Genomic DNA, 53,807 nt, shown 5'->3' on the forward strand with positions numbered 1-53,807 from the left:
AACCCGGAAGCTAAGCCTTACAGCGCCGATGGTACTGCAGGGGGGACCCTGTGGGAGAGTAGGACGCCGCCGAACAATCATTGCGAAAACCCCCGTACCGAATAACCGGTACGGGGGTTTTCTGCGTTCGGCTACCGTGGCTCCATGAGCTACAAGATCCGTTCCATCCGTGTCGACGAGTGGCCGGCCGCGAAGGCGTTGAGACTCGTCGCCCTGCAGGACCCGGTGGCGCCCATCGCCTTTCTGGAGACCTACGAGAACGCGCTGACCCATCCCGACTCGTTCTGGGAGGAACGGGCTGCCGGCAGCTGCGAGCGCGCGACCGGGGCACAGCAGATCATCGCCGAGGGTCCCGACGGAGAGTGGGTCGCGATGCTCACCGTGCTGATAGAGGAAGCCGGCTCGACCGACTGGGCCGGGTTTCCGGTCGAGCGGAAGCAGGGGCACATCGTGGGGGTGTTCGTCCGTCCCGAGTACCGGGGTATCGGGCTCACCGAGGTGCTCTTCGACGCCGGTCTGGAGTGGGCCTGGGCCCAGGGCGTCGAGCGGGTGCGGCTCATCGTGCACGAGGACAACGGGCGGGCCCAGCGGCTGTACCGCAAGGTGGGGTTCGCGCCGACCGGGGTGACCGTGCCGTTGCCCCAGGCCCCCGGGGAGTCCGAGCTGGAGTTCGCCCTCGAGCGGGACGCCGGTTAGACCGGAAGTTCGTCGTGCGGCCAGCGGGCGCGGCCCTGTTCGCGGGAGCGGAGCAGGGCCAGGGTCGGCAGGCCCCGGTCGGAGCCGGTGGCCAGGAGTTCCGGGAGCTGGGGGAGCGGCGCCACGGCGGCCACGTCGTCCAGGACGAGGGTCAGTGGTGGGTCGAGGCGACCGGCGGATGACCGTTCGGCCATGCGGCGGCCGCGCTCGACCACGCTGGAGACGAGGGCCGTCAGGAGGGGCATCGCGCCGGGGTTGGTCCTGGGGTCCTCGATGGATTCCCCCACTACATAAAGCGTTCCCCCTTCGTCGACGAAGGAATCCAAGGCGAGCGCATCTGTTCGGTTGGGAGTGCATGCCTCGCGGATGTTGACGGTGAAGAGTGAGGACAGTGCTCTCGTCGTCAGCTCCTGGGCCATGTCGCGGCGTTCGGGGTGCGCGGTGAGCGCGGCCTCGAGTTCGCCGGCGGACCCGGGGGACGCCTTGGGACTCGTCCGGAGGATGCGCACCGCGTCCTGGATCTGCCCGCCCTGGGACCAGCGGTGGACGTGGCGGATGGTGCGGCCGTCCACGGCGGCGGCGTGCAGATAGCTGCGGAGGAGCGTTTCCGCGGTGGCGGACAGGGCCTGGTCCAGCTTGGCCGTGGGGCGGATCGGGGCGAGCAGGGCGGCGGCCCGTGAGGTCGCCGTCTCCTTGTCCTCGCAGCCGGCTGTCGGGGACCAGTGGAGGCGGGCCGGGGTGTCGCAGCGGTGGGTCGGGTCGTAGAGGAGGACCGGGCCCAGTTTGGCGCGGGCGTCCTTGGTGTCCGCCCACAGGGCGCGGTTGGAGGTGACGACGAGGGCGGGGCCCTCAGCGTCGCGTACGGCCTGGGTGGCGGTCGCGTGGCGGTTCGCGGGTGGGCCGTACCGTACGGGGCTTTCGGCGCGGGGCGGTTCCGGGCCGGCCAGGACCGCTTCGGCCTCGGCTCGCGGCACCGGCACCTCGTGCACCTCCGGCACCGGGAGGGGCGCCGGGTCGGGGACCGGCTGCGGCATCGGCTCGGGCACCACCTGCGCCGCGCCGGAAGCCTCCGTGGCCCTGTCGTTGACGGCTGCCGCCGCCCGCTCCAACCGGCGTCTGGCGCGGCCCGCTCTCCAGCGGGCGACCGTGCCCATCACGAACACGCTCAGGACGAACAGGACCATCAGCTGGCCGATGAACAGGCCCCAGAACAGGCCGTACCCGGACAGCCGGTCGGTGGGGGTGTCAGGCCAGGCGCCGGTGATGTCGTGGGGGTGGCCGATGAGGTGGCGCATGGCTAGGGGGGTCCGGGTGAACGTGACACCGCTGGGCCAGGAGCCCTGGGCGAACAGACCCGCCAGGCCCGTCGCCGTCCACACCATGAGTGTCATGCCGAGGAGGAAGGCGAGCAGGCCGACCAGCAGCCCGTCGGGGATGCCGCCCTGGCCGTCCCGGCCGTCCCGTCTGCGGTCCTCCGGTCTCACCACGTCCTCCTCCCCGCCGCCGTCACGCCACCGTCGACTCGGACGAGCCGTCGAAGTCGCTCAGGTGCTGTTCGACGAAGGCGGCCGCCCGTTCCTCCGCCTCCAGCTCGGCGGCGCGCAGCGCGTCGTGGTTGAGTTCGAAGTCCCGGGACGACTCGGTCATCGCGCGGTCGGTGAAGACCAGCGGGCGTTCCGTCTCGGTGATCAGGTGTTTGACGACCTGGACGTTGCCGTTGACGTCCCAGACGGCGATGCCGGGAGTGAGTGTCGGGATGATCTCCACGGCCCACCTGGGCAGGCCGAGGACTCGGCCGGTGGCCCGTGCCTCGTCGGCCTTCTGGGCGTAGATCGTCCGGGTCGACGCCATTTTCAGGATCGCCGCGGCCTCCTTCGCCGCCGCCCCGTCGACCACGTCGGACAGGTGGTGGACGACCGCCACGAAGGACAGGCCGAGCCGGCGCCCGAACTTCAGCAGCCGTTGGAACAGCTGCGCCACGAACGGGCTGTTGATGATGTGCCAGGCCTCCTCGACCAGGAAGATGCGCTTCTTGCGGTCGGGGCGGATCCAGGTGTGTTCCAGCCACACGCCGACGATCGCCATCAGGATCGGCATGGCGATGGAGTTGCGGTCGATGTGGGAGAGGTCGAAGACGATGAGGGGCGCGTCGAGGTCGATGCCGACCGTGGTCGGGCCGTCGAACATGCCGCGCAGGTCACCGTCGACCAGGCGGTCGAGGACCAGCGCCACGTCCAGGCCCCACGCCCGTACGTCGTCTATGTCGACGTTCATCGCCTCGGCGGACTCCGGTTCGGGGTGCCGTAGCTGCTCGACGATGTCCGTGAGGACGGGCTGGCGTTCGACGATGGTCTCGTTGACGTAGGCGTGCGCGACCTTGAGGGCGAAGCCGGAGCGTTCGTCCAGGCCGTGGCCCATGGCGACCTCGATGATCGTCCGGAGCAGGGCGAGCTGGCCGGTGGTGGTGATCGCGGGGTCGAGCGGGTTGAGGCGGATGCCCATGTCGAGGGCGGCCGTCGGGTCCAGGCGGATGGGAGTTATCCCCAGCTCCTCCGCGATCAGGTTCCACTCGCCGACGCCGTCCTCGCCCTGGGCGTCCAGGACGACGACCTGGCGGTCGCGGAAGCGGAGCTGGCGCAGGACGTACGTCTTCTCCAGCGCCGACTTGCCGTTGCCGGACTCGCCGAGGACCAGCCAGTGGGGGGCGGGCAGCTGCTGGCCGTAGAGCTGGAAGGGGTCGTAGATGTAGCCCTTGCCGGAGTAGACCTCGCGGCCGATGATCACGCCCGAGTCGCCCAGGCCCGGCGCGGCGGTCGGCAGGTAGACCGCCTGGGCCTGGCCCGTCGAGGTGCGGACCGGGAGGCGGGTCGTCTCGACCTTCCCGAAGAGGAAGGACGTGAAGGCGTCGGTGAGGACGGACAGCGGATCCCGCATGCTTGGGCCCTACCTTCGGATGCCGGTGGCGAACGGGAGGGTGTTCACGAAGGCGCGGTGGTGCTCGCGGTCGCACCACTCCAGCTTCAGGTACGACTTTCCGGCCGAGGCGCGGATGGTCCGCTTGTCGCGGGCCAGCGCCTCGGGGGAGCGGGAGGAGACGGTGATGTAGCCGACCAGGTTCACTCCGGCGGCGCCGCTCGCCAGGTCCTCGCCCCGCTGGTCGAGGCGGGAGTGGGCGGCGACGTCGCGGGGGTCCACGGTGCGGTTCATCTTGGCGGCGCGGGAGGCCTCGGCCACGTCATTGGTCTTTTCGGTCAGCATGCGTTCGATGGCTACCTCGGTGGGCTCGAGATCCATCGTCACGGCGACCGTGCGGATGACGTCCGGGGTGTGGACCAGCAGGGGGGCCAGGAAGTTGACGCCCACCGGGGTCATCGGCCACTCCTTCACCCAGGCGGTGGCGTGGCACCAGGGGGCGCGGGTGGACGACTCCCGGGTCTTGGCCTGGAGGTAGGTGGGCTCCATGGCGTCGAGCTCGGCCGGCCAGGCGTTGCGCTTGGTCATCGCCTGGATGTGGTCGATGGGGTGGTCGGGGTCGTACATGGAGTGGATGAGGGAGGCGAGCCGGCCCTGGCCGAGGGGCTGGCGGACGCGGATGTCGGCCTCCTGCAGGCGCGAGCAGATGTCGGTGAGCTCGCGGGCCATGACGACGGCGAGGCCGGCGTCCCGGTCCACCTTGCGGCCGTTGTGCGGGCGGGCCGCGCGGGCCATCGCCTGCGCCTCGGCCGCCAGCTCACGGTTGTAGTGCATGCAGGCGACGAGGTAGGCGCGGTGCTGTTCGCTGCTGGTGGAGACCATGGACTGCAGTTGGTCGTACGAGTCCTGCAGCCAGCCCGGTGCCTTCTCGTCGCCGCGGACGGCGACGTCCTTGGCGTGGGCGTCCGGGTCGGCGGGGAGGGTGCGGGCGAGCATCTGCAGGCGGGTGACGAAGCCGTCGCCGTTGGCCACGTGCTTGAGCAGGGTGCCGAAGCGGTCGACGAGGGCTTCCTGGTCCTCGGAGTCGCGCAGGCCGACGCCGGGGCCCTCGATCTCGATGGCGGCGGTGACGGTACGGCGGTCAGCGTGCAGGAGCACGGCGATCTCGTCGGGGCCGAAGGGGGCGGCGAGCCAGCTGATGCGGCCGATGCCCGGCGGCGGGCCGATCTCGACCTCGCGGCCGTCCAGGCGGGTGCCGGCCTCCATGACGCCGCTGCGGTACAGGGTGCCCTGCTTGAGGGTCCGCTTGTAACTGCGGTTGATCTCGAACCACTTGTAGAACGTGCGGTGCTTGTAGGGCACGTAGACCGCGGCCAGCGCGAGCAGCGGGAAGCCCGTCAGCAGCACGATGCGCAGGGAGAGGACGGGGATCAGGAGCCCGCACATCATGCCGAGGAAGGCGCCCACGACGATGAGCGCGATCTCTCCGGACTCGCGGTTGCGGCCGACGATCGCGTTCGGCCGGGCCCGGCCGATGAGATACGTACGGCGGGGCGTGACCGGATGGGACAGGTGGGACTCGGTCGTCAACGCCCTTCACCTCCCGTGCGGTTGGTACTGCTGTTGCGGGTGTTGCCGGCGTGCGGGGTGTTCACCGGGCTCGGTGAACGGGGTGCGGGTGCGGCGGAGGGGACTGATCCGCCGCCACCACCGTTCGGGGTGCGGCTGCTGTGCGCGGCCACGCCGCCGGTGACGGGGTTGGCCGGGCGGGCGCCGCCCCCGGAGGACGACTGGCCGCCGCCTCCGTTGTCGTTGGCGCGGGCGCTGTGGGTCTTGATGCCCTGGGCGACCATGGTCGCCGGGGAGCTGATGACGGCGGCCGCCTTGCCCTCGGCGCCCTGCATGATGCGGTTGTTGCGGCCGCTGGCGATCTCGTCGCCGAAGCCGGGGACGAAGCGGTAGATCATCGCGCTGGCGAAGATGGCGAGCAGGATGATGGCCAGGCCGGAGACGACGGCGGAGAAGGAGTCGGGTCCGTTGGCACTCGACAGCGCGCCGGCCAGCCCCAGGACGATCACGATGATCGGCTTCACCAGGATGACGGCGATCATGATGCCGGCCCAGCGGCGGACGTGGCCCCAGAGGTTCTTGTCGACGAGGCCGGCGTAGACGACGGTGCCGAGCAGGGCGCCGACGTACAGCAGGGCGGCCCTGATGACCAGCTCCAGCCACAGGACGCCGGCGGCGAGGATGCTCACCAGGGACACCACGATCAGCATGATCGGGCCGCCGCCGATGTTCGTGCCCTTGTTGAGGGCGCCGGAGAAGGTGCCGAAGAACGTGTCGGCCTGGTCGCCGGTCGCCTTGGCGAGGACGTCGGTGACGCCGTCCGCCGCGGAGACGACGGTGTAGAGGATCAGCGGTGTGAAGGCGGAGGCGAGGACCGTCAGCCACAGGAACCCGACGGCCTCGGAGATCGCGGTGCTGAGCGGGACCCCTCTGACGGCCCGCTTGGCCACCGCCAGCAGCCACAGCACCAGGGTCAGGATGGTCGAGGCCGCGAACACGACCGCGTACTGCTGGAGGAACTTCTGGTTCGTGAAGTCGACGTTCGCGGTGTCCTTCACGGCGCCGCTGAGCTTGTCGATGGTCCAGGAGGCGGCTTTCGCGCAGCCCTTGGCGAGGGAGGAGAGGGGGTCGAGGGTGGAGGTGGGGTCGTTGGTGAGCGACCCACCGCTCGACTTGGTGTTGCGGTCGCTCTCGCACAGGGCCTTGGAGGCTCCCTGGATCAGGCGGCAGGGGTCGTTGCTCGACGAGGGGGACGGCGAGGGTGACGGAGCCGCGAAGGCGCGGGCCGCCAGGAGGACGGTCGCGGTCTGCACGGCTGCGACCGCGGCCGCGGCCCTGAGCACGAGGCGCTTACCGGGCATAGGTGAACCCTCCGTACTCGTTGACGGCCTTCGCCATGTCGTCCGCGGTGGAGGCCTTGTCGTCGCCGGGGACAGGCGTGGGGCCTGCCTTCTGGGACTGGGTGACGACCTTCCAGTCGTCGCCCGCCCACTGGAGCTTCATGGTGATGGTGAACCAGCTGTTGGTGACCGGGGTGGTGGAGTTCGTGCCCGCGAGACCGAGGAGGCCGCTGCACCAGACCTCGACGGTCGCGTCGTTCGCGGTGGAGGCGGTGACCTTGGTGCCGACGGGACTGGTCCGGGAGACGAAGGTGTAGCCCGACGGCGTGGAGCCGTCCGCGTTCAGACCGACGTTCTTGTTGAAGGCCGGGGTGTACGCCTGGTCCAGGGTCGACTGGAAGTCGGCGAGCCGGGAGGGCGTGATGACGGCCTGCAGGATGGCGTCCCGTCTGGTCTTGTCGAACATGTCGGCCGAGCCCAGGGCCACCGCGTAGTTCGCCGCGGCGCTCTGCGCCCCCTGCTGGTCGTGAGCGAAGCCCGCCGGGATGCCCGTGGTCTTCGACTGGACCGGCTTGGTGCCGCTCGCGGCCGTCGCCGAGCTGCCCGGCTTGCCGCTGGACTGGCCGGCGGAAGAGGAATCGCCGCCTCCACGATTCGCGAAGGCGATCGCCGCGATCAGCAGCACCACGACCCCGACCACCGTGACCAGCCCCCTGGACGACGAGCGGCCACCGCGCCGCGCGCCCCCGTACACGTCACCGCCCGCGTCGGGCAGCCTCGTGCGGGTCTGCCCCTCGTCTCCGAGACTCATGCCGCGCACGCCCTCTCCACCTCGTGGTAATACGACGGTAGCCGTGCTGGGACCCGCGCGGGCGCGGTGTGGTGACTCGACATCAGGGAAACGCAACCTCAGCCGGTGGGCACGACGGGTGGGTGGGGTAGAGGGGGACCGGGCGTGCCCGGGGGTGGGGGGAAGAGTTGCCTGCTAGACGGCCATGCCGTACACGATGGTGAAGAGCGTGCCCAGTGAGCCGATGATGAAGACGCCCGTGAGGCCGGCGATGATGAGGCCCTTGCCCTGTTCCGCGCTGAAGGTGTCGCGCAGGGCGGTCGCGCCGATGCGCTGCTTGGCGGCGCCCCATACCGCGATGCCGAGGCAGAGCAGGATGGCGACCGCCATCACGACCTCGATCATCACTTTGGCCTCGTTGCCCAGGCTGCCGAAGGGGCCCCAGTTCGGAGCGATCCCGCCGATGATGGTGTTGATGTTTCCCTTGTCGGCCGCAAAGAGCATGTAAGTCACCGCCCCAGGTGGGTAGTTCCAGTTCCGTGCCCCTGCGTCGGTGCAGAGGCCAGGCTCATTGTCGCCGACAATGTCGTCGTCGTATGTCGACTTGGCGTCATTGACTGGCGGCTTTCGTACGAAAAGCACGTACGGTCACTCTGTGTATCACGGCAGGTCACGCCGGGCAATGAGGCCTGCGCGGAACCTGTCGTGTGGTTCCGTCGTTGACCCCTTCTATGACCTGGGCCGTTTCTGACGGTCGGTCGGGTGGACGGTCGCGTCGGTGTTCTGCGAATGAAGGGTATCCCGGGCACGGCGAACGGGCCGTGGCTGGTGGCCACGGCCCGCTCGGTGACGGAGGGTCAGTCGGTCAGCCGGTGAAGGCGGAGACACCCTCCGGGGTGCCCCAGCCGGTCGGGCCGTCGTAGCCCGACCGGGCGGTGCAGAGGTAGCTGGTCGAGCAGGAGCCGTTGCTGCCGCTGGTCACGTCGTTCAGCGCCGAGGTGCCGGCCTTCGCGTAGGGGAAGGAGGCCGGGTACGAGGAGGATGACGGGGTGCCGGCGAGGGCGTAGACGCTCGCGATGATCGGCGAGGAGGCGCTCGTACCGCCGAAGGTGTACCAGCCGGCGGTCACGCCGTAGGAGTCGTAGACCGAGACGCCGGTCGCCGGGTCGGCCACCGCGGAGACATCCGCGATCGTGCGCTTGGAGCAGCCGGTGTCGGTCTGCCAGGTGGGCTTGGCGTCGTAGGCGGAGCAGCCGGAGCCGGTGCCCTCGGTGCTGGAGGTGTTCCAGACGGTCTCGGTCCAGCCGCGGGTGGTGGAGGAGGTCTTCAGCGCGGTGCCGCCGACGGAGGTGACGTAGCGGGAGGCGGCCGGGTACTGGGCGCCGTAGCCCGAGTCGCCGGCGGAGACGGTGATGGCGACGCCCGGGTGGTTGAAGTACGAGGAGTCGTAGGAGGTGTCGGAGGAGGACTCCGAGCCGCCGTAGCTGTTGGAGACGTACTTCGCGCCGAGAGTGACGGCCTCGTTCACGGACTTGCCGAGGTTGGCCATGGTGGCGCTGTTGGCCTCGACGAGCAGGATGTTGCACTTCGGGCAGATGGCGGAGGCCATGTCGAGGTCGAGGGAGATCTCCTCGGACCAGCCGCTGTCGCTGGAGGGCAGCGAGGTGGTGGAGCCGGTCTGACCGACCTTCTTGAAGCAGCCGTTGGCGGTGGTGCAGGCCGGCAGGCCGTAGTACGAGCGGTAGGTGGCCAGGTCCGACTCGGCGTTGGGGTCGTTGTAAGCGTCGACGATCGCGATGGTGTGGCCGGCGCCGTTGGAGGCGGCGGCGGAGGTCAGGCCGTATGCGGACTGGAGGTTGCCGGGGCCGTAGCCGGAGGGCGTGGAGGCGGTGGCGGCCTTCGGGGTGACCCCGCTCTTCGCGGCCTGCTGCTTCTGGAAGGCGGTGAGTCCGCCGGTCACCCGGTAGGAGTCACAGGCCAGTTCGCCCTTGTGCTGGGGGGTGGCACAAGGCGTCGCGGTCCAGGTCACCTTCGAGGCGGCGGTGGCCGCGTCGGCCTGGCCGGCGGTGCCGAAGCCCGCGAACACGAGGGCCGCGGCGGCGGCCGCGACGGCGCCGATGCGGCGCCAACCGGCGGGCGAGGTGGGTCTGTTGGGGGGAGTGGAACGCATCGTGCAGCCTCCTGGGTTCCTGAGTGGGGTGGAACAGGGGCGGTGCGGGTGCGAGAGCGCCGGTACGGGGTCCCCGGCGGTGGGCGGCGGCCCGGCGATGACCTTCCCTTGTTGAGTACGTGACAACAAGGGGCTTACAGAAGTCTTACTTCCGAATTACTGAAGACGGTCGGGCCCTTTACCCAACGCACAGCGGGCGCACGGGCGTCGCATGGAAAACGGGTCGCGGCCGGCTGCCGTGACCCGTTCTCCTTGATGCCGCCGAGGAGTCCCCACGTACTCCCCCCTCTGGCGGCTCCCCGTGACCCGACGGGGAGGTCGTGCGCTGGTCAGCTCGCGGTGAAGGCGGTCAGGCCTTCCGGGGTGCCCCAGCCGGTCGGGCCGTCGTAGCCCGATCGCGCTGTGCAGAAGTAGCTGGTCGAGCAGGTGCCGTTGCTGCCGCTGGTCACGTCGTTGAGGGCGGAGGTGCCGGCCGCGTTGTACGGGTACTGGGCCGGGTAGTCACTGGAGCCCGGGGTGCCGGCGAGGGCGTAGACCGACGCGATGAGCGGCGACGAGGCGCTGGTGCCGCCGTAGGTGTTCCAGCCGGTGCCCGCGGAGCCGTAGGAGTCGTAGACGGAGACGCCGGTCGCGGGGTCGGCGACGGCGGACACGTCGGCGATCATCCGCTTGCCGCAGCCGCTGTCGGTCTGCCAGCTGGGCTTCGCGTCGTACGCGGAGCAGCCGGAACCGGTCCCCTCCGTACTGCTGGTGTTCCACACACTCTCCGCCCAGCCGCGGCTGTCGGAGGACGTGGACAGCGAGGTGCCGCCGACCGCGGTGACGTACTTGGAGGCGGCCGGGTACTCGGCGCCGTAGCCGCTGTCGCCCGCGCTGGCGGTGATGGCGACGCCCGGGTGGTTGTAGTACGAGGAGTCGTAGGAGGTGTCCGAGGACGACTCGGAGCCGCCGTAGGAGTTGGAGACGAACTTCGCGCCCAGCTTCACGGCCTCGTTCACCGCCGCGCCCAGGTTGGCGTCGCTCGCCGACTTCGCCTCGACCAGCAGGATGTTGCAGTTCGGGCAGGTCGCGCTGACCACGTCGAGGTCGAGGGACTCCTCACCGGCCCAGCCGCTGTCGGCGGAGGGCAGCGAGGTGGTGGAGCCGGTCTGACTGACCTTGCTGAAGCAGCCGTTGGCGGTGGTGCAGGCCGGCAGGCCGTAGTACGAGCGGTACGTGGCCAGGTCCGCCTCGGCGTTGGGGTCGTCGTAGGCGTCGACGATGGCGACGGTCTCGCCGGAGCCGTTGTTGGAGGCCGCGTCGGTCAGGCCGTAGGCGGACTGGATGTCGCTCGGACCGTACCCGGTCGGGGAGTCGCCGGCGGCGTCCGGCTTGACGGTCTTCGGCGTGACGCCCTTGAGCGCCGCCTGCTTCTCCATGAAGGCGGTGGTGCCGCCGGTGACCCGCAGGGCGTTGCAGGCGGCGTACCCCTTCTTCGGGGTCGCGGCACAGGCCTTCTCGTACCGCACATGGGCCTTCGCCACCTGCGCGGCGACCGCCTTGGCGCTCACTTTGTGGACGGCACCGGTCGCCGCGTCGGCGTGGGCCGCGGTGCCGAGTCCGGCGAGCACGAGGGCGGCGGCGGTCGCGGCGGCGGAGCCGACACGGCGCCATCTGCCGTGTATGTGGGGGGAGTTGGGGGTGGACGTACGCAACGTACAGCCTCCTGGAAGTGGTGGACAGAGGCCTGCGGGTGGGGGGCCACCGGTGTGTTCTGCCGGTGGGGGCGGCGGCCCGCGACGACGATGGCTTGTTGAGTACGCGACAAACAAGACAGTTTCGGAATCCTGACTCCCGCGTTACCGAAGTGGGCGGGGGGCTTACTGGGGGATGGGGGTGGAATGGGTGGGCGATGGCGGGGACTTGACCGTCACCGCAGGAAGTCCACAAGTCGGCGCAGGTTGACGCGCGTTGAGTGGGGTCCGTTCCGGTCCTCACCGGAGCTCTCTGTCAGAGCCCGCTGTTAAAGTGCGCCGATGTCTTCGATCAAGGAGTTCCAAGTCACCTTCGACTGTGCTGATCCCGAGCGCGTCGCTCGTTTCTGGTGTGAGGTGTTGGGGTACGTCGTACCGCCGCCGCCCAAGGGGTTCGACAGCTGGGACGCATTCGATCACTCCCTGCCGCCCGAGCGACAGGGCTCGGCCTTCGCCTGCGTCGATCCCACCGGCGTGGGCCCGCGACTGTTCTTCCAGCGCGTTCCCGAAGGCAAGGTCGTCAAGAACCGGGTGCATCTCGATGTGCGGGTCGGCACCGGGCTCGTGGGTGAGGAGCGCCTGGCCGTGCTCGAGGCCGAGTGCGCGCGACTGGTCGCGCTCGGCGCGGTGTGCGTACAGGTGCTGCGCGCCGACGGTTTCGACGAGTCGTGCATTGCGATGCAGGACATCGAGGGCAACGAGTTCTGCCTGGACTGAGGAGCGGGCGGTGCGTCAGCGGCCCTTACCGCTACCGGGGAGATACTGATTGACCAGCTCCGCCGCGGTCTGGGCATCGTCGACGGTGATGACGAAGTTCGTTCCTCGAGCCAGTTCCAGCCACAGGGCATCGCCTTCGCGGACGGAGACCGCGCGCAGGCCCGGCTTCCACCGGTAGCCCCAGCCGCCGATCTCCATCGGCCGGGTCCAGCGTGCTGACGCGTGGACGATCCGTTCATGAGGGATCGTGCGCCGCAAGAAGGGGACGAGCGCGGAGGCGACCGTGACACCCAGGGAGGACACCGTCACCTTGATGCCGCCCGTGACGAGGAACGCGGCCGCCGCGAGCAACAGCACGAGGCTGACCGCGCGGTAGGAGGCGTCGACAGCCGCGATCACGATGAGGGCGATCGCCAGGACGACGCCGACGGGGATCATCCAGCTGCTGAACTGCGACCGGTACCAGACTGTCCGTTCTCTCGCGTCGCGGGGATGGCTCACCGGTTCCTCCGGGACAGGATGCGGCCCGCACACAGGATCGCGGCGCCTAGGGCGAACTCGGTTGTTGTTCTGTCGTCGGAATCCAGTGGAGCCCGAGATCGTCTCCGTCACAAGGCCCGGTGCCGGTTCGTCTGTGGGTGACGGACCGGACGGGAGGCGTGGCGTCATGGGCAGGGGCGTGTACTGGGTTGGAAGCTGCTGGCCGCCGTCGCTCTGGCGCCGGGGTTTCCGGTGCTTCTCGTTCCCCTTACGTTGCTGACGGCTCTGTCGTGGGCGTCGCGGCCGGATTCGCGGCGGTCAACCTCGCGTCGCTCTCGCCGTCGAGGTCGGGGCGATAGCCCGCGGAGGCCGGAATTTTCGCTGCGTCCAAGATGACCTGCCGGGCCTCACCCGGCAGCCGGTCGAACTCGCCCGCCCGTACCCCAGTACGAACGCGTCCCACTTGGGGCGGTCAGTGGTGACCACGGTGTCGGGTCTGGTGGTGGAGCGGATGCGGACCGTGTCGGGTCGCTGGTCTCGGTTATGTGGATGGCTGACGGGGTCGCGGCCAGGTGGATGCAGGAGTTGCCTTCGGGGCAGTACGACGACTTCTGCCAGGGGAGCGTGCGCATCGGGGGTTCCCTCACAGGTCCTTGAGGATGTTGTGGATGAAGTCCTGAGACTCCTCGGGGGTGAGGGCCGCTGCTTCGAGGCGGTCGAGTGTGACGCGGTACTTGCTCAACTGGCCTCCGCGTCGAGGAACACCGGGCCGTGCGACTGGTCGAGGTTCACGGTGTCCAGTTGCGGTACGGGGCCCTCGGCGCAGTAGACGGACTGGCCGGAGCCGGCGAAGGTGCCCGCGGCGAACGGGATGACGTGGATCGCGATGTGCTCGCGCTCGTTCATCTCCAGGAGAAGGCGGGGCGGATTCGGGTCGGGGTGTGGGACAGCGATCCCCGGGTGCCGGACGGGTTCGGGGGCGGCGGGGCGTACGGCCCGGCGGCGGATGCCGAGAGTGGGCGCGGGCTGCACATTCTGCGGGCCTGTGCGGACGACGTCGGGGTATGCGTGCTGCGGGACCACGCGGCTTCCGGGGGCGGGAAGCTGCTGTGGGCCGAGTGTCAGGCCGGAAGGGAAGGGTGCTGTGACAGGGAGTGAGCAAGGGCACATACAGGTGCCGGGACCGGGTGCGGAAAGCGGTGCGCAGGCGGGGCGGAGATCCGCACAGTACGGTGGATACGACGCCGAGTGGGATGCCGGAGCTCCCGCTCACCGAGCCCGTGAGCTGGAGGGACGGAGGCAGCGAGCCATGTCCGTGTCGTCCGGTGTCCGGCTGTTCCCGCGTCCCCGGCCAGGGGGTGCGTACGGCCGTTCGTGTGGTGTCGAGCCGGAGAAAGGGCCGTTTTCGGAGAGTTCTCAGTGAACGGCAGACGGTTTTCTCACCTTCGTCGGTCACAGTGGCTGTCGATGAAGCGCTCCTCTCGGATCTCCAGGCGAATCGCCAGTCCCCTGTGCGCGGCCGTCGTCCTGCTGGTGCCGGCCGTGACCTCGGCGTCCCTCGCCAACGCCGACGAGGGCTCCGGGCCGCTCGGGGTGACGTCGGTCGCCGGCGTCTCGTCGCGGTCGGTGCGGGTCGGGGCGCTGTTCCCGGCGGGCCAGGCGTCCAGCCTCGCCGGCAACCACCACTGCACCGCCTCCGTCGTGCACAGCCCCAACCGGAACCTCATCGTCACCGCCGCGCACTGTCTGGACGGCGACGGGGAGTTCGTGTTCGTACCCGGGTACCGGGACGGCAAGGCGCCCTACGGGGTGTGGACCGTGAAAAGACGGTTCCTGCCGGACGGGTGGAAGCAGGGGCAGGACGAGGACAGTGACGTCGCGTTCGGCATCATCAGCTACCAGGACGGGCGGGGCATCGAGGACCTCGTCGGCGGGAACCGCTTCGCGAGCGGGACGACGACCGGCGCCACCGCCGTGACCATCACCGGGTACCCCAGCTCCGACGAGGAGCCGGTCAGCTGCACCAACAAGCCGATCGCGCACAGCCGTACCCAGCAGCGGATCGACTGCCCCAGTCTCAGCAACGGCACGAGCGGCAGTCCGTGGGTCAACGGGGACGGTCAGGTCGTGGGGGTGCTGGGCGGTCACGAGCAGGGTGGCGACACGGACGACATCTCCTACAGCGTCGTGTTGGGGAGCGAGGCCGCGGAGCTGTACCGGGACGCGGCCGCCGATCCGTGATCCCGCACCACCTCTGCCTGACGTTCGACAATGGCCGGGTGTGATCATTACGGAAGGCGGTCGCCGCCTCTAGACTGACCCCTCGACGGACTCCTGGGCGGATTCCGGGGCGGACTCCTTGGCGGCGAGGGGCGGTTGACGGTGCGTAAGGCATGGATCATTGCGTCCGTGGCTGTCGGCTCCGCCATGGCCTTCGTCGCGCTGCTCGTCGTCGGCGTGTACGTCGTCGCCGGGAACCTCGTCAACGGCATCGGGAGCGGCACCAAGGCGCTGGCCAAGGGTGCAGTACCGGCCGCGTACGCGGGCATCGTGCAGAAGTGGGGAAACCTCTGCCCGGCGCTGAATCCGGCGCTGCTGGCCGCGCAGCTCTACCAGGAGAGCGGGTTCAACCCGCGGGCCAGGAGCGCCGCGGCGGCCGAGGGGATAGCGCAGTTCATCCCCGGGACCTGGGCCACGCACGGGATCGACGGGAACGGCGACGGTGTCAAGGACGTCTGGGATCCGCAGGACGCGATCCCGTCCGCCGCGTCGTACGACTGTGAACTCGCCTCGTACGTGAAGGGCGTGCCCGGGAATCTGTCCGAAAACATGCTGGCCTCGTACAACGCCGGGGCCTACGCGGTGATCAAGTACGGGGGCGTGCCGCCGTACAAGGAGACGCAGAACTACGTCAAGACGATCACGACGCTGGAGGCGAGCTTCGCCGCGCCCGTCACGCGGGTCGATCCGTCGAAGCAGGCCGCCGGGGCGATCTACTTCGCGCAGAAGAGGCTCGGCACGCCGTACCTGTGGGGCGGCGACGGAACTGCCGCCGACGGCGGGCGTTTTGACTGCTCGGGGCTGACGAAGGCCGCGTACGAGAGCGTCGGCGTCACGCTGCCCCGCGTGGCCAACGACCAGTACAACGCGGGGCCGCACCCCAAGCGCAACGAACTGCTGCCCGGGGACCTGGTGTTCTTCTCGACGGACCTGACCGACTCACGGGCCATTCATCACGTGGGCATCTACGTCGGCGGCGGGTACATGATCGACGCGCCCCGGACGGGTGCCGTCATCCGGTTCGACCCGATCGACACCTCCGAGTACTTCGGCGCCACCCGGGTCACCGAAGATGGCGCGAAAGCACTGCCCACGACGGTGTAAACCGTGTGTGAAACCACCCCCTGAGCTGCGGAGATGGGTCTCTCTTCGATAACGTCTGCGTGATCATTCGGTGGAGTGTGGAACGTAGTAACCGGGACCATGCGTTCCTGTTCTCGTAGTCATCTGCGTAGGCAGCTACAACGTGATCTACAGCCACGGGGGTGGGTAGGAGCGGCGCATCTCGGATGCGCCCGGAAGCAGACGACGAAGGAGCCGCAGCACGATGGCTGGACTCGCCGAATCCGGGTCGAACCCCGACGTCGACCTGCTCTACGACATCAACGGGCTTGCCAAGCACGCCCCGCACTGGTTCGACCGGGGCATGGAGTTCGTCGGGGAGTACGGGCTGCTGCTGGCCATGGTGCTGCTGGTGGTGTGGTGCTGGTGGTCGGTGCGCAGGAAGGGCGGCGAGGACGCCGCGTCCTCCGTCGCCGCGCTCGTGTGGGCCCCGCTCGCCGCCGGGATCGCGGTGCTGGTGAACGTGCCGATACGGGGTTTCGTGGAGCGGCCCCGGCCCTTCCTCGACCACCAGGGGCTGGACGTGCTCGTGTCCGGCAAGACCGACTACTCCTTCGTGAGCGACCACGCGACCATCACCATGGCCATCGGCGTCGGACTCTTCGTCGCCAACCGGAGGTTCGGGCTCGCCGGGATAGCGCTGGCGCTGCTCGAGGGCTTCTGCCGGGTCTACATGGGCGTGCACTACCCGACCGACGTGATCGGCGGGTTCGCCCTCGGCACGGCCGTCGCGCTGCTCCTGTCACCCCTCGCCATGGCCCTGCTGACCCCGGTCACGAAGGCCGTCGAGACCTCCTCCTGGGGCGCCTGGTTCGTCCGCTCCCGCTCCGCCTCCCCCCGCGAAGAGGGCACCCTCCTCCCCGGCACCCGCAAGGACGTCGAGTCGGAGGAACGTGACCTGGCGGCGTAGTGCCGTCGCAGCAGTGCCCTACAGCGCCTGCGGGTACGTGAAGAAGTGGTCGGGGTCGTACTGCTTCTTCACCGTGGCCAGCCGGGGGGCCGCGTCGCCGTAGTAGGCCTTGCGCCAGTTCGACAGGGTCGGGTCGGTGTAGTTCTGGTAGGCCGCGCCGGAGGCGTACGGCTTCATCGCGTCGTGGGTCCTCGTCAGCCAGGACTGGGCTGTCGTGCCGGTCGTGCCCGCCCGCCAGGACGCTATGTACTGGGCCAGCATCCGTGAGCGGCGGTGGACGAAGGCCGTCGCCGTGGGGGAGACGCGGTTGACCGCGCCGCCGAGGGCGGTGAGGGCGATGCTGCCGGCGCCGCCCTGGACCGAGGCGATGTGGGCCAGCATGGTCTGGATGCCGGCCGACGATATCGAGCGGTCGAAGAAGTCCGAACGGGCCGCGTAGGTCTCCCGGCCGAGCGCGCCCTGCGGGTTGCGGCCCGGCGTCGTACCGGGCAGGTGGCACTGGGCGGCGGTCGGGAAGGACGAGCAGCCGGCGTAGGCCTCCATCGCGCCCTCGTAGGTGTGCCGTTTGAGCGTGACGCTGCGCGCCGGGGCGCCGACCTTCGAGGCGAGGCGGTCCAGCGCGTTCTGGAGTTCGCCGTAGGTGCCGAGCGAGAACGCGGCGACGGACACGGTGGGCGAGCCGCCGTTCTCCAGGTGGCAGGAGGACCAGATCTCGTCCGGCTGGTCGGGGCCCCACTCCTGCCAGGCCTTCACCACGGCCGCCGCCTTGTCCCAGGGCCAGGTCACGTACGCCGACACCGCCTGCGGTGCGGGGTGGGTACGGAACTGCAGTTCCGTCACGACGCCGAAGTTGCCGTTGCCCGCGCCGCGCAGGGCCCAGAACAGGTCCGCGTTGGTCGTCGCGTTCGCGGTGAGCTGCTTGCCGTCCGCCGTGATGAGGGTGGCCTGGGTGAGGCTGTCGCAGGTCAGTCCGTACGCCCGGGAGACCACGCCGTGGCCGCCGCCCAGGACCAGACCGGAGACGCCGACCGAGGGGCAGGAGCCCGCCGGTATCGTCACGCCCTTCGCCGTGAGGGCCCGGTAGACGTCGATGAGCTTGGAACCGGCGCCCACCACCGCCTGCCCGCCGCTGACGCGTATGCGGTTCAGCTCGGAGACATCGAGGATCAGCTTGCCGTTCCCCGAGGACCAGCCGGCGTAGGAGTGGCCGCCGTTGCGGATGGCGACCTGGAGGCCGTGGGCGCGGGCGTAGGACAGCGTCGTACGGATGTCGTCGGCGTGGGCGACGTAGGCGACCGCGGCCGGCTGGAGGGAGTCGAAGCGGGTGTTGTACAGCTTGTGGGCGGTGGCCCACTGGGCGTCGCCGGGGCGTATCAGCGGCCCGTCCAGGTCACGGGCGAGGGCCGCCCAGTTCGCGGCGGCCGTCTTGGCCGACGTCGACCTCAGGGCCGTACCGGAGCCGGACGAGGAGGTGCTGGTGTGCGCGGCGGCGGAGCCGCCCCGGCAGGCCGCCGTGGCGAAGGCCGCCATCGCGGCCGCGCCGCCGACCGTGAACGTACGCCGTTGCATATGTGCCTCCCGTTGGCTCTCGGGGGACGAGACGGCACGCCGACCCCCCTGGGTTCCGGCCTGCGTGTCACCGCTGTGTCACCGTGGATCCGGAAATCGACACGTGCCCTCCCCGTGAGCGTTCCGTGACCTAACCACAACGTCTGCAGGGGTTCACCTCTCGTTCATTTGGGCCCATAGGCGCCTTCACCTGATCTGCCTAATTTCGGCCTTACGCGATGCGGGCCGCATCCCCCTGGAGACGTGCCCCCATCACCCGGACTTCGCAACTTCGCACGCCGCCGATTCAGGACGGCGGCTACTGGAAGGAACTCTTTCAAGTGAAGCTTCAGCGCATGAATCGGCGGGCCATCGCCCTCGGTGCACTCGCCGCGTCGGGCGCCCTGGTCCTCACGGCGTGCGGCTCGGACAACACCAGCAGTGGCAGCAGCAGCGGCGGCAGCAGCGCGTCCGCCACCACGCAGGCGGGTTCCATCAAGTGTGACAATGCCAAGGGCCAGCTGCTGTCCGACGGCTCGTCGGCGCAGAAGAACGCGATCGACGCCTGGGTGGCGCAGTTCTCCAAGGCCTGTGGCGTGCAGATCAACTACAAGGCCGGCGGTTCCGGTGCGGGTGTCACCTCCTTCACCCAGGGTCAGCTCGCCTTCGCCGGTTCCGACTCGGCGCTGAAGCCCGAAGAGGTCACGGCCTCCAAGAAGGTCTGCTCCGGCGGTCAGGGCATCGACCTCCCGATGGTCGGCGGCCCGATCGCGGTCGGCTACAACCTCTCCGGCGTGTCCAACCTGGTCCTGGACGCCCCGACCCTGGCCAAGATCTTCGACAGCAAGATCCAGTACTGGGACGACGCGGCCATCAAGAAGCTGAACCCGTCGGCGAAGCTCCCGCACCTGAAGATCCAGGCGTTCCACCGCTCCGACGAGTCGGGTACGACGGACAACTTCACCAAGTACCTGAAGGCCGCGGCCCCGAGCGACTGGACCTACTCCGGTGGCAAGGCCTGGCAGGCCAAGGGTGGCCAGGCCGCCGCGCAGTCCTCCGGTGTCGCCGCCCAGGTCAAGCAGACCAACGGCTCCATCGGCTACTTCGAGCTGTCCTACGTCACCGACGGTGTCAACGCCGTCAGCATCAACACCGGTGCCAGTGCGCCGGTCGCCCCGAGCAGCGACTCCGCCTCCAAGGCCATCGCCGACGCCAAGGTGACTGGCGTGGGCCAGGATCTGTCGCTCAAGCTGAACTACAACACCAAGGCCGACGGCGCGTACCCGATCACCCTGGTGACCTACGAGATCGTGTGCGACAAGGGCAACAAGTCGGACACCCTCCCCGCCACCAAGGCGTTCCTGCGCTACATCGCCTCCCAGGACGGCCAGAACCTTCTGTCCGGCCTGAAGTACGCCCCCATCCCCGCCGAGATCAACGCCAAGGTCCGCACCACCATCGAGGGCCTGAGCTGAACTGAGTGTGCGCTCCGGTCCCGGGCCCGCCCCGGGGCCGGACCGCACCGTCCGGTGCACCGCCGCCACGAGCCGTACGTCACGTACGGCTTCGCAGAGCCGCACCTCGCGTGCGGCTCCGCAGACCGGAGAACCCGATGGACACCACACAGATAAAAGACGCGCCTCCTCCCACCCCCCAGCCCACCGCGGCCGAGCAGAAGCGCAACGCCCGCGGCGCCACCCGACCCGGAGACCGGATCTTCCTCGGTCTCTCCCGTGGGTCGGGCATCGTGCTGTTGGTGATCATGGCCGCGATCGCGGTCTTCCTCACCTACCGCGCTTCCCTCGCGCTCAGCAAGAACCACGGCAACTTCCTCACCACCTTCGAGTGGAACACCAACATCCAGCCGCCGTCCTTCGGTATCGCGGTGCTGGCCTACGGCACGGTGATCTCCTCGATCATCGCCATGGTCCTCGCGGTCCCGGTCGCGGTGGCCATCGCGCTGTTCCTCACGCACTACGCCCCGCGCCGGATCGCCGGCCCCATCGCGTACGTGGTCGACCTGCTCGCCGCGGTGCCGTCCATCGTCTACGGCCTGTGGGGCGCGCTGATCCTCGTACCGCACATGACCGGTCTCTTCGGCTGGCTCAACGACTTCTTCGGCTGGACCGGGTTCCTCTCCTGGGACCAGGGCGCCCCGCGCTCCCTGCTCACCGTGGGCATCCTGCTCGCGATCATGATCCTGCCGATCATCACCAACGTCAGCCGCGAGGTCTTCCGCCAGGTCCCGCAGATGCACGAGGAGGCGGCCCTGGCCCTCGGCGCCACGCGCTGGGAGGTCATCCGCATGGCCGTCCTGCCGTTCGGCCGCTCCGGTGTGATCTCCGCGTCGATGCTCGGCCTCGGCCGCGCGCTCGGCGAGACGATGGCCGTCGCCACCGTCCTGTCCCCGGACTTCCTGATCCACGGCAGCCTGCTCAACCCGGGCGGCGGCACCTTCGCCCAGAACATCGCCAGCAAGTTCGGCGAGGCGGACGACTTCGGCCGGGACGCGCTGATCGCCTCCGGTCTGGTCCTGTTCGTCATCACCCTGCTGGTCAACGGCGCGGCCCGCATGATCATCGCCCGCCGCAAGGAGTACTCGGGGGCCAACGCATGAGTAACGCCGCCATCGCTGAGAAGCGCCCCAGCACCCTGCGCGCCGCGAGCCTGCCGAATTGGTCGCCCTGGGCGATCGCCGGTGGCTCCGTCGCCGTCGCCGTCGCCATCGGGACGGGTGCCGGGCTCACCAAGGTGCAGTGGGGTCTGATCGCCGGTCTGCTCTTCCTGATCTCCACCTACGGCATCGCCGCCAAGGTCGAGGGCCGCCGCCAGGCCAAGGACCGGATCGCCACCGGCCTGATCTGGGTCGCCTTCCTGGTCGCCCTCGTGCCGCTGGTCTCCCTGGTCTGGGTGACCGTGGTGCGCGGTGTGAAGGTCCTCGACGTCTACTTCCTGACCCACTCGATGGGCCTCGTCGCCGACTCCCAGCCGGGCGGTGGCATCTACCACGCCATCGTCGGCAGCCTGGAGCAGGTCGGTCTCGCCACCCTCATCGCGGCACCGATCGGCGTGCTGACCGCCATCTACCTGGTGGAGTACGGCCGTGGTCGGCTCGCCCAGGCGGTCACCTTCTTCGTCGACGTCATGACGGGTGTCCCGTCCATCGTCGCGGGTCTGTTCATCCTCTCCCTGATGCTGATCTTCCAGATGCAGCCCTTCGGCTTCGCCGGTTCGCTGGCCCTGGCCATCCTGATGATGCCGGTGGTCGTGCGGTCCACGGAGGAGATGCTCAAGCTCGTCCCGAACGAGCTGCGGGAGGCTTCCCTGGCACTGGGTGTCCCGAAGTGGCGCACCATCCTGAAGGTGGTCCTGCCGACCTCCATCGGTGGCATCACGACCGGCGTCATGCTGGCCGTCGCCCGTATCACCGGTGAGACCGCCCCTGTGCTGCTGTTGGTGTTCGGTAACCGGTTCATCAACAACAACCCCTTCTCGGGGCCGCAGCAGTCGCTGCCGCTGTACATCTACCAGCAGTACGCCGCCGGCAACGACTACGCGTACAACCGGGCCTGGGCGGCTTCGCTGACCCTGATCGCCTTCGTGATGATCCTGAACCTGGTGGCCCGCGGCATCGCCCGCTGGAAGGCCCCGAAGACCGGTCGCTGACCGCGGCCATCGGCGACCGAAGAAATCTGGAAGTGAAGTAATCATGGCCAAGCGAATCGACGTAAGCGGACTGACCGCCTACTACGGCTCCCACAAGGCGATCGAGGACATCTCGATGACCGTCGAGCCCCGCACGGTGACGGCCTTCATCGGACCGTCGGGCTGCGGCAAGTCGACGTTCCTGCGCACGCTGAACCGGATGCACGAGGTCACCTCGGGCGGCCGGGTCGAGGGCAAGGTGCTGCTGGACGACGAGGACCTGTACGGGCCCGGCGTCGACCCGGTGTCGGTGCGGCGCGAGGTCGGCATGGTGTTCCAGCGGCCGAACCCCTTCCCCACCATGTCGATCTTCGACAACGTGGCGGCGGGGCTGCGGCTGAACGGCAACTTCAAGAAGAGCGAGCTCGGTGACATCGTCGAGAAGTCGCTCAAGGGCGCGAACCTCTGGAACGAGGTCAAGGACCGCCTGAACAAGCCCGGTTCGGGGCTGTCGGGTGGTCAGCAGCAGCGGCTGTGCATCGCCCGCGCGATCGCGGTCGAGCCGAAGGTGCTGCTGATGGACGAGCCGTGCTCGGCGCTCGACCCGATCTCGACCCTCGCCATCGAGGACCTGATCGGTGAGCTGAAGGAGCGCTTCACGATCGTCATCGTGACGCACAACATGCAGCAGGCGGCACGGGTCTCGGACCGTACGGCGTTCTTCAACCTCGCGGCGGTCGGGCAGCCCGGCAAGCTGATCGAGATCGACGACACGGAGCGGATCTTCTCCAACCCGTCGGTCCAGGCGACGGAGGACTACATCTCCGGCCGCTTCGGCTGATCCCGAAGACCCCTCGCGGTGCTGCATGGCGGTGCCACCGCGAGGACGATGAAGGGCCCGCCCTCGCTCCCGGGGGCGGGCCCGTCGTCGTACCGGAGGAGATTTCCGCAGATGCCCTACAGGAACACCAGGTTCACCAGGCCGTAGACGCCCGCCGCCACCAGGGCCGCCGCAGGCATCGTGATGAACCAGCCGAGGACGATGTTCTTGGCGACTCCCCAGCGGACCGCGTTCACGCGCTTCGTCGCGCCGACGCCCATGATGGCCGAGGTGATGACGTGGGTCGTGGAGACGGGGGCCTTGAAGAGGTACGCGGTGGAGAACATGATCGCGGCGCCGGTGGTCTCCGCGGCGAAGCCCTGCGGCGGGTCCAGTTCGATGATCTTGCGGCCGAGGGTGCGCATGATGCGCCAGCCGCCCGCGTAGGTGCCCAGGGAGAGCATGACGGCGCAGACGAGCTTCACCCAGACCGGGATCGGGTCGCCGTACGTCTCATGGCCGGAAATCACCAGTGCCATGACGACGACGCCCATCGTCTTCTGGGCGTCCTGCAGGCCATGACCGAGGGCCATGCCGGCGGCCGAGACGGTCTGCGCTATGCGGAAGCCGCGCTTGGTCTTGTGCGGGTTGGTCCTGCGGAAGATCCACAGGATGGCCAGCATCACCAGGTAGCCGACGACGAGGCCGACGACGGGGGACAGGAACATCGGGATGACGACCTTGTCCAGGACTCCCGACCAGTGGACCGTCGTACTGCCCGCCAGTGCCGCCCCCACCAGACCGCCGAACAGGGCGTGGGAGGAGGAGGACGGCAGGCCGTAGTACCAGGTGATCAGGTTCCAGGTGATCGCGCCGACCAGGGCCGAGAAGAGGATGGCCATCCCCTGGGAGCCCGACGGCGTCGCGATCAGCCCCTCGCTGACGGTCTTGGCCACCCCGGAGCCGAGGAAGGCGCCGGCCAGGTTCATGACCGCGGCCATGGCGAGAGCGGCCCGCGGGGTCAGCGCCCGCGTCGACACGGAGGTCGCGATCGCGTTCGCCGAGTCGTGAAAGCCGTTGGTGTACGTGAAGAAGAGCGCGACCGCGATGGTCACGATCAGAGCGAAGGTGTCCATCGACGCCTCAGGACTCCTTGACGGCGATGGTCTCCACCGTGTTCGCCACATGCTCGAAAGCGTCGGCGGCTTCCTCCAGCACGTCCACGATCTGCTTGAGCTTGAGCACCTCGATCGCGTCGTACTTGCCGTTGAAGAGGTGGGCGAGGAGCTTGCGGTGGATCTGGTCGGCCTGGTTCTCCAGGCGGTTGACCTCGATCCAGTACTCGGTGAGGTTGTCCATCGTGCGCAGGTTGGGCATGGCCTCGGCCGTCAGCTCGGCCGCCCGTGCCAGCACCTCGATCTGCTGCTCGACGCCCTTCGGCAGTTCCTCGACGTTGTAGAGGACGACCAGGTCGACGGCCTCCTCCATGAAGTCCATGATGTCGTCGAGGGACGACGCGAGGGAGTAGATGTCCTCGCGGTCGAAGGGCGTGATGAACGAGGAGTTCAGCTGGTGGAAGATCGCGTGCGTGGCGTCGTCACCTGCGTGTTCCGCGGCCCGCATACGCTCTGCGATCTCGGCTCGGGCAGGTGCGTCCGCCCCGAGCAGTTCCATCAGGAGCTTCGAGCCCGTGACGATGTTGTCCGCGGATGCGGCGAACATGTCGTAGAAGCTCGTCTCCCTGGGGGTCAGACGAAAGCGCACAAGGGGTCCTCGGGATGCATCGGTTTCGGTCAGGCTGATGCTAAGTGCATCATCCGGCCACGGCTAATGGGCCGTCCCCCAGTGTCGCCCATCAGTCACAGTGATCCGCACGGGGGCGTACCAAGGGCCGTATACCCAGCAAACTCCGGTACCATATACCCACTAGGGGTATATGTCCGCACGTCTTGTGGGAGGACGCGATGACGACCACCGAGGCCGGCGCGACGGCGCCCTCCGACGGCTTTCAGGACAAAACCGAACAGAACACCACGCATGGGTACCACAAGCAGAAGGACGAGCACCTCAAGCGGCTGCGCCGGATCGAGGGCCAGATCCGCGGGTTGCAGCGGATGGTCGACGAGGACGTCTACTGCATCGACATACTCACGCAGGTGTCCGCCTCCACCAAGGCGCTGCAGTCCTTCGCGCTGCAGTTGCTGGAGGAGCATTTGCGCCACTGCGTCGCCGACGCTGCCCTCCGGGGCGGGGACGAGATCGACGCGAAGGTGGACGAGGCCACGAAGGCGATCGCGCGCATGCTGCGCACCTGACCGCCAAGTGCTCCACGGGAAGTGCCGCGGTGGGCCGCCGATCACCTGTCGGCCCGTTGTGGCCGGTCGCGTAGTGCCCCACGCCCCTTTGGGGCGTGCCGAACCGGAGCGGAGTTCGCGAGGACCGCTCAGGCACCGCGAGGGTCGTCGCGCTCCTCGGAGACTCTCAGCACCTCGTCGATGCTCTCCAGGCTGAGCCGCTCCCCGCCTGCGGCCGAGGCCGCGATGATCAGCTCTCCGCACAGCTCGATCTCGGCGAGGGCCACGTGGTCCTGAACTGCCGTACCGCCGACCGGAGCCACGCGCATCACCTCATCTCTGCCGTCACCGACTTCCTAGAGTAGGGAGCGGCTACAGACCGCGCATGGCACGTAAGGGCTAGTTCTTGACGCCCGCGATCCTTCCCCGGTAGGAGGGCGTCACTCGGCGATCTTCCCGGCGTAGATGTCCCGGGACGCCGGCAGAGTCACGGTCGCCGGAACCCCGAAGTCGTACAGCAGCGTCGTCGAGGCCACCGCGACGGCGGCCTTGTTCCGGCCGCCCACGAAGCTGAAGCGGTGCCGGATCTTGCGGATGCGGCCCTGGTCGTCGAGGTAGACGTCGAACGGCACCTCGGCGCTGGCGAACCCCTTCGCCGCCGCGGCGAGAGACTGCCGGACGCCCCCGGCGGCACCCCGCGCGGCGAGGGCGAGGTCGGCGGTGCCGCGGTAGTGCCGTACCTCGGTCCCCGCGAGGTCGGTCCGGCCGAGGTACCTCGCCGTGCGGGTGCCGCGCAGCAGCTCGGCGGCGGCGAACGGGTCGGTCGCGCCGCCGGTCACCAGGTTGCCGTCGGAGACGGTGGCCGTGTCGACCCGGATCCACTTGTCGGCGGGCACCCCGGCGCCGCGGTTCTTCATGAACAGGGCGCCCGGCGTGAGGAGTTCGGTGATCGGGGGGTGCTCGGCGGCGCCGGTCGGGTCCTGGGGGAGCCGTAGCGTCAGCCGGCCGAGCCGGCCGTGGAAGTCGTACACGCCCTGGCCGCGGATGGTGACGCGGGTACCGCCGGTGGCCATCTCCATCGAGGTGGTGGCCTTCGAACTGCCCGCCGCCACCAGGGTTTCGGCGGCCCGGTGCAGGATCCGCACCGCGTCGGCCGGGGAGTCGTCGGCGGCCGCGCCGGGGCCGGAACACCCGGCGGCCCCGAGACAGACCACGACCCCCGCGACCACCGCCCCGCCCGCCCTGCGCCGCCGCTCGGCCATCCCCTGCAACCCCCAGCCGGTCCGTCCGTCATGGCCCCCCTGTCGTCCCGTTCAACGACGGCCGCGAGGAGCCGTCACGCGCGGGGGATCACCGCACCCGGGGATGGGTAACGTTGTCAGAGTGGCGCAGGAGGAACATCGCACGACGACGGTCGAACAGGGCCGTTTCTGTTTTGCCCGGTGCAGCTGCGGCTGGCGCGGGCCGGCCCGCAGGGCCCGGAGCCAGGCCAGGACGGACGCCGAGGGGCACGGGCGGCCTCAGAGCACGTGACGGAAGGTGGCCAGCAGCTCGTCGACGAGGGTCCGGTCGCGGTACTGGGTCAGCCGGCTGCGGGCCGCCGCGGGGGACAGCCACAGCACGCGGTCCACCTCGTCGTTCGGGGTGAACGAGCCCGCGGTGACCTCCGCGGCCCAGTAACGCACCTGCTTGGGACGGCCGTTGGCGAAGTAGCGCACGCTGCCCAGCTCGGTGCCGGGCTCGGCCGTGCAGCCCGTCTCCTCCTCGACCTCGCGCAGCGCGCCGGCGAGCGCGTCCTCGCCGCGCTTCAACTTGCCCTTGGGGTGCGACCAGTCGTCGTACTTGGGCCGGTGGACCAGGCAGACCTCCAGCGCGCCGTCGATCGGGGAGCGCCGCCACAGGACGCAGCCGGCGGCCTGGACGAGCGTGGCGTCGCCGTCGGGGGGCGGGGTCACCTGGTCACCACCTGCTTCTGCCAGCACTGCTGGAACGCGAACCGGGCCGCCTCCACCTCGTGGCGCTGGTCCGCGTGGAGCACCCCGAGCGCGTAGGCCGTCGCCGGGGCGATCCGGGGGGTGCGGGCCGCCGAGGCGGCCGCGGCCGCCGCCTCCGAGGCGTCCCGGTGCCGGTCCAGGGCCTGGCCGGCGGTCAGCAGGCGGACGTCGATCGGGGCGTCCGTGCCGAACAGGGCCTCGCGGGCGTAGCGGTGCAGGCGCAGCAGGAGGCGGACCTGGTGCCAGGGGGCGTCCTGGGGGTGCGGGCTGGGGTCGGGGGAGAGGCCGTGCACAAGCGCCTCCGCGTTGTACGGGCTGCCCGCGGTGACCAGGGGGAGCGCGGCGACGGCGTCGGTGAGGCGCTCCTCGGCCGCGGCGGCGAGCGGGCCGAGTTCGGTGGTGTGGGCGGCGGCGGTGAGGGGGACCTCGCTCGCCAGGACGGCCACCTTGTCGGCGACGGCGTGGAAGCGGGAGGAGCCGAGGGCCTGCAGGGCGGTGGAGTGGGCCCGCGTCCGGGCCAGGGTCAGCTGGCGTTCCAGGAGGGCGCCCGCCTTCGCCGCCCCGACGGTGAGGTTCCCACGTTCCTGGTTCGCCGTGTCGCCGCGACCGCGCACCACGGCTGCGCCAACCGCCTGCACGGGGAGAATCGTTGCCCCCGACAGCCGGTGCAGCGCGAGCAACAGCCGCTCCAGGCGGGCCTCGCAGGCGTGCTCCATCGACAACGTGCCCGACAACCACGCCAGTTCGGGACGCAGGCTCTCCGACCACTCGGTCTCCAGGAGCGGGCGGTACGTGTGCAGGCTGCCGCTGATGCGGCGGACCGAGCGGCGCAGGGCGCGCGCCGCGTCGACGGACTCCTCCGTGCCGTTCGAAGCGGCGGCCGTTCCGGTCTCCCGGTGCTGCCGCAGGGCGCGGAGGAACTCCGTGGCCTGGGCCCGCAGGTAGCCCGCGAGGGCGTCCCCGGTGGGGGCGGGCCCGGCCGTGGAGTCCGTCGGGTCAAGGTGTTGCTGTGCCACGCCGGCGCCTCCGGGCGTCTATGAGCATCTCCTGGACGTTTCGCAGGGGCCCGCCGTCCGCGTCGGTGGCGTGCCGGATCCACTCGCCGTCCGGCCCGAGGTGCCAGGAAGCGGTGGTGTCGGACATGCCGGTCTCCAACAGCCGGTTCAGGGCTGCGCGGTGGGCCGGGTCGGTAACCCTGACCAGGGCCTCGATACGGCGGTCGAGGTTGCGGTGCATCATGTCGGCGCTGCCGATCCACACCTCGGGCTCGCCGCCGTTGCCGAAGGCGAAGACCCGGGAGTGCTCCAGGAAGCGGCCGAGGATGGAACGGACCCGGATGTTCTCCGACAGGCCCGCGACGCCCGGGCGCACGGCGCAGATGCCGCGCACCCAGACGTCGACCGGCACACCGGCCTGGGACGCCCGGTAGAGCGCGTCGATGATCGCCTCGTCGACCATCGAGTTGACCTTGATGCGGATGAAGGCGGGACGCCCGGCACGGTGGTGCTGGGCCTCTTTGTTGATCCGCGCGATCAGGCCGTCGCGCAGGGACTTGGGGGCGACGAGCAGACGGCGGTAGGTCTCGCGGCGCGAGTAGCCGGAGAGGCGGTTGAAGAGGTCGGAGAGGTCGGCGCCCACCTGGGGGTCGGCGGTGAGCAGGCCGAGGTCCTCGTACAGCCGGGCCGTCTTCGGGTGGTAGTTGCCCGTGCCGACGTGGCTGTAGCGCCGGAGCGTGTCGCCCTCCTGACGGACCACCAGGGACAGCTTGCAGTGCGTCTTGAGGCCCACCAGGCCGTAGACGACGTGGCAGCCGGCCTCCTCCAGCTTGCGCGCCCACTTGATGTTGGCGTGCTCGTCGAAGCGGGCCTTGATCTCGACCAGGACGAGAACCTGCTTGCCGGCCTCGGCCGCGTCGATGAGCGCGTCGACTATCGGGGAGTCGCCCGAGGTGCGGTACAGGGTCTGCTTGATGGCGAGGACGTCCGGGTCATCGGCCGCCTGCTGCAGGAAGGCCTGCACGGAGGTGGAGAAGCTGTCGTACGGGTGGTGCAGCAGCACGTCGCGGGTGCGCAGGGCGGCGAAGATGTCGGGCGCGGACGCCGACTCGACCTCGGCGAGGTCGCGGTGGACGCCGGCGATGAACTTCTTGTACTTGAGCTCGGGACGGTCGAGACCGGCGATGCGGAAGAGGCCGGTGAGGTCGAGCGGGCCCGGCAGCGGGTACACCTCGGCCTCGCTGATCTTCAGCTCCCGCACCAGCAGGTCGAGGACCTCGCGGTCGATGGACTCCTCGACCTCCAGGCGCACCGGCGGCCCGAAGCGGCGCCGCATGAGCTCCTTCTCCAGGGCCTGGAGCAGGTTCTCCGCGTCGTCCTCCTCGACCTCCAGGTCCTCGTTGCGGGTGAGCCGGAAGGCGTGGTGCTCGAGCACCTCCATGCCCGGGAACAGCTCCTCCAGGTGGGCGGCGATGACGTCCTCGATGGGGACGTAGCGGCCCGGGGAGCTCTCCAGGAAGCGGGACAGCAGCGGCGGCACCTTGACGCGGGCGAAGTGGCGGTGACCGGTGACGGGGTTGCGCACGACCACGGCCAGGTTCAGGGAGAGGCCGGAGATGTACGGGAAGGGGTGCGCCGGGTCGACCGCCAGCGGGGTCAGCACGGGGAAGATCTGGTGCCGGAAGAGCGTGAAGAGGCGGGCCTGCTCCTTCTCCGTCAGCTCGGCCCAGCGGACCAGGTGGATGCCCTCCTCGGCGAGCGCGGGGGCGACGTCCTCGTGGTAGCAGGCGGCGTGCCGGGCCATCAGCTCGCGGGAGCGGGCCCAGATCATCTCCAGGACCTCGCGCGGCTGCAGGCCGGAGGCGGAGCGGGTGGCGACCCCGGTGGCGATACGGCGCTTCAGGCCGGCCACCCGGACCATGAAGAACTCGTCCAGGTTGCTGGCGAAGATCGCGAGGAAGTTGGCGCGCTCCAGCAGGGGCGTGTTCGGGTCCTCGGCGAGTTCGAGGACCCGCTCGTTGAACGCCAGCCAGCTGCGCTCCCGGTCGAGGAATCGTCCCTGCGGCAGCAGCGGCCCGTCGAACGGCGCCTCCTCGTAGGCATCGAGGTCGGCGTCGATGTCGGGTTCCAGGTCGGAGACCGCGGCGGCCACGGTGTGCGGGCGGTGCGCGGCTATGGAGCCCACGGAGGGCTGTGCGTGCTGAACCTGTGCCTGGGTGTCTTGCTGCGTCATGAACCCATTCTTCCGCGCCAGAGGCGTTACGGGCGCGTCGGACAGCGCGGGTGGGAGCACGTGCACGGAGCGGAGGGCGTCCCCGTTCCCCGCGGTCCCCTCGCGTGGCGGCGAAGGTTCTGGCACGGAGGGCGTCATTGGCCGAGCGTCGCAAGCCTGTCTGAACCGTTGGTTACGGCGACATGGCGTGCGGGATATCTGGGGGCGGCTCCGGAGCGTCCGCCTCGACCGCGGTCGAGGTGACGGATGTCCGGAAGCCGCCCCGAACCTACACGTGGCTGCTGCGCCTGCGCAGTACGGCGAAGGCCGCGGCGACGGTGAGGACGGTCAGGGCCAGCAGGACGCCGGTCTCCAGGAGTTGGCGGGGCCAGTAGTCCGGGGAGGGCAGGTAGGCGCGGTCGAAGCGGACGATGTGGTGGCGGGCGAGGCAGGCCCGGTCGGTGTAGCAGCCCGGGTCGCCGACGTAGGCGCCCGAGGTGGTCACCGCCCAGCTGTGGGAGTCCAGGTCGGGCGTCTGGTAGCGGCCCTGGAAGGGCCAGTGGTTGCCCCGGAAGGCGTACACCAGGAAGTACGCGAACCCGCTGGACGCCAGTGCGGCGAGCGTGCGGCGGGTCAGCAGCCCGAGGAGCACGCCGAGGGCGAGTCCCAGCAGCGGGGCGGCGACGGTGGCGGGGCCGAGGGAGAAGTACAGGGAGCGCGGGCCGATCCCGGCGATCAGCAGGTTGCCGTGGTCGGACCAGAGCTTGCGGTACAGCACCACCAGCACTCCGGTGCCGAGGGCGACGAAGGCCCCGGGCACGGCGAGCTTGGCGGCGAGCCAGCGCGCCGGGGACACGCCCTGCGTCCAGGCGAGCCGCGCGGTGCCGCTCTCCAGCTCGCGGGCGATCAGCGGGCCGCCGGCGAACAGGGCCACCGCGAAGGAGGCCAGCGTGATCAGGGTGTCGGGGTCGTAGAAGAGGTTGTCGTAGATGCCCGAGGTGAACGACAGGAGCGTGATCGAGGAGGACGCATCCAGTACGCCCGCGTAGCCGAACCGTTCCAGCATCTGCTGCGCGGAGTGCGCCCGCGGCCCGTCCAGCCACAGCAACAGCCCCGCGGTACCGGCGACGAACACCACCCAGATCCACAGCGCGGTGCGGTGCAGCCGCAGGACGGTGCGTATCAGGCCGCGGGGGCGCAGGGGGGCGGTGCGGGCGCGGGCGGCGGGCTTGAGGGGCGTCGTCGTGGTCACGCGGTCACCGCCGCGGTGTCGGGGGTCGCGCTCGGGGTGAGCAGGGTCGGGGCGTCCGGGGAGCGCAGGTGGGCGAGCAGGAGGTCCTCCAGGGACGGGTCGGCGGTGGCCCAGCCCTCGCGGACCGGGCCCTCGCGGCGGATCAGCGCGGTCAGGCCGCGGCCCGCCGTACGGGACTCGATGACGGTGTGCGGGGCGAGGTCGGCGGGGGTGCCGCGGCCGGTGACCACGGTGTGCGCGGCGAGCAGGTCGTCGATGCCGCCGCCGAGCCGGACCCGGCTGCCGCCCAGGAGCAGCAGGTGGTCGCAGACGTCGGCCAGTTCGCTGACGATGTGCGAGGACATCAGCACCGTCGTGCCGCGCTCGGCGGCGTCCGCCATCAGGGTGCCCATGAGGTCGTGCCGGGCGAGCGGGTCGAGGTCGGCCATCGGCTCGTCCAGCAGCATCAGGTCGGGCCGCTTGCCGAGGGCGAGTGCGAGCGCCACGCGGGTGCGCTGGCCGCCGGAGAGCGCGCGGATGCGGGCCCCGTGGTCGAGTGCGCCCTCCTCGACGATCCGGGCGGCTCGGGCGGCGTCCCAGCGGGCCGGGTTGAGGTCGGCGCCCAGGCGCAGCGTCTCGGCGACCGTCAGCTGGGCGTAGAGGGGCTTGTTCTGGGCGAGGTAGGAGACCCGCTCGCGGAACTCGCCGGGTGCGGCGCCGAGGACGGTGAGGGTTCCGGAGGTGGGCCGCAGCAGTCCGGCGGCCAGGGACAGCAGGGTCGACTTGCCGGCGCCGTTGGGGCCGACCAGGGCGCTGATCCGGCCGGCGGGCAGGCGGAAGGAGCAGTCGTCCAGGGCGGCGGCGGCCCTCCTGCCGTACCGCTTGCCGAGCCGGGTCGCCTCCAGGGCGACGGCCGGGGCGGTGCTGGTGGAACTCACTGGTCCCCCTTCGGGAAGTGTTCGTCGAGGACGGCCGTGAAGAGCGCGTCCACGTCCTCGCGGCCGAGGCCTGCCGACCGGGCCCGCCTCGCCCACTCGTCGAGTTCGGCGCGCAGGGGCGAGTCGGCGGGCTGGGCGCCGAGGGAGCGGCGCACGAAGGTGCCGAGGCCGCGGCGGGCCTCGACCAGGCCCTCGCGTTCCAGCTCCCGGTAGGCCTTCAGGACCGTGTTGGGGTTGATGGCGGTGGCCTCGACCACCTCACGGGCGGTGGGCAGCCGGTCCCCCGGTTCGAGCAGGCCGAGGCGCAGTGCCTGCTTGGTCTGCTGGACGATCTGGACATAGGTGGCGACGCCGGAGCGCCGGTCGATGCGGTACTCGACCACCCGTACAACCACCCTTTCACTAATTGAGTAGTGAAAGAGTGGTGGAAGGGGCCTGAGAAAGTCAAGTCCGTTCCTGTGAACCGGGGGGCGGTTGTCGTCCGATGAGGAGGTGTGAGCGAAACGAGAAGCGACGGGGAGCTGCTGCGGGCCGCCGCGGACGGTGAGCGGCGCGCCTTCGAGGAGCTGTACCGGCGGTACGCGCCCTGGCTGACCGCCCGGCTGCGCGGCCGGTGCGCGGACGCGGGCGTGGTCGACGACGTCGTGCAGGAGACGTTTCTCGCGATCTGGCGGGGCAAGGCCCGCTACCGCGAGGACGGGGCCGCCGGCGATGCGGCCGGGTGGCTGTGGCGCATCGGCTCGCGGCGGCTGATCGACGCCCTGCGCGGGGACGGGGCACGGGGGCGGCTGCGGCACGCGCTGGCGCGGCTGCGGCACCGCGACGAGGCGTCCGCGGAGGAACGCGTGCTCGCGGGGGTGGAGCACGGGGACCTCGCGGGCGCCCTCGTCGGACTGTCACCGGAACTGCGCGCGGTCCTGCAGGCGACGGTCATCGACGGGCTGACCACCCGGGAGGCGGCCGTCCTGCTCGGGATACCGCCCGGGACGGTCAAGACACGGGCGATGCGCGCCCGCAGGCAGCTGAGGGAGGCGCTGGCATGACGTGGCATGTGGATGCCGAGGATCTACGGGCCTACAGCCGGGGCGAGTTGGCGGCGCCCCTGCTGTGGTCCGCCGACACGCACCTGGTCGCCTGTGCGCGTTGCCGGGGCGTGCTGGCCGAGGTCGGCACCTCCGTCGACGCCGGGTGGGAGCGCTTGGACGCCGAACTCGACGCACCCCGGCCGGGGTTGTTCGAGCGGCTGCTGGTGCGGGCCGGCGTCGCCGACCACACCGCGCGGCTGCTGGCGGCGACCCCCGTGCTGCGCCGCGCCTGGCTGGGCGCGGTCGTCGCCGTACTGGTGATGTCCGTCCTGGCCGCCCAGAGCACCGGCTCCGTCACCCTGTTCCTGGCCCTCGCGCCGCTGCTGCCCCTCGCCGGGGTCGCGCTGTCGTACGGCCCCGCGCTGGACCCGACGTACGAGATGGCGGTGGTTGCCCCGGTGCACGGGTTCCGGCTGCTGATGATCCGCACGGTCGCCGTCCTCGCCGCCGGTCTCGGCCTCGCGGGCCTGGCGACGCTCGCCCTGCCCGGCGTCGGACCGGGCGCCCTGGCCTGGCTGCTGCCCGCGCTCGCGCTCACCTCGGCCGGCCTCGCGCTCTCCGCCCGTCTCGGCCCGGTGCTCGCGCCGTCGCTTGTCGGCGGGGCGTGGGTGGCGCTGCTGCTGGCGGCGCACGCCGTCCAGGCCGACCGCACGCTCGTGCCGTTCACCGCGGCCGGCCAGGGGGTGGCGGCGGCGGTCGCCGCGCTCGCCGGCGGGCTGCTGTTCCTCGTACGTGACCGTTTCGACCGCTTCCAGGGAAGTGCCGCATGACACCCACCGTTTCCGCCTCCGGGCTCAGCCTGCGCTACGGCGGCACCCGTGCCCTCGACGACGTGTCGCTGCGGCTGACCCCGGGCGTCACGGGCCTGCTCGGGCCCAACGGCGCCGGGAAGACCACCCTGCTCAGGGTGCTGGCCACCGCCGTCCCCGCCGACAGCGGCGCCTTCACCGTGCTGGGCCACGACCCGGGCACCCCGGCCGGCCGCCAGGAGGTACGGCGCCGGCTCGGCTACCTGCCCCAGACCCCCGGCTTCCACCCGGACTTCACGCCCTTCGAGTTCGTCGACTACGTGGCGATCCTCAAGGAGATGACCGACCGCGCCGCCCGCCACCGCCACGTGCGCGACGTGCTGGCCGAGGTCGACCTCGCCGACGTCCGCGGCAAGCGCATCAAGAAGCTCTCCGGCGGGATGCGGCAGCGCGTCGCCCTCGCCGCCGCCCTGATCGGTGACCCCGGCTTCCTCGTCCTGGACGAGCCGACGGTCGGCCTCGACCCCGAACAGCGCATGCGCTTCAGGGAGTTGGTCGCCCGGGCGGGCGAGGGCCGTACGGTCCTGCTCTCCACCCACCAGACCGAGGACGTGGCGATGCTCTGCCACCGCGTCCTGGTGATGTCCGGCGGCCGCGTCCGCTTCGACGGCACCCCCGCCGAGCTGACCGCGCGGGCCGCCGGCCGGGTCTGGAGCAGCACCGAACGCGACCCGGGCGCGAAGGCGGGCTGGCGCACCGGAACCGGCTCCTTCCGCAACGTCGGCCTGCCGCCCGCCGACGCCGACCTGCTCGAACCGACCCTGGAGGACGGCTACCTGCTCACCCTGGACCAGGCGGAGGTGCCGGCGTGACCATGGTGATGGAACAGACCCCGACGGCGACCCGGACCGAATCCCGGGGCACCCCCTGGGCGGCCGTGCTCGCCCTGGCCCTCTTCGAGGCGCGGCGGCTGCTGCTCCGCCTCCCCATGCTGCTGGCCTTCGCCCTGTACGTCGCCTGGGTCGTATGGCGCACCCCGGACTTCGAGAACGGCTACCCCGCCCTCCAGGACGCCGACCGTGCCACCCAGTCCGGCCCGCTCCTCATCGGCCTCGCGGTCCTGGTCTGCGTCAACCAGGCGATGCTGCGCTCCCGACGCCGGGACACCGAGCGGCACTTCGCGGTGCTGATGCTGCGCCCGTGGCAGCGGACGGCGGCCCACGCCCTGTCCGTCGTGCCGGTCGCACTGCTCGTCGGGGTGTGTGTGCTGGGCCAGTTCGGCTGGATGGCACTGGGGTCCGCCGCCGTCGGCACCGCCTCGACGGCCGAACTGCTCGTCGGACCACTCACCGTGCTGCTCGCGGGAGCGGTCGGCGTGCTGCTCGCCCGCATGTTCACATCGATCCTCGCGGCGCCCCTCACGATCGTGCTGTTCTTCTTCCTCCTCTTCGGCGGGGCCTTCCCCGCAGGAGGCGGCGAACGAGGAACCCGCTGGCTCGCGCCGATCGTCAGCGAGAACACCCACACGGCGATCCCCTCGAACCTGATGGACCGCCCCGCCGCCTGGCACGCCCTCTACCTGCTGGGCCTGGCCCTGACGGTGGCCCTGCTGGCGGTCGTGACGTCCGGCGGCCGCGGCCGGATCCTCCTGGGATCCGTCGCCGCAGCCCTCGCCCTCGCGCTGACCGGCGGGACAGCCCAGACGGGAGCGCTTCCGGACCGTACGACGGTGGCGCGGGTGCAGGCCACGAACGCGCCGGAGAAGCAACAGGTCTGCGTACGCCGGGACGGCTCGACGTACTGCGCCTTCCCGGAGTGGAAGCCGCGCACGGCCACCTGGGCGTCCGTGGTGGACCACGTCCGCTCCTCGACCGGCGGCGCCGCCCACACCCAGCCGCTCCTCGTCCGCCAGCGCGTCTACGCCACCGACGGCCTCACCTCCGACGGCGCGATCGACCCGTCGGCGAACCCGTACCAGGTCACCGTCGGCACCGGCTGGGGCGGCCCGCGCGTCCCCGAGTTCTCCGCCGCCGTCGCCTCCGTGCTGGTCACGGGCAGCGAGAAGGCGACGACCGGCCTGTGCGACGGCCGCACCGTCACCATCATGTGGCTCGCCCTGAACTGGCAGCCCGACCCGATGAAGTCCCTCAGCGACGTCCGCCTCGACGACAGCGTGTCCGGCTCGGCGATCGTCCTGTCCCCGACCAACCCGCTGCAGATGACGGCCGGCCAGACCGACGTCGTCCGCGAACTGCTGCACGAGCCCGCCGAGTCGGCGGCCGCGAAGGTGAAGGCCCACTGGACCGAACTGACGGCCCCCAAGGTCACGACCGCCCGAGCGGCCCAGCTGCTGGGCGTCAAGGCGCCGAAGGAGAAGGACAAGTGCGAGTGACGATCAGGGAGTTGACGCTCCCCGTCTGGCGAAATCTGCCCTGGCGGGCGTTGGGAGCGGCAGCGGGCCTCGGCCTGCTGCTGGCCGGAACTCTGCGCTGGGCCGGCGGCGACGTCCGCGGCTGGCCCGCGCTCACCCTGCTCCGCGCCGCCGTCCTCTCCTACGCCCTGGCCCTGACCTTCCTCCTGGACGACCCGGCCCGCCACACGACGGCCACGGTACCGACCCGCCGCGCCCTGCGCACCGCCCTGCGGATCACCCTGGTCACCCCGCTCACCGCCCTCTGGTGGACGACGGTCGTCCTCCTGGTCCCCGCGGACGCACGCCCCCCGGTGGCCGACGTCACCCTGGAGGCCGCTGCGGCCTGCGCCCTGGCCCTGGTCGCGGGAGCACTGGCGGTCCGCTGGACCCACGAGCCCCACCCGGGCCCGTCGGTGGCGGCGACCTACCTCCTCACCGCGCTGGCGGCCCCCCACCTGCTCCCCACCGGCTGGCAACTGTTCGTCTGGCCCCAGGACAGCAACTGGGGCCCGGCACACGTGCGGTGGGCGTGGCTGCTGGCAGGGGCACTACTGGCACTGGCGGCAGGGATCCAAGAGCCGGTACGCAAACGGACCTTGCGCCTCGGACGCAGGGCACCCCTCAGCCCGTCTGGGGGTACCCCCTCTGGGGGAGCTTGAGGACGAGGCCTTTCGGGCCGAAGGGGGTTCTGGGGGCACAGCCCCAGAACCCTCACCCCCACCCACCCGCCCCCAAGTTCCGCCCCAACCGCCGGAGGTTCACGTCTCGGTGCGGTACATCAGGTCCGTCTCGTACGTACGGAAACCCAGCCGCTCGTAAACCGACACCGCCGCCTTGTTGTCGGCGTCGACATACAGCATCGCCGTCGGCAACCCCTGCTCCGCCAGGTGCCGCAGCCCGATCGTCGTCAGCGCCTTGCCCAGGCCACCGCCCTGCACACCGGGCCGGACCCCCAGCACGTACACCTCGCCGAGCCCCTCCGCCGCGTGGACCTTCGTCCAGTGGAAGCCGACGAGTTCGTCGCCGCGGAAGGCGAGGAAGAAGCCGGCCGGGTCGAACCAGGCCTCGGCCTTGCGGGCGTCGAGGTCGCGCTGGGTGAGGGAGCCCTGCTCGGGATGGTGGGCGAAGGCGGCGGTGTTCACCGCGAGCCACGCGGAGTCGTCCCGCCCGGGCACGAAGGTGCGCACGGTCACGTCCGCCGACAGCACCGGCTCGGGCAGGTCCAGGTCGGTCAACGGCCGCCGCATCTGCCGCAGTTCGCGGAACAACGTCAGCCCCAGGACCTGCGCGAGGTGACGGGCCGCCGAGTGGCCGCCGTGGGCCCACACCCGCAGCCGCTTGCCGGACGCGGCGAGCAGCGCCGAGCCGAGCGCCCGCCCGTGGCCGTGTCCGCGGTGCGCGGGGTGGACGACCAGTTCGGCGGCCGGCGCCTCCACCGGGTCCGTGTCCTCCAGCTGGCCGTAGCCGACGAGTTCGTCACCGGCGAGGAGCAGCAGGTGGGAGACGCCCTCGCGCTCCCCGCCGCGCAGGTGCAGCCGGCCCTGTTCGGACACCGCCTGCTGGCCGTCGTACTGCGCGGCCTCCGCCAGCAGGGCGAGCACGGACTCGATCTGCCCGGGGGTGAGCGCGGAGTGGGTCTCGATGGAGCGGGTCCGGCCCGCGCTTGCGGTGTCGTCGCTGGTCATGCGTACGAGGGTAAGGGGCGGGGGCGGCAAAGTGGGGGCACGGGACGAAGGGGAGGCGACCCTTCAGCGCGAGCCCACGGCAGCACCTACGCGCGGCTCGCCGTGCCCCTGCCGGACGCGGTGGCGGACGTGCCGTCGCCGGCGGACGATGATCCTCAGGTGGTAGCGGCGGGGCCCGCTAAACGTGGGCCGACGGCGGACTGGTCCAAAAGCGCTGGAGTACGGCGCCCAGCACTCCAAAACAGACCACCGGCACGCACACCAGCAGCAGGAACGAGTGAGCCGGCCGCCCTTCGACGACCCGCCCGAAGTCGACGAAGAACATGACGACCAGCACGCCGAGCGCGCCGTACAGGGCCCGGGTCCAGGCCCTGCGCCGCGCCCACCCACGCAGGATCAGCTCCTCCACCGCGGGCCGGGGCCCCCGACTCGGACCGCGCAGCTCCGAGACCTCGGCATACGGGTCGTCCAACTGCCAGTCGTCGACGTGCCAGAGCAGATGACGCCGCCCGTCGTAGTCGTACAGATAGGCGAACCAACGGGGCCCCAAGGACCCCGAGCTCCGGTGAGCCGGCTCGACCCGGATGTCGTACACGTCCTGCCATCCCCAGGACCGCGCCCGCAGACGCCCCTGCACAGTGACACCGGCGGCCGTGACCCGGGTATGCGCCCGCACCTGCTCCAGCCCGATCCGGACGAGCCCCGCCGTCATCAACAGCCCCACCGTCAACGGCGCCCACCCGAAAGGCTCGACGTGAGAGGTATACGGATCATCCAGCCGCCCGGCCTGAAAGTAGGCGTTGGCGCCGATCACCAACATCAGCACAAGATGCAGCCACGGCAGCCTCCGCCGTCTTCGATAAACCCGCTCGATGTCACGCAGGTCCCCGCGCATATGCCCTCCCCAACCGGTTGAGGTGATCGTAGGCCCGGCCACTGGCACGTGAGAGGCTTGGGACCATGTCCGAGGCCCACTCGAGGGCTACCGCGCTGAGATCATCGAGCGGGCCTTCGAGGTCTCGCGCACCGGACGTCCTGCCCGGTTTGCGCAACCAGGACCGCGACCGCATCAGCAAGCGGCCTGGCGAGTGACCTGCCCTCGCAGGCCCGTCACGCCGGCCAGTCAGGCGGGGCCGTCGGCGCTCCCGGAAGGCGGATGGTCGCCACCGTGCCGCCGCCCTGGGCGTGGGTCAGGGTGACCTCGCCGCCTGCCTGTTCCACCGTTCGCGCCACGATGGACAGGCCCAGTCCCGAGCCCGGCAGCGCTCGTGCGCTCGGGGAGCGCCAGAAGCGGTCGAAGACGTAGGGGAGTTCGTCGGCGGGGATGCCGGGGCCGTGGTCGCGGACGGTGAGGACGCCGTGGTCGAGTTGGACCTCGATCGTGCCGGCCTCGGGGCTGAACTTGACCGCGTTGTCGAGGATGTTGACGACGGCGCGTTCCAGGGCGGAGGGCTCCGCGCGGACGTACCAGGGCTGGAGGTCGGCGGTGATCGTCAGCTCCGGGCCGCGCAGGCGGGCGCGACGCAGGGCCGCCTCCACCGTGTCCTGCAGCGACACCACCTGTACGCGCTCGCCCCGTTGCCCCTCCGAACGCGCCAGTTCCTGCAGGTCGCCGATCAAGGAGGCCAGTTCGGTCATCTGGGCCTTCACCGAGGCGAGCAGGGCCTTGCGGTCGGCCGGGGGGATGGGTCGGCCCGTCTCCTCGCTGCGGGTGAGGAGTTCGATGTTGGTACGGAGGGAGGTGAGGGGGGTGCGCAGTTCGTGGCCGGCGTCCGCGATGAGCTGCTGCTGGAGCTCGCGGGAGCTGGCCAGGGACGCCGTCATCGAGTTGAAGGAACGGGAGAGGCGGGCGATCTCGTCCTCGGAGTCGTCCGCGACCGGGATGCGGATGCCCAGGTCCTCGGTCCGGGCGACGTGTTCCACGGCCTCGGTGAGCTTGTCGACGGGGCGCAGTCCCGCGCGGGCGACGACGAGGCCGGCGGCACCGGCGCCGAGGACGCCTATGCCGGAGACGAGCAGGAGGATGAGGGCGAGGTCCTTGAGGGTGTTCTCGGTGCTTCTGAGGGAGACGGCGACCACCAGAGCGGTGTTGGAACTGACGCCGGTCTTGGTGTCCGTGACCACCAGGGGGAGCGGCAGGGTCAGGACACGGACGGCGTTGCCGTCGCCGTCCGTGCTGTTGTGGTAGAGGCCCCGGTTCCGGTCCGCGTGCTTGACGACGTTCTTGTCGCCCTCGGTGGTCTTGACGATGCCGACCGAGTTCGGGAGGAGGCAGGAGGTGCCGTCCGCGGTGATCGCCTGCGAGTAGGTGTTCCGGTAGCCGTTGAAGGACTTCTGCGGGGTGTGCGTGCAGTTGTTGAGCGCGTCCGCGATGTCCTGGAGCTGCCCCGGCCGCATGGCGGAGGCCTTCTGCAGGTCGCTGTCCAACTGGTCGTACAGTTTGCCCTGCACGATGAACCAGCAGGTCATCGAGACCGCCGCCACCGCGAACGCCACCGCCGCCGCCACCAGCATCGCCAGGCGGGAGCGGATCGGCAGCGTCTGGAAGCGCCGTAGAACCCTTCTCACTCCGCGCCGCCCTGCCGCAGCACGTACCCGACCCCCCGCACCGTGTGCACGAGGCGCGGCTCGCCGCCCGCCTCCGTCTTGCGGCGCAGGTACATGACGTACACGTCGAGGGAGTTGGAGGAGGGCTCGAAGTCGAAGCCCCAGACCGCCTTCAGGATCTGCTCGCGGGTCAGGACCTGGCGCGGGTGCGCCATGAACATCTCCAGCAGGGTGAACTCGGTGCGGGTCAGTTCCACCTGCCGCCCGCCCCGCGTCACCTCCCGCGTCGCCAGGTTCATCCGCAGGTCGGCGAAGGTCAGCGCCTCGTCCTCCTGGGCGGCGGCCGCGGCGGCCGCGTAGGAGCTGCGGCGCAGCAGGGCGCGGACGCGGGCGAAGAGCTCGTCGAGTTCGAAGGGCTTGACCAGGTAGTCGTCGGCGCCCGCGTCGAGCCCGGTGACGCGGTCGCCGACCGTGTCGCGGGCGGTCAGCATGAGGATCGGGGTGGTGTCCCCGGCGCCCCGGATCCGCCGGGCCGCCGTGAGGCCGTCCATGCGGGGCATCTGGATGTCGAGGACGACCAGGTCGGGACGGTACGCCGTCGCCTTCTCCAGCGCGTCCGCGCCGTCCACGGCGACCTCCGTCTCGTAGCCCTCGAAGGCAAGGCTGCGCTGGAGTGCTTCGCGTACCGCCGGCTCGTCGTCGACGATCAGGATTCGCTGGGGGTCACGGTCGCCATCGGCGGGGCTCATGGGCTTCGGGTTCCTCGAGTGCGGTGGGACGACAAGGACGCTGACGGTGTGAACGCCTTCAGCCTCGCATGTTTCCCTGCGGGCGCGGCAGTGATCAGGCGCGCATCGCCGCGAGGCGGTTCAGCGGCACCCTGCGGCGGTGCGGGCGGGCCGTGGTGGTGCGCAGGCCCATCAGCTGGGGGGCGACCTGGCCGGCGGTTGCGACGACCACTTCCGGTGCCCGCGGGGTCGGTGCGTGCAGTTCGTACGCCACCTCGAGGGCCAGGGCGAGGGCGGCCGGGCCGGTGCCGGCGACGGTGTGGGAAACCTGCTGGATCATGACGTACTCCCTGCTGCCGAGGTGGGGGTGAGGGGGGCTGGCTAGCTCTGGCTGCCGGACCGCAGGTGGGGCAGGTCCGCCTTGACGGTGTTGATCGGGATGGCGAAGCCGAGGCCGATGCTGCCGGCGTCCGAGGAGCCGGAGGACGACGAACTGGAGGAGTACATCGCGGAGTTGATGCCGATGATGTCGCCGCTCGCGTCGATCAGCGCGCCGCCGGAGTTGCCGGGGTTGAGCGAGGCGTCGGTCTGGATCGCCTTGTAGGTCGTGGTGGAGGAGCCGGTGTCGCCGTTGAACTGCTGGCCGCCGAAGGAGAACGGCCACCGGCCGCCGCCGCCCTGGTTCTGGCCCTGGCCCTGGTCGGTGGAGACGGTGACGTCACGGTTGAGCGCGGAGACGATGCCGCTGGTGACGGTGCCGCTGAGGCCCTCGGGGGAGCCGATCGCCACGACCGAGTCACCGACCTGGACGGCGGAGGAGTTGCCGAGCGTGGCGGGCTTGAGGCCCGAGGCGCCCTCCAGCTTGATCAGCGCGAGGTCCTTCTTGCTGTCGGTGCCGACGACCTTCGCGGTGTACGACTTCCCGTCGCTGGTCTTCACCTTGATCGACTGGGCGCCGGCGATGACGTGGTTGTTGGTGACGACCTGGCCGTCGCCGGTGATGACCACACCGGAACCGGTGGACGAGCCGTCGCTGAGCGTCGCGCTGACCTCGACCACGCTCGGGCTCACGGCCGCGGCGATGGAGGCGACGTCGCCCTTCTTGCTGGAGGGGACCACGCTGGTGGTCGTGGAGCTGGTGGCGACGGTGTCGTTGCCGGTCAGCTCCTGGATGCCGTACGCGGTGCCGCCGCCTATCGCCGCGGCGACGATCGCCACGGCCGCCAGCAGGGCGATGGGGAGCCGCGGACGCTTCCGGGCGGCCGGCCCGGCGCCGGGCGGGGGCCCGAGGGGGACGGTCGGCAGCACCGCCGTACCGCCGCCGTTCCCGCCGCCCTCCGAGCCGGCCACTGCCTGCGACTGGCCCGGCCACACGCTGGTGCCCGGCTCGGTGGTGACCGGTTCCGCCTGCGCGGGCCGGTGCGCCGGCGGGGGCGGCCACTCCGGGTTCACGGGGGAGGAGGAGTGCTGCTGGGCGCCCTGGTAAGGGGTGTCGTACTGCTCGTACTCGCCGTCGCGGCGGAAGCTCTCGGTCATGTCAAACAGCTTGTCCCGCGACCATGAGAGCTTCCTGAGTGCCCGCTGAGAAGCCCGGCAGAACCTCGTATGCCCGATATAAAGCCGGTTGTGGCCGCGGGGCGGGGTCTCTCAGAAACCCCTCATCGAACTCAGTCGCAGCCGCACGAACGGCGGGTGACCAGGCGCGACGGGAAGGTCTTCAGCCGCTCCCGCCGGGATCCGGCGACCCGCAGCCCGTCGTCGAGCACGAGGTCCACCGCGGCCCGCGCCATGGCGCTGCGATCGGAGGCGACCGTCGTCAGGGGCGGGTCCGCGAGCGCCGCCTCCTTGATGTCGTCGAAGCCGGCCACCGCCAGTTCGCCGGGGACGTCGATGCGCAGTTCGCGCGCGGCCCGCAGGACGCCGATGGCCTGGTCGTCGGTGGAGCAGAAGATCGCGGGCGGCCGCCGGGGCCCGGCGAAGATCTCCAGCGCTCTCCGGTACGCGTCGTAGCGGTTGTACGGCGCTTCGAACAGCCGCCCCTCGGTGGGCTTGCCGACCTCCTCCATCGCGCGCCGCCAGCCCTCGACGTGGTCGGAGACGGGGTCGCCGACGGCGGGCGTCTCGGCGGTGCCGCCCATACAGGCGACGTACTCGTAGCCGTGCGCCAGCAGGTGCCTGACGGCGAGGTGGGCGCCGCCGAGGTCGTCGGTGACGACGGCGACGTCGTCGATGGCCTCGGGCCGCTCGTGCAGCAGGACGACCCGGGCGTCCCAGGCCTCTATCTCGGCGGCGGCCTGGTCGTTGAGCGCGTGGGAGACCAGGATGAGCCCGGAGACCCGCATCCCGAGGAACGCGCGCAGGTAGTGGACCTCGCGTTCGCTGACGTAGTCGGTGTTGCCGACGAGCACCATTTTCCCGCGCTCGGAGGCGGCCTGCTCGACCGCGTGCGCCATCTCCCCGAAGAAGGGCTGACGGGCGTCCGGGATGATCAGGCCTATGAGGTCCGTGCGCCGCGAGGCCATCGCCTGGGCGACCCGGTCGGGCCGGTACCCCAGCTCCTTGATCGCGGCGAGGACACGCTCGCGCGTGGCCGGGGCGACCGGCCGGGGTCCGTTGTTGATGACATAGCTGACGACGGCGGTCGAAGTCCCCGCCAGTCGCGCCACGTCATCCCGAGTCACCTTGGCCACGCGCGGAGTCTACGCGGATATACCGGTTCCGGGCAGGGCGAGCAGGAGCTTCCGCGGCACCGCGTGTGCGGAAGCAATGCCCAGGCCGGGGGCCCGCTATGCGTCCGCCGGTACCTCGGAGGCGTCCAGTGCCGCCGTCTCGTCCGTCTCGTCCGTTTTTGCCCGGTCTGCCTTGGCCTTGGCTTCCTCGGAGACCCGGTCCCCCTTCTCGGGGGTAACGAATCGATAACCGACGTTCCGGACGGTGCCGATCAGCGACTCGTGCTCGGGGCCGAGCTTGGCCCGCAGCCGTCGTACGTGCACGTCGACCGTTCGGGTGCCGCCGAAGTAGTCGTAGCCCCAGACCTCCTGCAGCAGCTGCGCGCGCGTGAAGACGCGGCCCGGGTGCTGGGCGAGGTACTTCAGGAGCTCGAACTCCTTGAAGGTGAGGTCCAGCACCCGGCCCTTGAGCTTGGCGGAGTAGGTCGCCTCGTCGACCGACAGGTCGCCGTTGCGGATCTCCATCGGGGAGTCGTCGTTGACGATCTGCTGGCGGCCCATGGCGAGCCGCAGCCGCGCCTCCACCTCGGCGGGGCCGGCGGTGTCCAGCAGGACGTCGTCGATGCCCCAGTCGGCGGTGACGGCGGCGAGGCCGCCCTCGGTGACGACGAGGATCAGCGGACAGCCGGGGCCGGTCGAGCGCAGCAGCTGGCACAGGCTGCGGACCTGCGGGAGGTCACGGCGACCGTCGATGAGGATCACGTCGGCACCGGGGGTGTCGACGAGGGCCGGGCCTTCCGCGGGCGCCACGCGCACGTTGTGCAGCAGCAGGCCGAGGGCCGGCAGCACCTCCGTCGACGGCTGGAGGGCGTTGGTCAGGAGCAGCAGAGAACTCATACGTCTGGTTCCTCCTCGGTCCCTGCGAGGACGTGTGTGGTGCATCACCCTGCTCTGCGATCCCGAAGGCCCCGTACACCAGCGGTCACCTGGAGTTTCCCGCTTCGTATACAACGCTTCCGAAAGCACAAAAGGACCCGGGGGCTACGCTGCCCGAGTCCTCTGCCCAGCAGAATAGCCCACATGAGCATTACTCCGGCAGGTCATGTGGCGCGTTCCATCGAACGTCCGCATTCCGAGACGATCAGACACACCCCTATGCGGACGTTTCTGGCCACGGACGACGGTGTGACGATCGATTCCGTATACGACCCGCCGGCCGCCGTATACGACGTCTCCCCGCCACCTGCCGTTGACCTCGTGTTCGTCATCGCCCACGGTTTCACGGGCGACGTGGACAAGCCGCACGTCCGCCGGGTGGTGCGGGCCTTCACCCGGTACGGGGCGGTCGTCTCGTTCTCCTTCCGCGGTCACGGGGCCTCCGGCGGACGCTCGACCGTCGGCGACAAGGAGGTCCTCGACCTGGCCGCCGCGGTGCGCTGGGCCCGGGAGCTCGGGCACGCGCGCGTGGCGACCGTCGGCTTCTCCATGGGCGGCTCGGTGGTGCTGCGGCACGCGGCGCTGTACCGGCCGGACGACGGTTCGGGTGCGTCGGTGCGCGCGGGGCGCGCGGACGCGCACACGGACGCCGTGGTCTCGGTGAGTGCGCCGGCCCGTTGGTACTACCGCGGCACAGCCCCCATGCGGAAGCTGCACTGGCTGGTGACCCGGCCCGAGGGCCGGCTGGTGGGCCGCTACGGACTCCGTACGAGGATCAACAACAGGGACTGGGACCCGGTCCCGCTGTCCCCCGTGGAAGCGGTCCCGCGGATCGCCCCCACCCCCCTGCTGGTCGTGCACGGCGACCGGGACGGCTACTTCCCGCTCGACCACCCCCGCATGCTCGCCGCCGCCGCGGGCGACCACGGCGAACTGTGGGTGGAGGGCGGCATGGGCCATGCCGAACACGCGGCCTCCGACGACCTGCTGACCCGCATCGGGAGCTGGAGTGTCGGTCGGTCGGGCTAGCCTGGCCGCATACACAGGCGAACGACCGCCCATTGATTTCCGACAGCCCATTGATCGAGGAACGGATGCCACAGGTCACGGTGCGCTACTGGGCCGCCGCGAAGGCCGCCGCCGGGATCGCCGAGGAGCCGTACGACGCGGACACCCTCGCCGAGGCGCTGGACGCCGTGCGCGCGCGACACCCCGGGGAACTGGTGCGCGTGCTGCGGCGATGCTCCTTCCTCATCGACGGTGACCCCGTGGGCACCCGCGGACATGAGACGGTACGGCTGGCCGACGGCGGCACGGTCGAGGTGCTCCCGCCGTTCGCAGGAGGGTGACGATGACCGACCAGCCGTACGACCCGTACCAGCAGCGACAGCCGCAGCAGCAGGAGTGGGCGGGGCAGCAGCAGCCGTACCAGGGCTACCAGGAGTACGAGGACCCGTACGCCGCCCAGCAGCAGTACACCCAGCAGTGGCAGGGGCAGACCTGGGAGACGCAGACCTACCCGCCCCAGCAGGCCCCGCAGTGGCAGCAGCAGGCGCCGTACCAGCCGCAGGCCGAGTACCCGCCGCAGCCGCAGCCTCCGCAGTGGCAGCAGCAGGCCCCCGCGCCCGCGCCGGCACCCGAGGCGGACGCCGGCTACGGGCCCGCCACCCTGGCCGGCAACGCCCGCGTCACGGACGCCCAGCGGGCCCGCCTGGAGGGCCGTTCCCCGATCATCGAACCCGGCATGCAGCCGGCCGTGCTCACCGCGCTGCTCGGCCTCCTGCTGTCCGGCACGGCCGCGCTCGGCACGTACGCCCTGCTCGTCCCGCTCGTCGCGCTGCAGGCCGTCACCGCGGCGGGCTGGTTCCGGCTGAACGGCATGTGGCCGGCCCGCCAGGGCATCGCCCTCGCCTTCCTCGGCGCCCTGGTCGCGGACGCGGCGCTCCTGACGGCGGGCCGCGAGCACGCCCCGGCGGCCATCCTCGGCACCCTCGGCGTCTGGGTCCTGCTCTCCCTGGTCCTCCAGCTGCGCTCGCACGCCGACCCGGACGAGCGGATGTACGGCCTGATGGCGACGGTCGCCTCGGCGGCCCTCTCGATCATCGCGGCGGGCCACCTCGCCGCGGACACGGACGCGGTGTCGGTGGGTGCGGCGGCAGTCGCGGTGGCCGTCCTGGCCCGCGCCCTCCCGCTGCCCACCCCGGCGTCCGTGGTCGTGTCGCTGCTCGCCGCGGCGGGCGCGGGCATCGCGGTCGGCGGGATGACGGGCTTCGGCACCCCGGGCGCCCTGCTCGGCACCGGCGCCGGCGTGTGCGCCCTGATCGGCCACCGCGTCGCCGGCTACGACTACCCCTCCCGCTTCGTCCACTTCACGGCTGGCGTCGCCCTGCCGCTGACGGCGGCGGCACCGGCGGTGTACGTGCTGGGGCGGGCGCTCGGGTAGCGCCGGCGGGGCGGCTCCTGTCACAGGTGATCGACAATCCGGCGGCCCGGGCGCACCACGGGGTTACGCTCGCGAACGGACGGCCACTCGGTCGTCGTGACCGTCGTCCGTCGGCTGGGTGGGGGAAGACCGCATGCGCGCCCTGCGAATACTTCTGATCGTCGTCGTGATCCTGGGCGGCCTGTTCGTGGTCGCGGACCGGGTCGCCGTCCACTTCGCCGAGAACAAGGCGGCCGACAAGGTGCGGACCACCGAGAACCTCGCCTCCACGCCGGACGTCTCCATCAAGGGCTTCCCGTTCCTCACCCAGGTCGCCTCCGGCAAGCTGGACGACGTGCAGATCGGCATCAAGGACTACGAGGCCAACACGGGCCAGTCCGCCGGCAGCAGCGCGCCACGGAGCATCCGGATCTCCGACCTCAAGGCCGACATGAAGGGCGTCAGCTTCAACGGCGACTACAGCTCCGCCACCGCGGACAGCGCGACCGGCACGGCGACCATCGCCTACGACGAGCTGCTGAAGGCCGCCAAGTCCCAGCCGACGCAGATCTTCCCGGGCGTCAACGCCCAGGTCGTCGGCCTCTCCGACGGCGGCAACGGCAAGATCAAGGTCGACGTGAAGGTCTCGGTCGCCGGTGCCTCGCAGACGTACCCCGTGCTCAGCACGGTCACCGTCGCCGGCAACACGGTGAAGGTGCACGCGGACAACCTGCCCAAGCTGGTCGTCGACCTCGCCGAGTCCCGGATCCGCACGATCACAGACTTCCAGCAGACCATCGACCGGCTGCCGGGCGGCGTGAAGCTGCAGAGCGTGCAGGCTGCGAAGAACGGTGTGGAGATCACGGTGACGGGTTCGAACGTACGGCTCGCGGGGTAGGACGGCACCGGCGGCGGTGGACGTGGAGTGTCCGACAGGCGAGACGCGGGCGTCCGTACGGTAGCGGCGGTGACCGATACATCCGGCCGCGAGGCGTGTCGGGGTGGCCCGGAGCGTGATCGGATCCCACATCCCGGACGATCGCATCTCACGATACGACACACCGGTGACACGCCCGCCTGTCCCTCCCTACGATCGAGCTCATGAGGCGACAGGCGGACCTAACGAAGCGGCGGGCAGTAGACCTGTGCCGCGTCGCCGCCATGCTCTGTCGCCCCTTCTGAGCGGAAGGCGCAGACCTCCGCATCCCCCCGCCCTGCTCAGGGCACCGGTGCGCCGCCCCCGTACGGGCGCGAGCACCCCGCACACTCGTATGCCCCGCCGTAACTGCCCCGGAGGAGAGAGAGCATGAGCCGCAGCGACGTCCTGGTCGACGCCGACTGGGTCCAGGAGAACCTGGACAACCCCGAGATCGCGATCGTGGAGGTGGACGAGGACACGTCCGCCTACGAGAAGAACCACATCAGGAACGCGATCCGCATCGACTGGACCAAGGACCTGCAGGACCCGGTCCGCCGCGACTTCATCGACCAGGAGGGCTTCGAGAAGCTCCTGTCGGCGAAGGGCATCGCCAACGACACGCTGGTGATCCTGTACGGCGGCAACAACAACTGGTTCGCGTCCTACGCCTACTGGTACTTCAAGCTCTACGGCCACGAGAACGTCAAGCTGCTCGACGGTGGCCGCAAGAAGTGGGAGCTGGACGCCCGCGAGCTGGTCGAGGAGGTCCCGGAGCGCGCCGAGACCACCTACCAGGCCAAGCCCCAGAACACCGCCATCCGTGCCTTCCGTGACGACGTCGTCGCCGCGATCGGCTCACACAACCTCGTCGACGTGCGCTCGCCCGACGAGTTCTCCGGCAAGCTGCTCGCCCCGGCCCACCTGCCGCAGGAGCAGTCGCAGCGCCCGGGTCACGTGCCGTCCGCGAAGAACATCCCGTGGTCGAAGAACGCCAACGACGACGGCACCTTCAAGTCGGACGAGGAGCTCAAGGAGCTCTACGCCGAGGAGAACGTGGACCTCGCCAAGGACACCATCGCCTACTGCCGCATCGGTGAGCGCTCCGCGCTGACCTGGTTCGTCCTGCACGAGCTGCTCGGCGTGGAGAACGTCAAGAACTACGACGGCTCCTGGACCGAGTACGGCAGCCTCGTCGGCGTCCCGATCGAGCTCGGCGCGAGCAAGTAACCACCCCCCCCCGCAGGACCAGAATCCGACCGACCGGCCTTCCTTCCGGTCAGACCCCTGATGGAGAAAGACATGTGTGGAGCGAAGGCCGGCGGCCCGGACCCCTCGACGATCAAGCCCGGTGAGACCACGATCCAGGGCCAGGTGACGAAGGACGGCGAGCCCGTGGTCGGCTACGTCCGCCTGCTGGACTCGACCGGCGAGTTCACCGCGGAGGTCCCGACCTCCGCGACGGGCCAGTTCCGCTTCTACGCGGCCGAGGGCACCTGGACCGTCCGTGCCCTGGTCCCCGGCGCCACCGCCGACCGCACGGTCGTCGCCCAGCAGGGCGGCCTCGCCGAGGTCGCCATCGCCGTCTGACGCACACCAAGGGCCGCACTCCCTGCTTGAACACCGGGAGTGCGGCCCTTGGGCATGCCCGGACCCGCGCACGCCGACCTACCCTGGAAGCATGCTGGCACGCCGCCGTCGCACGTACTTCGCCATGATGGGCACCTGCGTCACGCTGTTCGTCCTGGCCTGGGGGGTCGTACGCATGTGGTCGATCCCGGCCGCCGTCGCCATGTGCGTCGTGGCGATGGTCATCCCGCCGGTCGCCGCCATGGTCGCCAACCGCCGAGGCCCCGACGACCGCTGGTGGGACGACCCCTCGGGCGACCCCAAGTCCGACGAGTGGTGGGACGAACTGGACGGCAAGAAACGCCCGCGGTAGCGGTTGCTCGGGTTCGTGGTGCGGGCCGAGTGGCAGCCCGCAGGACGACGAGCGTGTCTCGGACGCCTCAGTAGACGAGTGCCTGGGTGTCGTCCGCCAGTGCCTCCTGGACGAAGACCTGGGCGCCCGCGATCCGTACGCCCTCGATGACATCCTTCTCGGTGATGTCCCGGCGGGCCGCGCACTGGGTGCACAGGGTGACGCGGCCGGCGGCCAGGACCGAGTCGAGCAGGTCGGGCAGCGGGGCCGCGTGCGGCAGCTCGAACCCGGCGGCCCGCCCCGGCAGGGCGAACCACGCGGATTCGCCGGTCAGCCAGAGCGAGACGTCGACGCCGCTGGCCACGGCAACGGCCGCCACCGTGAACGCCTGTGAGCACCGCTCGGGTGCGTCGGCCCCCGCCGTCACCTTGATCACGAGCTTCTTCGCCATGGCCGAATCGTAATCAACGCCCCTACAACTTGGACCGTTGGCCATGGGTCTCCCGTGAAGCGCGCATACGGAATGCGTGTTTCGTTTTGTGGGGGGACGTCTTGGAAGTACCCGAAGTGCCCCGGCCCCGTCGCGGTGGCCGTACCGCCTCGTTGATCGCCGGCGCCGCCGTGCTCGGGGTCGTGGCCGGGACCTGCGCCGGCTACCTCGTGCAGGCGCACCGCGCGCCGACGAAGCTGCCTTCCCTGTCCCAGCCGACGCTCGCGCGCCCGACGGGCAAGGCGCCCGAGCCGCTGTCGGCCGCCGAGGACCGGCAGGTGAAGACCGACGGCGACCTGCGCGAGCTGCTGCTGAAGAAGCCGGCCGGAGCGAAGGACGCCCGCTGGATCACCACCGAGGACGGCTGGCTGGACCTCGCGCAGTACGCCGAGATGTACACCCGCCCGGCCGTTGCCTTCAGCAACCTGGTGGGCAAGGAGTTCCGCCGCGCCGCCGTCACCGGCTGGGAGTCCGGGGAGACGTACGACGTGGAGATCCGGCTGGTCCAGTACCGGCAGACGGAGTCCCTGGAGGCCTCCGACGCCAACGACGGCGAGCAGTACGCGGCCGACGCCAGGCCCGGCACCCGCAGCTGGCACCTGCCCGGCACCGGCGACGGCATGGTGTACGTCCACTCCCAGCCCCGTACTCAGGCCGGATACCAGCCTCAGTACATCTCGGAGGCGTTCGCGTGGCGCGGCGACCTCGCCCTGGAGGTCTTCGTGACGGACACCAAGCCCGTCCCCAAGGCGAAGATCATGGATCTGGCCGAGCGGCAGATGGAGCGGTTGTGAGTGAGAACCAGAGCCCGCCGGCGGACGAGCCTGCGGTCGACGAGCCCACGGCCGACGAGGTGCCGGGCGGCGAGCCCCGCCGCCGGGGTCGGGTCGGCGCCGTCGTCGCCTGCGCCCTGCTCGCCGTCGCCGTCCTGGCCGGGGTCGGCTACACGGTCGTCACGGTGAACGGCGCCGACCGCGACGCCGGCGCCCCGGTGTGGAAGTTCCCGAAGGACAGCGCCCAGAAGGCGAAGACGGCGCCCGCCACGGGCCTGAGCGGGATGCTCGTGCCGTACGGCGCCGACGGCTGGAGCCGCGGTCCGGACATCGGCGTGTACGGCTCCGACGCCCACCTCGACGGCCCCGCGGCCACGGCCCTGCGCAAGCAGGAGCTCCGCGGGCTGCCCCGCACCCAGCGCGGGCTGCTGGAGAAGCAGATCGACAAGCAGCGCATCCAGGGCATGGCGATGCGCAGCTACGTCAGCACCGAGGAGAACGCCTCCGTCTACACGAACAAGGCCAACGTGGTGACCATCGAGCTGGCCCAGATGGACAACGCGGTGGCCCTGCGCAACATCCCGCGGTCCCAGCAGGCCTTCCTCGACACCCTCGGCGTCTTCCGCGACGGCCCCCGCATCGAGGGCCATCCCAACGCCCGCTGCTTCCTGCCGCCCGCCGACCAGCAGGAGAAGCTCGACGCGATGTTCTGCTCCGCCTACCAGGGGAACGTCCTGGTGACCGTCACGGCCGGCAGCGCCAAGCCGTTGCAGAAGACAGCGATCGCGATGCTGCTGAAGGAACAGCTCGACCGCATCGCCGAGCCCGGGGAGGCGGTATGACCGAGCAGCAGCACATAGAGACGCCGACCTCTCCGGAGGCCCCGCCCCTGCCGGACGCGTCGCCCGTCGTACCCGTCGTACCCGAAGCCCCGGTCGTCCCCAAGGACCGCCGGGTCCTGCGGGCCGTGCTGCGCTGGACCGCCGCCGTGGCCGCGTTCGCGGTCGTCGGGACGGGAACGGCGTACGGGATCTCTCAGCTGCGGCGGACCGACGTCCCGGGGCTCGCGACCGCGTCGGACGGGCGCTGGGACTACCCGGCGCTCTCCGCGGCGCCGCTGCCGGCCGGGAGCCCCGGTCCCTTCGCCGACAGGAACAAGGCGGGCGCCCACTACGCCGACCTGCGGGCGCTCGTCCTGCCGGCGCCGAAGTCGGCCACCGAGGACAAGAGCCTGCGCGGGCGGGACGGCTGGCTGCCGACCGACCGCTTCCTCGCCGAGTACGCGGACGGCGCCGAGCGTGCCGAACTGCGGCAGAAGCTCGTCGACAGCGGCCTGCGGCACGTCACGGCGCGCGGCTGGACCACACGGGATGGCACGCACACGCGCGTGTACCTGCTGCAGTTCGGGACGGCGGCGGTCATCGACGCCCTGTTCGACAAGGGGCTCGCCCCCTACGGCGCCCCCACCTACCGGCTGGTCGGCACCGACGCCTCCGACGCCTCCGTGTCCGACGACGGCTTCGCGCCCGAGGCACTGGTCCAGAACGTCAACCGCACCGCCTACGTGGAGAAGAAGCCGTACGGCGCCGAGCAGGTCCGCCAGGCCTATCTCGCTGCCGGCGACGTCCTCGCGCTGATCGTGCAGTCCCGGAAGGGGGCGGCGAGGGCCGTACCGTTCCAGCAGACGGTGCTGCTGCAGAGCCAGCTGCTGGGCTGAGCCGGTGAGGGGTGTACCTCACGCGGAGCACCGGGCCCCGGCCGACTAAGCTGGGGCCTGGCTCTGTGTACCGCTCACCCCGCTCAGCAAGGAGCACCCCGTGCTTGAGGCATTCTTCGAAGCCCTGCTCGTCCTCGTCTGCGTCGGCGTCCTGGGCTTCGCCTACCTGACCGTGAAGAAGCTGTACCAGGGCCAGCGCTGACCCCCGTCTAGGAACCCCACCTCATGATCGAGATCCCGTCCGACCTCCACAAGGACCTCGTCCCCCTCGCCTTCCTGCTCGGCGACTGGGCGGGCGCGGGCGTCCACGACTTCCCCGGCGACGAGAAGTGCAACTTCGGGCAGGAGGTCAGCTTCAC

58 protein-coding genes and 1 rRNA gene (1 of these 59 running past the window's edge) are annotated in these 53,807 nt (G+C 70.7%); 28 read left to right on the forward strand and 31 right to left on the reverse strand.

Annotated elements, in window-relative coordinates; genetic code table 11:
• Together rrf and ACIRVK_RS29445 are read left to right on the forward strand one after the other, a co-directional pair.
• A 5S ribosomal RNA gene (gene rrf, locus ACIRVK_RS29440) occupies nucleotides 1–75 on the forward strand; the annotation flags it as partial.
• 69 nt (nucleotides 76–144) lie between these two features.
• Entirely contained in the window at nucleotides 145–696 is a 552-nt protein-coding gene (locus ACIRVK_RS29445; RefSeq protein ID WP_404252292.1) for a GNAT family N-acetyltransferase, read from the forward strand.
• Here ACIRVK_RS29445 and ACIRVK_RS29450 read toward each other — a convergent pair.
• The 8 genes from ACIRVK_RS29450 to ACIRVK_RS29485 all read right to left on the reverse strand — a co-directional run bounded on the left by ACIRVK_RS29450 (nucleotide 693) and on the right by ACIRVK_RS29485 (nucleotide 11,172).
• A complete protein-coding gene (locus ACIRVK_RS29450) occupies nucleotides 693–2,180 on the reverse strand; it encodes a type VI secretion protein (protein ID WP_404252294.1) in 1,488 nt (495 codons plus the stop codon). The two genes, ACIRVK_RS29445 and ACIRVK_RS29450, sit on opposite strands and share 4 nt — an antisense overlap.
• Nucleotides 2,181–2,202: 22 nt before the next feature.
• Entirely contained in the window at nucleotides 2,203–3,630 is a 1,428-nt protein-coding gene (locus ACIRVK_RS29455; protein WP_404252296.1) for an ATP-binding protein, read from the reverse strand.
• Between the two features lie 9 nt (nucleotides 3,631–3,639).
• Nucleotides 3,640–5,199, reverse strand: a complete 1,560-nt coding sequence (locus tag ACIRVK_RS29460; protein WP_404252298.1) for an SCO6880 family protein — start codon at nucleotides 5,197–5,199, stop codon at nucleotides 3,640–3,642.
• Complete coding sequence (locus tag ACIRVK_RS29465; protein WP_404252300.1) at nucleotides 5,196–6,539, reverse strand: hypothetical protein; 1,344 nt, start codon at nucleotides 6,537–6,539, stop codon at nucleotides 5,196–5,198. The genes ACIRVK_RS29460 and ACIRVK_RS29465 overlap by 4 nt, the downstream gene beginning before the upstream one ends.
• Nucleotides 6,529–7,329 carry a hypothetical protein gene (locus ACIRVK_RS29470; RefSeq protein ID WP_404252302.1) on the reverse strand — a complete coding sequence of 267 codons (801 nt, stop codon included), beginning with the start codon at nucleotides 7,327–7,329 and terminating at the stop codon, nucleotides 6,529–6,531. Before ACIRVK_RS29470 ends, ACIRVK_RS29465 begins: the two co-directional genes overlap by 11 nt.
• 174 nt (nucleotides 7,330–7,503) lie before the next feature.
• Nucleotides 7,504–7,812 (reverse strand): hypothetical protein, encoded by a 309-nt coding sequence (locus ACIRVK_RS29475; protein ID WP_388397590.1) that lies wholly within the window; start codon nucleotides 7,810–7,812, stop codon nucleotides 7,504–7,506.
• Nucleotides 7,813–8,173: 361 nt separating this feature from the next.
• Entirely contained in the window at nucleotides 8,174–9,478 is a 1,305-nt protein-coding gene (locus ACIRVK_RS29480) for a peptidase S8 (protein ID WP_404252304.1), read from the reverse strand.
• Nucleotides 9,479–9,807: 329 nt separating this feature from the next.
• Nucleotides 9,808–11,172 carry a peptidase S8 gene (locus tag ACIRVK_RS29485; RefSeq protein WP_404252306.1) on the reverse strand — a complete coding sequence of 455 codons (1,365 nt, stop codon included), beginning with the start codon at nucleotides 11,170–11,172 and terminating at the stop codon, nucleotides 9,808–9,810.
• A 321-nt stretch (nucleotides 11,173–11,493) separates the two neighbouring features.
• Here ACIRVK_RS29485 and ACIRVK_RS29490 point away from each other — a divergent pair, with 321 nt between their 5' ends.
• Nucleotides 11,494–11,928 (forward strand): VOC family protein, encoded by a 435-nt coding sequence (locus ACIRVK_RS29490; protein ID WP_404252308.1) that lies wholly within the window; start codon nucleotides 11,494–11,496, stop codon nucleotides 11,926–11,928.
• Nucleotides 11,929–11,943: 15 nt separating this feature from the next.
• On the opposite strand, the gene ACIRVK_RS29495 is transcribed toward ACIRVK_RS29490, so the two are convergent.
• From ACIRVK_RS29495 to ACIRVK_RS29505, 3 genes are all read right to left on the reverse strand, one after another.
• Entirely contained in the window at nucleotides 11,944–12,429 is a 486-nt protein-coding gene (locus ACIRVK_RS29495) for a hypothetical protein (protein WP_404252310.1), read from the reverse strand.
• A 386-nt stretch (nucleotides 12,430–12,815) separates the two neighbouring features.
• Complete coding sequence (locus ACIRVK_RS29500) at nucleotides 12,816–13,040, reverse strand: DUF397 domain-containing protein (protein ID WP_404252312.1); 225 nt, start codon at nucleotides 13,038–13,040, stop codon at nucleotides 12,816–12,818.
• Between the two features lie 106 nt (nucleotides 13,041–13,146).
• Complete coding sequence (locus ACIRVK_RS29505; RefSeq protein ID WP_404252314.1) at nucleotides 13,147–13,491, reverse strand: hypothetical protein; 345 nt, start codon at nucleotides 13,489–13,491, stop codon at nucleotides 13,147–13,149.
• 384 nt (nucleotides 13,492–13,875) lie between these two features.
• Here ACIRVK_RS29505 and ACIRVK_RS29510 point away from each other — a divergent pair, with 384 nt between their 5' ends.
• From ACIRVK_RS29510 to ACIRVK_RS29520, 3 genes are all read left to right on the forward strand, one after another.
• Nucleotides 13,876–14,649, forward strand: a complete 774-nt coding sequence (locus tag ACIRVK_RS29510; protein WP_404252316.1) for a trypsin-like peptidase domain-containing protein — start codon at nucleotides 13,876–13,878, stop codon at nucleotides 14,647–14,649.
• Nucleotides 14,650–14,784: 135 nt separating this feature from the next.
• Nucleotides 14,785–15,792 carry an NlpC/P60 family protein gene (locus tag ACIRVK_RS29515; protein WP_404252318.1) on the forward strand — a complete coding sequence of 336 codons (1,008 nt, stop codon included), beginning with the start codon at nucleotides 14,785–14,787 and terminating at the stop codon, nucleotides 15,790–15,792.
• Nucleotides 15,793–16,015: 223 nt separating this feature from the next.
• The gene (locus ACIRVK_RS29520; protein ID WP_404252320.1) at nucleotides 16,016–16,720 is read left to right on the forward strand and encodes a phosphatase PAP2 family protein; all 705 of its coding nucleotides are present in this window, start codon (nucleotides 16,016–16,018) and stop codon (nucleotides 16,718–16,720) included.
• Between the two features lie 18 nt (nucleotides 16,721–16,738).
• Here the strand turns inward: ACIRVK_RS29520 and ACIRVK_RS29525 are convergent, their stop codons facing one another.
• Nucleotides 16,739–18,289: an FAD-binding oxidoreductase gene (locus ACIRVK_RS29525; RefSeq protein ID WP_404252322.1), complete on the reverse strand. Its 1,551-nt coding sequence runs from the start codon at nucleotides 18,287–18,289 to the stop codon at nucleotides 16,739–16,741.
• Nucleotides 18,290–18,609: 320 nt separating this feature from the next.
• On the opposite strand from ACIRVK_RS29525, the gene pstS reads away from it, so the two are divergent.
• From pstS to pstB, 4 genes are all read left to right on the forward strand, one after another.
• Entirely contained in the window at nucleotides 18,610–19,743 is a 1,134-nt protein-coding gene (gene pstS, locus ACIRVK_RS29530; RefSeq protein WP_404252324.1) for a phosphate ABC transporter substrate-binding protein PstS, read from the forward strand.
• Between the two features lie 137 nt (nucleotides 19,744–19,880).
• Nucleotides 19,881–20,885 (forward strand): phosphate ABC transporter permease subunit PstC, encoded by a 1,005-nt coding sequence (gene pstC / locus ACIRVK_RS29535; protein ID WP_404252326.1) that lies wholly within the window; start codon nucleotides 19,881–19,883, stop codon nucleotides 20,883–20,885.
• Nucleotides 20,882–21,934, forward strand: a complete 1,053-nt coding sequence (gene pstA / locus ACIRVK_RS29540) for a phosphate ABC transporter permease PstA (protein WP_404252328.1) — start codon at nucleotides 20,882–20,884, stop codon at nucleotides 21,932–21,934. Before pstC ends, pstA begins: the two co-directional genes overlap by 4 nt.
• Nucleotides 21,935–21,977: 43 nt before the next feature.
• Nucleotides 21,978–22,754 carry a phosphate ABC transporter ATP-binding protein PstB gene (gene pstB / locus ACIRVK_RS29545; RefSeq protein WP_404252330.1) on the forward strand — a complete coding sequence of 259 codons (777 nt, stop codon included), beginning with the start codon at nucleotides 21,978–21,980 and terminating at the stop codon, nucleotides 22,752–22,754.
• A gap of 116 nt (nucleotides 22,755–22,870) precedes the next feature.
• On the opposite strand, the gene ACIRVK_RS29550 is transcribed toward pstB, so the two are convergent.
• Both ACIRVK_RS29550 and ACIRVK_RS29555 read right to left on the reverse strand, forming a co-directional pair.
• Entirely contained in the window at nucleotides 22,871–23,869 is a 999-nt protein-coding gene (locus ACIRVK_RS29550) for an anion permease (protein WP_404252332.1), read from the reverse strand.
• A gap of 7 nt (nucleotides 23,870–23,876) precedes the next feature.
• Nucleotides 23,877–24,497: a DUF47 domain-containing protein gene (locus ACIRVK_RS29555; RefSeq protein WP_069780066.1), complete on the reverse strand. Its 621-nt coding sequence runs from the start codon at nucleotides 24,495–24,497 to the stop codon at nucleotides 23,877–23,879.
• 200 nt (nucleotides 24,498–24,697) lie between these two features.
• Between ACIRVK_RS29555 and ACIRVK_RS29560 the strand changes: the two genes are divergently transcribed.
• The gene (locus ACIRVK_RS29560; protein WP_404252334.1) at nucleotides 24,698–25,048 is read left to right on the forward strand and encodes a metal-sensitive transcriptional regulator; all 351 of its coding nucleotides are present in this window, start codon (nucleotides 24,698–24,700) and stop codon (nucleotides 25,046–25,048) included.
• Between the two features lie 128 nt (nucleotides 25,049–25,176).
• Here ACIRVK_RS29560 and ACIRVK_RS29565 read toward each other — a convergent pair whose 3' ends face one another.
• From ACIRVK_RS29565 to ACIRVK_RS29600, 8 genes are all read right to left on the reverse strand, one after another.
• Nucleotides 25,177–25,356, reverse strand: coding sequence for a hypothetical protein (locus ACIRVK_RS29565; protein WP_404252336.1), 180 nt, complete (start codon nucleotides 25,354–25,356; stop codon nucleotides 25,177–25,179).
• Between the two features lie 111 nt (nucleotides 25,357–25,467).
• Entirely contained in the window at nucleotides 25,468–26,289 is an 822-nt protein-coding gene (locus ACIRVK_RS29570; RefSeq protein ID WP_404252338.1) for a hypothetical protein, read from the reverse strand.
• Nucleotides 26,290–26,547: 258 nt separating this feature from the next.
• Complete coding sequence (locus ACIRVK_RS29575; protein WP_404252340.1) at nucleotides 26,548–26,982, reverse strand: NUDIX hydrolase; 435 nt, start codon at nucleotides 26,980–26,982, stop codon at nucleotides 26,548–26,550.
• Entirely contained in the window at nucleotides 26,979–28,037 is a 1,059-nt protein-coding gene (locus tag ACIRVK_RS29580; RefSeq protein WP_404252342.1) for a CHAD domain-containing protein, read from the reverse strand. The genes ACIRVK_RS29575 and ACIRVK_RS29580 overlap by 4 nt, the downstream gene beginning before the upstream one ends.
• Nucleotides 28,018–30,249 (reverse strand): RNA degradosome polyphosphate kinase, encoded by a 2,232-nt coding sequence (locus ACIRVK_RS29585; RefSeq protein WP_404252344.1) that lies wholly within the window; start codon nucleotides 30,247–30,249, stop codon nucleotides 28,018–28,020. The genes ACIRVK_RS29580 and ACIRVK_RS29585 overlap by 20 nt, the downstream gene beginning before the upstream one ends.
• A 268-nt stretch (nucleotides 30,250–30,517) precedes the next feature.
• Entirely contained in the window at nucleotides 30,518–31,480 is a 963-nt protein-coding gene (locus ACIRVK_RS29590) for a hypothetical protein (RefSeq protein ID WP_404252346.1), read from the reverse strand.
• Nucleotides 31,477–32,397 (reverse strand): ABC transporter ATP-binding protein, encoded by a 921-nt coding sequence (locus tag ACIRVK_RS29595; protein ID WP_404252348.1) that lies wholly within the window; start codon nucleotides 32,395–32,397, stop codon nucleotides 31,477–31,479. Before ACIRVK_RS29595 ends, ACIRVK_RS29590 begins: the two co-directional genes overlap by 4 nt.
• The gene (locus tag ACIRVK_RS29600; protein WP_356770757.1) at nucleotides 32,394–32,780 is read right to left on the reverse strand and encodes a GntR family transcriptional regulator; all 387 of its coding nucleotides are present in this window, start codon (nucleotides 32,778–32,780) and stop codon (nucleotides 32,394–32,396) included. Before ACIRVK_RS29600 ends, ACIRVK_RS29595 begins: the two co-directional genes overlap by 4 nt.
• A gap of 111 nt (nucleotides 32,781–32,891) precedes the next feature.
• Between ACIRVK_RS29600 and ACIRVK_RS29605 the strand changes: the two genes are divergently transcribed.
• From ACIRVK_RS29605 to ACIRVK_RS29625, 5 genes are read left to right on the forward strand one after another with little or no spacing between them, the layout of a single operon-like run.
• A complete protein-coding gene (locus tag ACIRVK_RS29605; RefSeq protein ID WP_404252350.1) occupies nucleotides 32,892–33,440 on the forward strand; it encodes an RNA polymerase sigma factor in 549 nt (182 codons plus the stop codon).
• Nucleotides 33,437–34,252, forward strand: a complete 816-nt coding sequence (locus tag ACIRVK_RS29610) for a zf-HC2 domain-containing protein (protein WP_404252352.1) — start codon at nucleotides 33,437–33,439, stop codon at nucleotides 34,250–34,252. Before ACIRVK_RS29605 ends, ACIRVK_RS29610 begins: the two co-directional genes overlap by 4 nt.
• Nucleotides 34,249–35,103, forward strand: coding sequence for an ABC transporter ATP-binding protein (locus tag ACIRVK_RS29615; RefSeq protein WP_404252354.1), 855 nt, complete (start codon nucleotides 34,249–34,251; stop codon nucleotides 35,101–35,103). The genes ACIRVK_RS29610 and ACIRVK_RS29615 overlap by 4 nt, the downstream gene beginning before the upstream one ends.
• Complete coding sequence (locus ACIRVK_RS29620; protein ID WP_404252356.1) at nucleotides 35,100–36,623, forward strand: ABC transporter permease; 1,524 nt, start codon at nucleotides 35,100–35,102, stop codon at nucleotides 36,621–36,623. Before ACIRVK_RS29615 ends, ACIRVK_RS29620 begins: the two co-directional genes overlap by 4 nt.
• A complete protein-coding gene (locus ACIRVK_RS29625) occupies nucleotides 36,614–37,303 on the forward strand; it encodes an ABC transporter (protein ID WP_404252358.1) in 690 nt (229 codons plus the stop codon). Before ACIRVK_RS29620 ends, ACIRVK_RS29625 begins: the two co-directional genes overlap by 10 nt.
• Before the next feature lie 99 nt (nucleotides 37,304–37,402).
• Here the strand turns inward: ACIRVK_RS29625 and mshD are convergent, their stop codons facing one another.
• The 8 genes from mshD to ACIRVK_RS29665 form a co-directional block, all read right to left on the reverse strand.
• The gene (gene mshD, locus ACIRVK_RS29630) at nucleotides 37,403–38,329 is read right to left on the reverse strand and encodes a mycothiol synthase (RefSeq protein ID WP_404252360.1); all 927 of its coding nucleotides are present in this window, start codon (nucleotides 38,327–38,329) and stop codon (nucleotides 37,403–37,405) included.
• Between the two features lie 178 nt (nucleotides 38,330–38,507).
• A complete protein-coding gene (locus tag ACIRVK_RS29635; RefSeq protein ID WP_404252362.1) occupies nucleotides 38,508–39,224 on the reverse strand; it encodes a PH domain-containing protein in 717 nt (238 codons plus the stop codon).
• A gap of 215 nt (nucleotides 39,225–39,439) precedes the next feature.
• Entirely contained in the window at nucleotides 39,440–40,897 is a 1,458-nt protein-coding gene (locus tag ACIRVK_RS29640) for a sensor histidine kinase (RefSeq protein ID WP_404252364.1), read from the reverse strand.
• Entirely contained in the window at nucleotides 40,894–41,625 is a 732-nt protein-coding gene (locus ACIRVK_RS29645; protein ID WP_404252366.1) for a response regulator transcription factor, read from the reverse strand. The genes ACIRVK_RS29640 and ACIRVK_RS29645 overlap by 4 nt, the downstream gene beginning before the upstream one ends.
• Nucleotides 41,626–41,719: 94 nt before the next feature.
• Complete coding sequence (locus ACIRVK_RS29650; protein ID WP_404252368.1) at nucleotides 41,720–41,944, reverse strand: hypothetical protein; 225 nt, start codon at nucleotides 41,942–41,944, stop codon at nucleotides 41,720–41,722.
• A gap of 41 nt (nucleotides 41,945–41,985) precedes the next feature.
• A complete protein-coding gene (locus ACIRVK_RS29655; protein WP_404252370.1) occupies nucleotides 41,986–43,140 on the reverse strand; it encodes a S1C family serine protease in 1,155 nt (384 codons plus the stop codon).
• Between the two features lie 131 nt (nucleotides 43,141–43,271).
• A complete protein-coding gene (locus ACIRVK_RS29660) occupies nucleotides 43,272–44,294 on the reverse strand; it encodes a LacI family DNA-binding transcriptional regulator (RefSeq protein WP_404252372.1) in 1,023 nt (340 codons plus the stop codon).
• 96 nt (nucleotides 44,295–44,390) lie between these two features.
• The gene (locus ACIRVK_RS29665) at nucleotides 44,391–45,170 is read right to left on the reverse strand and encodes a winged-helix domain-containing protein (protein ID WP_404252374.1); all 780 of its coding nucleotides are present in this window, start codon (nucleotides 45,168–45,170) and stop codon (nucleotides 44,391–44,393) included.
• 183 nt (nucleotides 45,171–45,353) lie between these two features.
• On the opposite strand from ACIRVK_RS29665, the gene ACIRVK_RS29670 reads away from it, so the two are divergent.
• The 8 genes from ACIRVK_RS29670 (at nucleotide 45,354) to ACIRVK_RS29705 (ending at nucleotide 50,489) form a co-directional block, all read left to right on the forward strand.
• A complete protein-coding gene (locus ACIRVK_RS29670; RefSeq protein WP_404252376.1) occupies nucleotides 45,354–46,238 on the forward strand; it encodes an alpha/beta hydrolase in 885 nt (294 codons plus the stop codon).
• A 65-nt stretch (nucleotides 46,239–46,303) separates the two neighbouring features.
• Entirely contained in the window at nucleotides 46,304–46,558 is a 255-nt protein-coding gene (locus ACIRVK_RS29675) for a MoaD/ThiS family protein (RefSeq protein WP_404252378.1), read from the forward strand.
• A 2-nt stretch (nucleotides 46,559–46,560) separates the two neighbouring features.
• Nucleotides 46,561–47,652, forward strand: a complete 1,092-nt coding sequence (locus ACIRVK_RS29680; protein WP_404252380.1) for a hypothetical protein — start codon at nucleotides 46,561–46,563, stop codon at nucleotides 47,650–47,652.
• A 133-nt stretch (nucleotides 47,653–47,785) separates the two neighbouring features.
• Nucleotides 47,786–48,529, forward strand: coding sequence for a DUF2993 domain-containing protein (locus ACIRVK_RS29685; RefSeq protein WP_404252382.1), 744 nt, complete (start codon nucleotides 47,786–47,788; stop codon nucleotides 48,527–48,529).
• Nucleotides 48,530–48,732: 203 nt separating this feature from the next.
• Nucleotides 48,733–48,813 carry an Ms5788A family Cys-rich leader peptide gene (locus ACIRVK_RS29690; protein WP_351055874.1) on the forward strand — a complete coding sequence of 27 codons (81 nt, stop codon included), beginning with the start codon at nucleotides 48,733–48,735 and terminating at the stop codon, nucleotides 48,811–48,813.
• 124 nt (nucleotides 48,814–48,937) lie between these two features.
• Entirely contained in the window at nucleotides 48,938–49,777 is an 840-nt protein-coding gene (locus ACIRVK_RS29695; protein ID WP_404252384.1) for a sulfurtransferase, read from the forward strand.
• A 72-nt stretch (nucleotides 49,778–49,849) separates the two neighbouring features.
• Nucleotides 49,850–50,137 (forward strand): DUF1416 domain-containing protein, encoded by a 288-nt coding sequence (locus tag ACIRVK_RS29700; protein WP_093501297.1) that lies wholly within the window; start codon nucleotides 49,850–49,852, stop codon nucleotides 50,135–50,137.
• A 91-nt stretch (nucleotides 50,138–50,228) separates the two neighbouring features.
• Complete coding sequence (locus ACIRVK_RS29705) at nucleotides 50,229–50,489, forward strand: DUF3099 domain-containing protein (RefSeq protein ID WP_404252386.1); 261 nt, start codon at nucleotides 50,229–50,231, stop codon at nucleotides 50,487–50,489.
• Between the two features lie 67 nt (nucleotides 50,490–50,556).
• On the opposite strand, the gene ACIRVK_RS29710 is transcribed toward ACIRVK_RS29705, so the two are convergent.
• Nucleotides 50,557–50,919 (reverse strand): DsrE family protein, encoded by a 363-nt coding sequence (locus tag ACIRVK_RS29710; protein ID WP_404252388.1) that lies wholly within the window; start codon nucleotides 50,917–50,919, stop codon nucleotides 50,557–50,559.
• Between the two features lie 101 nt (nucleotides 50,920–51,020).
• Between ACIRVK_RS29710 and ACIRVK_RS29715 the strand changes: the two genes are divergently transcribed.
• From ACIRVK_RS29715 to ACIRVK_RS29730, 4 genes are all read left to right on the forward strand, one after another.
• Complete coding sequence (locus tag ACIRVK_RS29715; RefSeq protein ID WP_404252390.1) at nucleotides 51,021–51,752, forward strand: hypothetical protein; 732 nt, start codon at nucleotides 51,021–51,023, stop codon at nucleotides 51,750–51,752.
• Nucleotides 51,749–52,573: a hypothetical protein gene (locus tag ACIRVK_RS29720; protein WP_404252392.1), complete on the forward strand. Its 825-nt coding sequence runs from the start codon at nucleotides 51,749–51,751 to the stop codon at nucleotides 52,571–52,573. The genes ACIRVK_RS29715 and ACIRVK_RS29720 overlap by 4 nt, the downstream gene beginning before the upstream one ends.
• The gene (locus ACIRVK_RS29725) at nucleotides 52,570–53,448 is read left to right on the forward strand and encodes a hypothetical protein (protein ID WP_404252394.1); all 879 of its coding nucleotides are present in this window, start codon (nucleotides 52,570–52,572) and stop codon (nucleotides 53,446–53,448) included. Before ACIRVK_RS29720 ends, ACIRVK_RS29725 begins: the two co-directional genes overlap by 4 nt.
• A gap of 225 nt (nucleotides 53,449–53,673) precedes the next feature.
• Nucleotides 53,674–53,807 carry the 5' portion of an FABP family protein gene (locus ACIRVK_RS29730; RefSeq protein WP_404252396.1) on the forward strand. It continues 442 nt past the right edge of the window, so 134 of the gene's 576 nt are visible here — the first part of the coding sequence; the start codon lies at nucleotides 53,674–53,676; its stop codon lies beyond the right edge, outside the window.

The organism is Streptomyces sp. NPDC101152 (genome assembly GCF_044768275.1).
Classification (GTDB): domain Bacteria; phylum Actinomycetota; class Actinomycetes; order Streptomycetales; family Streptomycetaceae; genus Streptomyces.

What these genes read in the sequence shown, in the direction of transcription:
- ACIRVK_RS29525 (WP_404252322.1), bottom strand. Translation starts at nt 18,289, where the DNA reads ATGCAACGGCGTACGTTCACGGTCGGCGGCGCGGCCGCGATGGCGGCC.
- ACIRVK_RS29470 (WP_404252302.1), bottom strand. Translation starts at nt 7,329, where the DNA reads ATGAGTCTCGGAGACGAGGGGCAGACCCGCACGAGGCTGCCCGACGCG.
- pstA (WP_404252328.1), top strand. Translation starts at nt 20,882, where the DNA reads ATGAGTAACGCCGCCATCGCTGAGAAGCGCCCCAGCACCCTGCGCGCC.
- ACIRVK_RS29610 (WP_404252352.1), top strand. Translation starts at nt 33,437, where the DNA reads ATGACGTGGCATGTGGATGCCGAGGATCTACGGGCCTACAGCCGGGGC.
- ACIRVK_RS29585 (WP_404252344.1), bottom strand. Translation starts at nt 30,249, where the DNA reads ATGACGCAGCAAGACACCCAGGCACAGGTTCAGCACGCACAGCCCTCC.
- ACIRVK_RS29695 (WP_404252384.1), top strand. Translation starts at nt 48,938, where the DNA reads ATGAGCCGCAGCGACGTCCTGGTCGACGCCGACTGGGTCCAGGAGAAC.
- ACIRVK_RS29510 (WP_404252316.1), top strand. Translation starts at nt 13,876, where the DNA reads ATGAAGCGCTCCTCTCGGATCTCCAGGCGAATCGCCAGTCCCCTGTGC.
- pstC (WP_404252326.1), top strand. Translation starts at nt 19,881, where the DNA reads ATGGACACCACACAGATAAAAGACGCGCCTCCTCCCACCCCCCAGCCC.
- ACIRVK_RS29700 (WP_093501297.1), top strand. Translation starts at nt 49,850, where the DNA reads ATGTGTGGAGCGAAGGCCGGCGGCCCGGACCCCTCGACGATCAAGCCC.
- ACIRVK_RS29725 (WP_404252394.1), top strand. Translation starts at nt 52,570, where the DNA reads ATGACCGAGCAGCAGCACATAGAGACGCCGACCTCTCCGGAGGCCCCG.
- ACIRVK_RS29490 (WP_404252308.1), top strand. Translation starts at nt 11,494, where the DNA reads ATGTCTTCGATCAAGGAGTTCCAAGTCACCTTCGACTGTGCTGATCCC.
- ACIRVK_RS29710 (WP_404252388.1), bottom strand. Translation starts at nt 50,919, where the DNA reads ATGGCGAAGAAGCTCGTGATCAAGGTGACGGCGGGGGCCGACGCACCC.
- ACIRVK_RS29645 (WP_404252366.1), bottom strand. Translation starts at nt 41,625, where the DNA reads ATGAGCCCCGCCGATGGCGACCGTGACCCCCAGCGAATCCTGATCGTC.
- mshD (WP_404252360.1), bottom strand. Translation starts at nt 38,329, where the DNA reads ATGACCAGCGACGACACCGCAAGCGCGGGCCGGACCCGCTCCATCGAG.
- ACIRVK_RS29685 (WP_404252382.1), top strand. Translation starts at nt 47,786, where the DNA reads ATGCGCGCCCTGCGAATACTTCTGATCGTCGTCGTGATCCTGGGCGGC.
- ACIRVK_RS29455 (WP_404252296.1), bottom strand. Translation starts at nt 3,630, where the DNA reads ATGCGGGATCCGCTGTCCGTCCTCACCGACGCCTTCACGTCCTTCCTC.
- ACIRVK_RS29675 (WP_404252378.1), top strand. Translation starts at nt 46,304, where the DNA reads ATGCCACAGGTCACGGTGCGCTACTGGGCCGCCGCGAAGGCCGCCGCC.
- ACIRVK_RS29705 (WP_404252386.1), top strand. Translation starts at nt 50,229, where the DNA reads ATGCTGGCACGCCGCCGTCGCACGTACTTCGCCATGATGGGCACCTGC.
- ACIRVK_RS29560 (WP_404252334.1), top strand. Translation starts at nt 24,698, where the DNA reads ATGACGACCACCGAGGCCGGCGCGACGGCGCCCTCCGACGGCTTTCAG.
- ACIRVK_RS29690 (WP_351055874.1), top strand. Translation starts at nt 48,733, where the DNA reads ATGAGGCGACAGGCGGACCTAACGAAGCGGCGGGCAGTAGACCTGTGC.
- ACIRVK_RS29475 (WP_388397590.1), bottom strand. Translation starts at nt 7,812, where the DNA reads ATGCTCTTTGCGGCCGACAAGGGAAACATCAACACCATCATCGGCGGG.
- ACIRVK_RS29665 (WP_404252374.1), bottom strand. Translation starts at nt 45,170, where the DNA reads ATGAGTTCTCTGCTGCTCCTGACCAACGCCCTCCAGCCGTCGACGGAG.
- ACIRVK_RS29445 (WP_404252292.1), top strand. Translation starts at nt 145, where the DNA reads ATGAGCTACAAGATCCGTTCCATCCGTGTCGACGAGTGGCCGGCCGCG.
- ACIRVK_RS29670 (WP_404252376.1), top strand. Translation starts at nt 45,354, where the DNA reads ATGAGCATTACTCCGGCAGGTCATGTGGCGCGTTCCATCGAACGTCCG.
- ACIRVK_RS29500 (WP_404252312.1), bottom strand. Translation starts at nt 13,040, where the DNA reads ATGCGCACGCTCCCCTGGCAGAAGTCGTCGTACTGCCCCGAAGGCAAC.
- ACIRVK_RS29680 (WP_404252380.1), top strand. Translation starts at nt 46,561, where the DNA reads ATGACCGACCAGCCGTACGACCCGTACCAGCAGCGACAGCCGCAGCAG.
- ACIRVK_RS29480 (WP_404252304.1), bottom strand. Translation starts at nt 9,478, where the DNA reads ATGCGTTCCACTCCCCCCAACAGACCCACCTCGCCCGCCGGTTGGCGC.
- ACIRVK_RS29520 (WP_404252320.1), top strand. Translation starts at nt 16,016, where the DNA reads ATGGCTGGACTCGCCGAATCCGGGTCGAACCCCGACGTCGACCTGCTC.
- ACIRVK_RS29465 (WP_404252300.1), bottom strand. Translation starts at nt 6,539, where the DNA reads ATGCCCGGTAAGCGCCTCGTGCTCAGGGCCGCGGCCGCGGTCGCAGCC.
- pstB (WP_404252330.1), top strand. Translation starts at nt 21,978, where the DNA reads ATGGCCAAGCGAATCGACGTAAGCGGACTGACCGCCTACTACGGCTCC.
- ACIRVK_RS29565 (WP_404252336.1), bottom strand. Translation starts at nt 25,356, where the DNA reads ATGCGCGTGGCTCCGGTCGGCGGTACGGCAGTTCAGGACCACGTGGCC.
- ACIRVK_RS29550 (WP_404252332.1), bottom strand. Translation starts at nt 23,869, where the DNA reads ATGGACACCTTCGCTCTGATCGTGACCATCGCGGTCGCGCTCTTCTTC.
- ACIRVK_RS29655 (WP_404252370.1), bottom strand. Translation starts at nt 43,140, where the DNA reads ATGACCGAGAGCTTCCGCCGCGACGGCGAGTACGAGCAGTACGACACC.
- ACIRVK_RS29615 (WP_404252354.1), top strand. Translation starts at nt 34,249, where the DNA reads ATGACACCCACCGTTTCCGCCTCCGGGCTCAGCCTGCGCTACGGCGGC.
- ACIRVK_RS29635 (WP_404252362.1), bottom strand. Translation starts at nt 39,224, where the DNA reads ATGCGCGGGGACCTGCGTGACATCGAGCGGGTTTATCGAAGACGGCGG.
- ACIRVK_RS29650 (WP_404252368.1), bottom strand. Translation starts at nt 41,944, where the DNA reads ATGATCCAGCAGGTTTCCCACACCGTCGCCGGCACCGGCCCGGCCGCC.
- ACIRVK_RS29570 (WP_404252338.1), bottom strand. Translation starts at nt 26,289, where the DNA reads ATGGCCGAGCGGCGGCGCAGGGCGGGCGGGGCGGTGGTCGCGGGGGTC.